The 57671-nt window shown below is 37.3% G+C and carries 49 protein-coding genes, 1 tRNA gene and 3 pseudogenes (1 of these 53 only partly in view); 13 read left to right on the top strand and 40 right to left on the bottom strand.

The features are described 5' to 3' along the window. Positions 1 to 527: 527 nt before the first annotated feature. From LMF32_RS05905 to LMF32_RS05860, 10 genes and pseudogenes are all read right to left on the bottom strand, one after another. Positions 528 to 1424 (bottom strand): glycine betaine ABC transporter substrate-binding protein, encoded by an 897-nt coding sequence (locus LMF32_RS05905; protein WP_230524148.1) that lies wholly within the window; start codon positions 1422 to 1424, stop codon positions 528 to 530. Positions 1425 to 1803: 379 nt separating this feature from the next. After that, the gene (locus LMF32_RS05900) at positions 1804 to 2664 is read right to left on the bottom strand and encodes an alpha/beta hydrolase (protein WP_230524147.1); all 861 of its coding nucleotides are present in this window, start codon (positions 2662 to 2664) and stop codon (positions 1804 to 1806) included. 175 nt (positions 2665 to 2839) lie between these two features. Continuing rightward, positions 2840 to 3580, bottom strand: coding sequence for a MurR/RpiR family transcriptional regulator (locus LMF32_RS05895; RefSeq protein ID WP_230524146.1), 741 nt, complete (start codon positions 3578 to 3580; stop codon positions 2840 to 2842). Positions 3581 to 3613: 33 nt separating this feature from the next. Continuing rightward, positions 3614 to 4972, bottom strand: coding sequence for a class II fumarate hydratase (gene fumC, locus LMF32_RS05890; protein ID WP_230524145.1), 1359 nt, complete (start codon positions 4970 to 4972; stop codon positions 3614 to 3616). Positions 4973 to 4983: 11 nt separating this feature from the next. Beyond that, positions 4984 to 6159 carry a malic enzyme-like NAD(P)-binding protein gene (locus LMF32_RS05885; RefSeq protein ID WP_230524144.1) on the bottom strand — a complete coding sequence of 392 codons (1176 nt, stop codon included), beginning with the start codon at positions 6157 to 6159 and terminating at the stop codon, positions 4984 to 4986. 169 nt (positions 6160 to 6328) lie between these two features. Continuing rightward, complete coding sequence (locus LMF32_RS05880; RefSeq protein ID WP_188204127.1) at positions 6329 to 7057, bottom strand: RNA pseudouridine synthase; 729 nt, start codon at positions 7055 to 7057, stop codon at positions 6329 to 6331. 229 nt (positions 7058 to 7286) lie between these two features. After that, positions 7287 to 7454: a hypothetical protein gene (locus tag LMF32_RS05875; protein WP_177192522.1), complete on the bottom strand. Its 168-nt coding sequence runs from the start codon at positions 7452 to 7454 to the stop codon at positions 7287 to 7289. Between the two features lie 196 nt (positions 7455 to 7650). Beyond that, positions 7651 to 8901, bottom strand: coding sequence for an NAD(P)H-dependent oxidoreductase (locus LMF32_RS05870; RefSeq protein ID WP_092480381.1), 1251 nt, complete (start codon positions 8899 to 8901; stop codon positions 7651 to 7653). A 15-nt stretch (positions 8902 to 8916) separates the two neighbouring features. Beyond that, a pseudogene (locus tag LMF32_RS05865) lies at positions 8917 to 9186 on the bottom strand (NADPH-dependent FMN reductase); the annotation flags it as partial. A gap of 56 nt (positions 9187 to 9242) precedes the next feature. Beyond that, on the bottom strand, positions 9243 to 9923 hold the full coding sequence (locus LMF32_RS05860; protein WP_013646119.1) for an IS6-like element IS1216 family transposase: 681 nt from the start codon (positions 9921 to 9923) through the stop codon (positions 9243 to 9245). Positions 9924 to 10037: 114 nt separating this feature from the next. Between LMF32_RS05860 and LMF32_RS05855 the strand changes: the two are divergent. The 3 genes and pseudogenes from LMF32_RS05855 to LMF32_RS05845 form a co-directional block, all read left to right on the top strand. Then, positions 10038 to 10546, top strand: a pseudogene (locus tag LMF32_RS05855) (type I restriction endonuclease); the annotation flags it as partial. 141 nt (positions 10547 to 10687) lie between these two features. After that, a complete protein-coding gene (locus LMF32_RS05850; protein WP_012477756.1) occupies positions 10688 to 11533 on the top strand; it encodes an aldo/keto reductase in 846 nt (281 codons plus the stop codon). 210 nt (positions 11534 to 11743) lie between these two features. Continuing rightward, the gene (locus LMF32_RS05845) at positions 11744 to 11884 is read left to right on the top strand and encodes a hypothetical protein (RefSeq protein WP_003132136.1); all 141 of its coding nucleotides are present in this window, start codon (positions 11744 to 11746) and stop codon (positions 11882 to 11884) included. 161 nt (positions 11885 to 12045) lie between these two features. Here the strand turns inward: LMF32_RS05845 and LMF32_RS05835 are convergent, their stop codons facing one another. The 6 genes from LMF32_RS05835 to LMF32_RS05810 all read right to left on the bottom strand — a co-directional run bounded on the left by LMF32_RS05835 (position 12046) and on the right by LMF32_RS05810 (position 17994). Beyond that, positions 12046 to 12726 (bottom strand): IS6 family transposase, encoded by a 681-nt coding sequence (locus LMF32_RS05835; protein ID WP_096816700.1) that lies wholly within the window; start codon positions 12724 to 12726, stop codon positions 12046 to 12048. A gap of 31 nt (positions 12727 to 12757) precedes the next feature. After that, positions 12758 to 13144, bottom strand: coding sequence for an NADPH-dependent FMN reductase (locus LMF32_RS05830; protein WP_347401909.1), 387 nt, complete (start codon positions 13142 to 13144; stop codon positions 12758 to 12760). Positions 13145 to 13177: 33 nt separating this feature from the next. Further along, on the bottom strand, positions 13178 to 14098 hold the full coding sequence (locus LMF32_RS05825; RefSeq protein ID WP_223155966.1) for an FAD:protein FMN transferase: 921 nt from the start codon (positions 14096 to 14098) through the stop codon (positions 13178 to 13180). A gap of 2 nt (positions 14099 to 14100) precedes the next feature. Continuing rightward, on the bottom strand, positions 14101 to 14976 hold the full coding sequence (locus LMF32_RS05820; RefSeq protein ID WP_188204128.1) for a helix-turn-helix transcriptional regulator: 876 nt from the start codon (positions 14974 to 14976) through the stop codon (positions 14101 to 14103). A 336-nt stretch (positions 14977 to 15312) separates the two neighbouring features. Next, entirely contained in the window at positions 15313 to 16419 is a 1107-nt protein-coding gene (locus LMF32_RS05815; RefSeq protein ID WP_230524143.1) for an IS4 family transposase, read from the bottom strand. 168 nt (positions 16420 to 16587) lie between these two features. After that, positions 16588 to 17994 carry an ISNCY family transposase gene (locus LMF32_RS05810; protein ID WP_230523607.1) on the bottom strand — a complete coding sequence of 469 codons (1407 nt, stop codon included), beginning with the start codon at positions 17992 to 17994 and terminating at the stop codon, positions 16588 to 16590. Between the two features lie 449 nt (positions 17995 to 18443). Between LMF32_RS05810 and LMF32_RS05805 the strand changes: the two genes are divergently transcribed. Further along, a complete protein-coding gene (locus LMF32_RS05805; RefSeq protein ID WP_230524142.1) occupies positions 18444 to 19151 on the top strand; it encodes a pseudouridine synthase in 708 nt (235 codons plus the stop codon). Positions 19152 to 19260: 109 nt separating this feature from the next. On the opposite strand, the gene add is transcribed toward LMF32_RS05805, so the two are convergent. The 3 genes from add to LMF32_RS05790 form a co-directional block, all read right to left on the bottom strand. Next, positions 19261 to 20154 carry an adenosine deaminase gene (gene add / locus LMF32_RS05800; RefSeq protein WP_230524141.1) on the bottom strand — a complete coding sequence of 298 codons (894 nt, stop codon included), beginning with the start codon at positions 20152 to 20154 and terminating at the stop codon, positions 19261 to 19263. Positions 20155 to 20415: 261 nt separating this feature from the next. Beyond that, the gene (gene gloB, locus LMF32_RS05795; RefSeq protein WP_230524140.1) at positions 20416 to 21117 is read right to left on the bottom strand and encodes a hydroxyacylglutathione hydrolase; all 702 of its coding nucleotides are present in this window, start codon (positions 21115 to 21117) and stop codon (positions 20416 to 20418) included. Next, on the bottom strand, positions 21114 to 21605 hold the full coding sequence (locus LMF32_RS05790) for a YbaK/EbsC family protein (RefSeq protein ID WP_230525086.1): 492 nt from the start codon (positions 21603 to 21605) through the stop codon (positions 21114 to 21116). Before LMF32_RS05790 ends, gloB begins: the two co-directional genes overlap by 4 nt. A 135-nt stretch (positions 21606 to 21740) precedes the next feature. Here LMF32_RS05790 and fabV point away from each other — a divergent pair, with 135 nt between their 5' ends. Beyond that, positions 21741 to 22937, top strand: a complete 1197-nt coding sequence (gene fabV, locus LMF32_RS05785; RefSeq protein WP_230524139.1) for an enoyl-ACP reductase FabV — start codon at positions 21741 to 21743, stop codon at positions 22935 to 22937. Between the two features lie 245 nt (positions 22938 to 23182). Here the strand turns inward: fabV and LMF32_RS05780 are convergent, their stop codons facing one another. Together LMF32_RS05780 and yghU are read right to left on the bottom strand one after the other, a co-directional pair. Further along, the gene (locus LMF32_RS05780; RefSeq protein WP_230524138.1) at positions 23183 to 24436 is read right to left on the bottom strand and encodes a hypothetical protein; all 1254 of its coding nucleotides are present in this window, start codon (positions 24434 to 24436) and stop codon (positions 23183 to 23185) included. Between the two features lie 132 nt (positions 24437 to 24568). Next, positions 24569 to 25363: a glutathione-dependent disulfide-bond oxidoreductase gene (gene yghU / locus LMF32_RS05775; RefSeq protein ID WP_188204136.1), complete on the bottom strand. Its 795-nt coding sequence runs from the start codon at positions 25361 to 25363 to the stop codon at positions 24569 to 24571. A gap of 183 nt (positions 25364 to 25546) precedes the next feature. Between yghU and LMF32_RS05770 the strand changes: the two genes are divergently transcribed. The 4 genes from LMF32_RS05770 (at position 25547) to LMF32_RS05755 (ending at position 28571) form a co-directional block, all read left to right on the top strand. Next, positions 25547 to 25969 (top strand): hypothetical protein, encoded by a 423-nt coding sequence (locus LMF32_RS05770; RefSeq protein ID WP_188204137.1) that lies wholly within the window; start codon positions 25547 to 25549, stop codon positions 25967 to 25969. A 90-nt stretch (positions 25970 to 26059) separates the two neighbouring features. Further along, positions 26060 to 26440 (top strand): VOC family protein, encoded by a 381-nt coding sequence (locus LMF32_RS05765; protein ID WP_188204138.1) that lies wholly within the window; start codon positions 26060 to 26062, stop codon positions 26438 to 26440. Positions 26441 to 26662: 222 nt separating this feature from the next. Beyond that, on the top strand, positions 26663 to 27649 hold the full coding sequence (locus LMF32_RS05760) for a polyprenyl synthetase family protein (protein ID WP_230524137.1): 987 nt from the start codon (positions 26663 to 26665) through the stop codon (positions 27647 to 27649). A gap of 13 nt (positions 27650 to 27662) precedes the next feature. Continuing rightward, positions 27663 to 28571 carry a UbiA family prenyltransferase gene (locus tag LMF32_RS05755; RefSeq protein WP_188204140.1) on the top strand — a complete coding sequence of 303 codons (909 nt, stop codon included), beginning with the start codon at positions 27663 to 27665 and terminating at the stop codon, positions 28569 to 28571. 173 nt (positions 28572 to 28744) lie between these two features. Here the strand turns inward: LMF32_RS05755 and avs4 are convergent, their stop codons facing one another. From avs4 to LMF32_RS05695, 12 genes and pseudogenes are all read right to left on the bottom strand, one after another. Further along, a complete protein-coding gene (gene avs4, locus LMF32_RS05750; RefSeq protein WP_230524136.1) occupies positions 28745 to 33373 on the bottom strand; it encodes an AVAST type 4 anti-phage nuclease Avs4 in 4629 nt (1542 codons plus the stop codon). An 84-nt stretch (positions 33374 to 33457) separates the two neighbouring features. Continuing rightward, positions 33458 to 33937, bottom strand: a complete 480-nt coding sequence (gene rlmH / locus LMF32_RS05745) for a 23S rRNA (pseudouridine(1915)-N(3))-methyltransferase RlmH (protein WP_230524135.1) — start codon at positions 33935 to 33937, stop codon at positions 33458 to 33460. A gap of 430 nt (positions 33938 to 34367) precedes the next feature. Then, a pseudogene (locus tag LMF32_RS05740) lies at positions 34368 to 35411 on the bottom strand (trypsin-like peptidase domain-containing protein); the annotation flags it as partial. A 429-nt stretch (positions 35412 to 35840) separates the two neighbouring features. Then, positions 35841 to 36806: a glycosyltransferase family 2 protein gene (locus LMF32_RS05735; RefSeq protein WP_230524134.1), complete on the bottom strand. Its 966-nt coding sequence runs from the start codon at positions 36804 to 36806 to the stop codon at positions 35841 to 35843. A 43-nt stretch (positions 36807 to 36849) separates the two neighbouring features. Beyond that, positions 36850 to 37554: a CpsD/CapB family tyrosine-protein kinase gene (locus tag LMF32_RS05730; RefSeq protein WP_230524133.1), complete on the bottom strand. Its 705-nt coding sequence runs from the start codon at positions 37552 to 37554 to the stop codon at positions 36850 to 36852. Then, on the bottom strand, positions 37547 to 38323 hold the full coding sequence (locus LMF32_RS05725; protein WP_230524132.1) for a Wzz/FepE/Etk N-terminal domain-containing protein: 777 nt from the start codon (positions 38321 to 38323) through the stop codon (positions 37547 to 37549). Before LMF32_RS05725 ends, LMF32_RS05730 begins: the two co-directional genes overlap by 8 nt. Positions 38324 to 38978: 655 nt before the next feature. Beyond that, positions 38979 to 39788: an MBL fold metallo-hydrolase gene (locus tag LMF32_RS05720; protein WP_230524131.1), complete on the bottom strand. Its 810-nt coding sequence runs from the start codon at positions 39786 to 39788 to the stop codon at positions 38979 to 38981. 121 nt (positions 39789 to 39909) lie between these two features. Next, entirely contained in the window at positions 39910 to 40758 is an 849-nt protein-coding gene (gene yycI, locus LMF32_RS05715) for a two-component system regulatory protein YycI (protein WP_230524130.1), read from the bottom strand. Further along, positions 40748 to 42058 carry a two-component system activity regulator YycH gene (gene yycH, locus LMF32_RS05710; protein ID WP_278046271.1) on the bottom strand — a complete coding sequence of 437 codons (1311 nt, stop codon included), beginning with the start codon at positions 42056 to 42058 and terminating at the stop codon, positions 40748 to 40750. Before yycH ends, yycI begins: the two co-directional genes overlap by 11 nt. Continuing rightward, the gene (walK, locus tag LMF32_RS05705; protein WP_092480408.1) at positions 42055 to 43893 is read right to left on the bottom strand and encodes a cell wall metabolism sensor histidine kinase WalK; all 1839 of its coding nucleotides are present in this window, start codon (positions 43891 to 43893) and stop codon (positions 42055 to 42057) included. Before walK ends, yycH begins: the two co-directional genes overlap by 4 nt. A gap of 3 nt (positions 43894 to 43896) precedes the next feature. Beyond that, complete coding sequence (gene yycF / locus LMF32_RS05700; protein WP_230524129.1) at positions 43897 to 44601, bottom strand: response regulator YycF; 705 nt, start codon at positions 44599 to 44601, stop codon at positions 43897 to 43899. 169 nt (positions 44602 to 44770) lie between these two features. Next, the gene (locus LMF32_RS05695; protein WP_230524128.1) at positions 44771 to 45292 is read right to left on the bottom strand and encodes a PTS glucose transporter subunit IIA; all 522 of its coding nucleotides are present in this window, start codon (positions 45290 to 45292) and stop codon (positions 44771 to 44773) included. 246 nt (positions 45293 to 45538) lie between these two features. Between LMF32_RS05695 and LMF32_RS05690 the strand changes: the two genes are divergently transcribed. From LMF32_RS05690 to LMF32_RS05680, 3 genes are all read left to right on the top strand, one after another. Continuing rightward, positions 45539 to 46948 (top strand): ISLre2 family transposase, encoded by a 1410-nt coding sequence (locus tag LMF32_RS05690; protein WP_230524127.1) that lies wholly within the window; start codon positions 45539 to 45541, stop codon positions 46946 to 46948. Positions 46949 to 47280: 332 nt separating this feature from the next. Then, the gene (locus LMF32_RS05685) at positions 47281 to 47712 is read left to right on the top strand and encodes a hypothetical protein (protein WP_230524126.1); all 432 of its coding nucleotides are present in this window, start codon (positions 47281 to 47283) and stop codon (positions 47710 to 47712) included. 36 nt (positions 47713 to 47748) lie between these two features. Further along, positions 47749 to 48213, top strand: coding sequence for a YtxH domain-containing protein (locus LMF32_RS05680; RefSeq protein ID WP_230524125.1), 465 nt, complete (start codon positions 47749 to 47751; stop codon positions 48211 to 48213). Between the two features lie 89 nt (positions 48214 to 48302). On the opposite strand, the gene LMF32_RS05675 is transcribed toward LMF32_RS05680, so the two are convergent. From LMF32_RS05675 to dnaB, 7 genes are all read right to left on the bottom strand, one after another. Next, a complete protein-coding gene (locus LMF32_RS05675; RefSeq protein WP_230524124.1) occupies positions 48303 to 49766 on the bottom strand; it encodes an alpha-amylase in 1464 nt (487 codons plus the stop codon). A gap of 289 nt (positions 49767 to 50055) precedes the next feature. Beyond that, positions 50056 to 51507: a TrkH family potassium uptake protein gene (locus LMF32_RS05670; RefSeq protein ID WP_230524123.1), complete on the bottom strand. Its 1452-nt coding sequence runs from the start codon at positions 51505 to 51507 to the stop codon at positions 50056 to 50058. 13 nt (positions 51508 to 51520) lie between these two features. Continuing rightward, positions 51521 to 52873: a Trk system potassium transporter TrkA gene (trkA, locus tag LMF32_RS05665; protein ID WP_230524122.1), complete on the bottom strand. Its 1353-nt coding sequence runs from the start codon at positions 52871 to 52873 to the stop codon at positions 51521 to 51523. 356 nt (positions 52874 to 53229) lie between these two features. Next, positions 53230 to 53302 (bottom strand) — tRNA-Lys (locus LMF32_RS05660). A 74-nt stretch (positions 53303 to 53376) separates the two neighbouring features. Then, entirely contained in the window at positions 53377 to 53805 is a 429-nt protein-coding gene (locus LMF32_RS05655; RefSeq protein ID WP_230524121.1) for a hypothetical protein, read from the bottom strand. Between the two features lie 136 nt (positions 53806 to 53941). Then, positions 53942 to 55234, bottom strand: coding sequence for an adenylosuccinate synthase (locus tag LMF32_RS05650; RefSeq protein ID WP_230524120.1), 1293 nt, complete (start codon positions 55232 to 55234; stop codon positions 53942 to 53944). Positions 55235 to 55420: 186 nt separating this feature from the next. Next, positions 55421 to 56806 carry a replicative DNA helicase gene (gene dnaB / locus LMF32_RS05645; RefSeq protein ID WP_230524119.1) on the bottom strand — a complete coding sequence of 462 codons (1386 nt, stop codon included), beginning with the start codon at positions 56804 to 56806 and terminating at the stop codon, positions 55421 to 55423. A 303-nt stretch (positions 56807 to 57109) separates the two neighbouring features. Here dnaB and LMF32_RS05640 point away from each other — a divergent pair, with 303 nt between their 5' ends. Then, on the top strand, positions 57110 to 57671 hold the 5' end (the start) of the coding sequence (locus LMF32_RS05640) for an ISL3 family transposase (RefSeq protein WP_230524118.1). The gene runs 719 nt beyond the window's last position; only the first 562 of its 1281 coding nucleotides appear in the window; it begins with the start codon at positions 57110 to 57112; its stop codon lies beyond the right edge, outside the window.

Here is a 57671-nt window from a genome sequence, read left to right as displayed (position 1 = left end):
AGAAAGTTGTTTAGATTATTGAATATAAAAATGCCCACCATAGTTAAGTGCTTTTCTTAACAATGGTGGGCATCTTTATAGGCATATGATCTAACTTTCGCAGCTCGTTTTAAAAGCATAGATGTCTGAATCTCAAAGCACATTTAGAGAGCGGAGAAAGTTGTTTTAACACATGAAAATGCTTGATTTCGAAAGCGGCTGGAAGATTTTCTTCCAGCCGTTTTTTGGTTTTTTAAATATAAGGTACTTTTGGTTTTGCTACGACAAAATGGGTGCTCAGATTCGGTCTATTAATCAAGTGAAGTCGAGTTTAGGACCCACTTGATTAATAGATAGGTTCTATTGATCAAGTGGCAGCTCTTTTTATGCTCACTTGACTAATAGCTCAGTCCTATTGATCAAGTGACAGCCTATTGCATCCTCACTTGACTAATAGAACAGATTGAACGCCCACTTTTCCATCATTTATACGAAAACAGCCTCTCAATTCGCGAAAAGTCGTGAATCGAGAGGCTGTTTTTCGTTTCTTATGCTTTTGGTTCTAGATCTTCAATAGAATCAATGTCCATATACTCCGGCACTACAAAACCGTTTTGCGTTCCGGTCAAGTTAGGTCCTAAGTCTACTAGATCTTCTTTGTATTTTTCATAAAAAGAGTTGTGTGTAGTAGGCAGCCAAGGAGAAATAGAAGCATCTGCTTTTCCGTTTGCTACTGCTTCAAATAAAATTGCAGGATCGACATCAGATACTGTCACATCATAGCCTTGTTGCTCTAAAACAGTTGCTAGAACTTGGCTAGAAGCTCGTTCTGAATCCCAAGGCGTTGAGACTAAGTCGATTTCTTCTCCGTCTACTTTTTCTGTACCTTCTAACCAGCCATTGATTTTATCTTGGTTGGATTCTATCCAATCTGCTGAAGCTTCTTCAATGGAACTCGTTTGGGCGTCAAACGTAATTTTTTCCATATCTTCCACTTCCCATTCAAAGGCATCCAAAATATTATAAGCATTTGGCATTTCTTCTTCAAATCCTAGTCGGGCAATGGTATGGATACTTTCTACTTCTCCCAATGTTCCTTTAGGATCTTCAATAAATTTTAAATCATACTGGGTGAATTTGTAATGAGGAGCCCAGCCTGTAACAATAATAGGTTCTTCATTTTCAATCGCTTGCCCAAGCAGCGTCAACATACCTGCTGTAGAACTTTCTTCCAGTTCCCATCCTTCTAGATTATCGTATTCTTCTAATGTCTTTTCTGATAAACCTGTCAATCCCGCTCCAGGTTCGATACCTATAATCGTATGCTCTACTTGTTCACTGATGCTGTTATTCGCACTTGCAGCATCTTCTTCTGTACTACCGCATCCTGCTGCAAGCAGCACCGTTGTCAATCCCATCGTTATCCCTATGTTTCTTACTTTCATTTCTTTTCCTCCATCATATCAAAAGCATTCCACTTTTTTATTTCGGCTAATGTTTCGTCCTTGAGCAACGCATGATTAAATGCATCAATCAAGGGATAGTTAGTCTTTTCGCTCCACTTTGTTTTTTGATTACCGATAACCATATGTACAAATAAGCAGTTCTTTCTATTAGGAATCCATTAATACTCAGAAGTATACCCCTGTTTTTATTCACTTATATGCAATTTAATCTTGAGGCCTCCTCTCTTGAGAGCAGGTCACCGATTTAGAATAGCCACTATCCACTGTAACATGAATCGTGTATCGTTTCAAATTTGATGAATAAAAACACAGAAATAGACAGCGCTGCTTCTTTCAGCAAACACTGTCTCTATTTTGGTTATTCTCTTATAAAATCAATCATCCACTCATTTACTTGTTCGGCTTTTTCATGTTGAATCCAGTGCGTCGCTTCGCCGATTAATCTTCCTCGACCATTATCGCAGTACTCTAAACTTTTGCTTGCTAATTCTTGACCTAAAAACTGGTCTTTAGCTCCCCAGATCACAAAAGTCGGGACTTTCACTCTTGCGGAAACCTTTTGGCTGGAAGGGTAACGAACTAAAGCGCGATACCAATTGATCATCGAACGCATCGCTCTAGGCTGCGACCAAGCAGAGCGGTAACGTTGCAGGTCCTCTTCACTAAACGTCCCTTTTTGACTGGTTGCTTTCAACGCTTTCACTGCTGGCTCCCAATCAGACACACTAAACAGTCGTTCCGGCACTCCTCGTAATTGGAAGAAACCGATATAAGAGCTTTTCAAAATTTGTAGCGGATGCTGCAGTATTTGCTTAGCCATAGCTTGTTCATGAGGTGCATTCAAAATGATCAATTTGTGCAATAGGTCAGGATACTCTCTTGCTACTCTCCAAGCAACTATGCCTCCCCAGTCGTGTCCAACCAAATAGACTTTTTCTTTTCCGGAGGCTTTGATTAATCCTGCAATATCGGCTGCTAAATCTTTCATTTGATAGTCACGGATCTTTTTAGGTTTGTCGCTGAGATTATACCCTCTCTGGTCAGGAGCCCAAACTCGATAGCCTTGACTCGCTAAAGCGGAGATTTGCTTTTCCCACCCGTACCAAAATTCAGGAAAACCATGCAGTAAAAGGACCACTTCTCCTTCTTTCGGTCCTGCTTGAACCACATGCAACTTGATGCCGTTTGTTTCAATAAACGTATGTTCAATAGTTTCCATTTTGCTTACAACCTCCTGATTGACTCTAAGTTTCAAATTATTAGATGACTAGTTGATAATAGTACTTACTTTCCTATATTTTAGTTCATCTTCTGTTAGTATTCGAAAGATAAGGCTTTTAAAAATGTCTACAAAAAAAGAAAGCCACTTGTAGGCTTTCTTTTGCGATAGAATATTAAATATATTTTTTGATCGTTCTCACCATTAAATCCACTAACAAAAAGAATCCAATTCGCGAAATAGAATCGTCTCGTTTGGTATCCATTTCTTCTGTATGGCAATACAGTTTCAAGTCTGCATAAGATGCCAAAATACTCGATTGAAAGGCTGTTAAGCTGATAATCTTGGCTTTTTTCATATGGACTTTGCGAGCTGTATCAATGATTTTTTTCGTACTGCCTGACAACGAGATCAAGATCACTACATCATTTTCGGTGACCAAATTTGTAAAAGTCTCCGATAAATTATAATCCTTGATGAAAAAACAGTGCAGACCTAATGAAAAGAGCAAGTGTTCCAGATAGTACCCCACTGGCTTACTAGTTCCCCGAGCCATAATGAAAATATTCTTTGCTTGAATGATCTCTTCAGCACAGCGATCAAGATCTTCTTCTGAAACGAGAGAAAGAGTTTTATCGATGCTGCTGGTCACTGTTTCTTTTGCAGATAGTTTGCTATTGTTTACTGTAACAGCTTTTTCCCGCAATTGCTGATTGATATGGTACTTGAGTTCTTTGAATCCACTGAACCCCATTTTTTGCGCAAGATTGATAATCACGGTTTTAGATACAAAAGAAAGTTCAGCAAGCTGGTTGATATTCACGTATGGACTCTCTTCCAAATGATTTATCATATAAGTTAGGGCCTTTCTTTCGCTTTCAGTCAAATCATCGTAGCTGTCTATAAAATCAAGCATGGTACTCATCCTTTTAGCAGTATATCACACTCTTTAAATCATGGAATTTGGATTTAACCACTGCTTCAATTCTTCTTTAGACGCATATTCTAGAGACAATGCGGCTTCTTCTAATGTCGTATTTTCTTTTAAAGCTTTATGAGCGATCTCAGCTGATTTTTCATACCCGATGTGAGGTGTCAAAGCTGTAACGAGCATCAACGAACGATGAACCAATTCATCCACACGATCGGTATTTACGGTCAATCCTGCCAGACATTTTTCTCTGAATGAGCGCATCCCGTCCGTTAACAAACCGACCGTTTGCAAGAAATTATGAATAATAACAGGTTTATAGACGTTCAATTCGAAGTTTCCTTGACTGGCAGCCACTTGAATCGTGGTATCGTTCCCCATAACCTGAGCGGCGATCATCGTCAGAGCTTCCGCTTGAGTAGGATTAACTTTTCCCGGCATGATGGAACTTCCCGGTTCATTAACCGGCAGAGACAGCTCTCCTAATCCGCTGCGGGGTCCACTCGCCAGCCAACGGATATCATTGGCTATTTTCATCAAATCACTGGCTAATGCTCGTAAAGAACCATGAACAAATGACAACGGTTGATGACTAGTCAAAGCAAAGAACTTGTTCTCATCACTGACAAATGGAATCCCTAAAGCTTTCTCCAGCTCTCGAGAAACTTTAACACCGAAATCACTGGATGCATTTACTCCAGTCCCGACGGCCGTCCCTCCAATAGCCAGTTGCAATAAAGTACTGCTGCTCATTTCTATGGCTTTTAAGCTGTTTTCAATCATGCTTCTCCATCCACTCAGTTCTTGAGCAAATGTAAGAGGCGTGGCATCTTGCAAATGGGTTCTGCCTATCTTGATGATTCCTTCATAACGATTCATCAATGCTGAAATGACTTCCAGCCACAGTTTCATTTCCGTTATCAGCTGATCTTGAATTTCTTTATAAGCTGCAATATGCATAGCCGTTGGAAATACATCGTTCGAGCTTTGTGACAGGTTCACATCATCATTAGGGTGTACTGAAGTCCCTTTAGAAGCTAAATGAGCCAGCACCTCATTCACATTCATATTGGTTTGCGTCCCGCTTCCGGTTTGCCATAAGCACAACGGAAATTGCGATTCATACTCGTCCAAATTTTCCAATACCAGCGCACAAGCTTCTTGGATACTGGTCCCTTTATCTGAAGAAAGCTTGCCCTCTTCTTCGTTTACAATAGCACAGGCTTTCTTCACTTGAACCAACGCTTCAATCAACTTTAGCGGCATTTTTTCTGTTCCGATTTGAAAATTTTCTATACTCCGTTGAGTTTGAGCCCCCCATAAAGCATCTTGGGGAACGGCTATTTCTCCAAGAGAGTCCTTTTCGATTCTATCCACTCTTATTCCTCCTAGATAGTCGCTACTCCAGTGTTTCGAGCAGCTTGAGCGACATACTCAGCCACTTGTTCTGCAACTTTTTTATTTAAAGCATCCGGTATAATATAGTCTTCCGATAATTCTTCTTCAGGAATCATGTCTGCAATTGCTTTTGCTGCAGCAACTTTCATTTCATTATTGATCGTCGTTGCACGTACTGCCAGTGCCCCTTTGAAAATACCTGGGAAAGCCAGTACATTGTTGATTTGGTTTGGAAAATCTGAGCGGCCTGTCCCCATAATGCGTGCGCCGGCTGCTTTAGCCTCATCATACATGATCTCAGGTATTGGGTTGGCCATCGCAAATACGATCGCATCATTCGCCATAGATTGAATCATTTCACGCGTAACGATCCCTCCGACAGAAACTCCGATAAAAACATCTGCACCCTTCATAGCGTCGCTCAAGTCTCCGTTTGCTTGTTGAGGATTAGAGCGTTGTGCCAATCGTTTTTTATGTTCATCCATTGGTCCTGGTCTGTTTTCTGCTAAAATACCATGTTCGTCGCAGATGACAGCTTCTTTTATTCCCATATCCATCAGCATCGTTATGATGGCTGTACCAGCTGCTCCAGGTCCGTTCAACACCACTTTTATCTCACTTAACTCTTTCTTGATCAAACGTAAACTGTTCATGATCCCCGAAACTACCACGATAGCTGTTCCGTGTTGGTCATCGTGAAAAACAGGAATCGGCAACAAGTCATCCAGTTGTTTTTCGATTTCAAAACACCTTGGCGAAGAAATATCTTCTAAGTTTATCCCGCCAAATGTTGGAGCTAAAAAACGTACCGTTTGAATGATTTCCTCAGAAATTTTTGTATCTAAGCAAATCGGAACGGCATCTACTTCAGCAAATTCTTTAAATAAGATCGCTTTTCCTTCCATTACCGGCATTGCAGCTTCTGGTCCGATATCTCCTAATCCAAGGACAGCTGTTCCATCTGTTACGACCGCCACAAGATTCCCTTTTGACGTATAAGTATACGCTTCTCTTACGTCTTCATGGATTTTTCTGCATGGTTCCGAAACACCTGGCGTGTAAGCCAAAGCTAAATCCTCTCTTGTATTGATTGAAACTTTGCTTTCAACAGAAATTTTCCCTTTTTTTTCTTTATGCAGAGCTAAACTTTTCTCATTCGTATCCATTCTTTTCTCACCTTTCTGTAAAACAGTCTCAAACGAGGAAAAGAGACCTCTCCATTATATAAATTGAGGTCTCCAGACACAATAAATAATTATTTTGAATATTCAGCAACTGTTCCGCACAAAAAAAAGAACCATTATCTCCATTTGAGGAAATAATGATGCTTTTCTTTTAGGAACTTATTTCACTGGTTTTTAGAGTATTAAATGGCATTGTTTGTCTTACTCTTAAATGACTCCATATATTCCACGGATGATCCATGGGAGGCAAAGAATATACTTCTATAGGTTCTTTTTTTATAGGGTGGTCAAATGACAACACATCTGCCCAAAGTGCAATTTGCTGTCCAGGTTTGTTGACGTGCTGTCCGTATTTTTGATCTCCAAAAATTGGATGACCTATTGAAGACAATTGGACACGAATTTGGTGAGGTCTTCCTGTGTGAAGTTTGACAGCAAGCAAACTAAAATTATTTCTAGACTCAAGTACTTCATAATCCAACACCGCTTTTTTAGCTTTTGGATGTTTGGGGTCAACGAAAACTTTGTTCTCTCTTTTGTCTTTATGAAGATAGTGAACCAGTTGCCCTTTTTTCTGCTTTGGGACACCGTGAACGACAGAAAGGTAACTCCTTTCGACGACTCGACGGCGGAACATATCTGATAACCTGGATGCTGCTTTGGATGTTTTAGCAAACACCATCGCACCGCCAACTGGACGATCCAATCGATGAATAAGCCCCAAATACACATTCCCAGGTTTTTGATACCGCACTTTCAGGTCTTCTTTCAGTACTGTCAGCAAATCTGAGTCCCCGCTTTTATCTGCTTGTACTGGAATATTGACAGGTTTTTGAACCATCAGCAAATGATTATCTTCATACAACACATGAACCTTCATTCTTTACTCTTCTCCTTAATGCATAATGTTTCCATCATATCATTTTTAAGAGAAGGCGAGTCCTTCTTAACAACATCTCTCATCAATCCCTTACTAACAGGGGTAAGAGTCTACAGCTCTTTTTTCAATCAGTCTATCTCTTTATTATTAGAGGCATTGCAAAAAGTACTTGGTTTCATTTTTTTAAAATGAGACTCAGATACTTTTTTGGATGTCGCTTTACTAGATTTTATTTTATTTCTTTTTTAGCAAGATAAAGCAAAATAATAAAATTTAGTTGAAAGAGATAAGCAGCAGGTCTTGCTATTAATTCGTCTTGAAAAATAAAAAACATTCCCATAAGAAAGTTGAATAGTCCTAATAAAAAAAGTGGATTTTTCTTAATTTCTTTATTCAAAAGTAAACCTCCCAGTAAAAAACGATATAGCTAATGATAGATTTTTTTAATTTAAAAGTAAATGGGGCGCTATGTGTTTCGCTTTAAAAGGTATCGATGAAGCTGCTGACATTGAAGTTTTGACTTAACCAGCCATTAACTTTATTAGTAGGCAAAGAAAAAAACTTCTCATAACCGAGAAGTTTTTTCTTTTAGCTTAACCTTTGACAGATGCACTCGATACAGCATCAACTGTTTCTGTGGTTTCTTCTTTTGTACTCATAGAAGCTCCTGAAGTAGCATCGACGTCTTCTGTTTTATGGTCTTTAGCAGAAGCACCAGAAACCGCATCTACATCGCCAACCAAGGCTTGTCCAGTTTGTTTCAAATACCAATCGATGATTGGTTTGAAGTCTAAGATAAATTCATTGATTCCAGCAAAATTGCCTTCTTTATCGTGCATAGCTTGGTAATTGTGCACGACATATTTGTCAGGACCATGAGTAGGTACGTTAACGCGAAACGCATCCATAGCGCCAGAACGCAACTGCTGGATCACATACCCTACATTTTTATGCACTTTTTCCGGATGACATTTAGCCAATGGGTTTCCTACTTGTCCTGGCACTCGTGCAGCCAGCATCTCTTCTGCCGGTTTTGTTTGGTTGTAATACAAGAATTGGTTATTGTTATCTGCATAGGTCAATTCCATTGGCATGGATGCTAAGAAATAATTCAATTGGTCGACAGTCAATAATCCGCGATCCAATTTGACATACGTATTTCCTTCAACTGCGCCAACTTTTTGGGCCGCTTGTTCCAACCAATCGTCAGCATACATATCGACACCTTCAATAGTCGTATCTATTTTTCCGGTTGCGTAAAGATCTTCCGGTTCAAGTTCGATTTTTTTAGGTCCTTCTATGACAGCCACCACTTTGATAAATTGAATGAATTTTTCTAAACAGCTGCCTAAAAATTGAACGGTTCCTGGATCTTTCAAGTTCGCATTTTCATCAAATGCTTCTTTTACTTTGCCTAATAAGAACTCATTTCCCGGTAATACCATAGCATTGACCCCTGGAGCATCCAAAATCTGACGTAAATGCAACTGCGCACGAGAAGATCCTTGATCGTAATAAGAAGCCCCCACGATCATGACAGGTTTATTTTCTAAAGGATGAATCTTAAATGACAACCACTCCAAAACACTTTTCAATGCAGCAGGAATTGTCCGGTTGTGTTCAGGTGTAGCAATAATGACACCATCCGCGTTTAGAATCTGTCTGTTTATTTTTTGGATGACCGGGCTGTTTGTCTGGTCGTCACTTTGATTGAACATAGGAACATCTTTGATTTCAATGATCTCCAAATCGAATAATGGACTGAATTGTTTTTGGATAAATTTTAGCAATGTACGATTATAAGATACTTCTGCGTTGGAACCTACAATACCGACTAATTTCATTTTTATTAACCCCTTTTAGATAGTTTCCCAAGAAAAGTTTTCCGCTTCTTTTTTGTTTTGTTCATGTGCATGAGTCAATTGATTAGTGATGGTCACAAAAGTTAAGAAATCTTCAAACAGTCTGTCTAATTTTTCAGTTTGTTCCACATTCGTTAAGTTGTTTTCTTCATCAAAAGCTTGTAATGAATGACTTAATAAAAACTCAGAACTCGGCATGATACGTGCTTTCAACTCTGGAGCATCAAGGATTTGACGCAAGTGAAGTTGAGCCCTTGAAGATCCTAAAGGGTTCTGTTGCAAAGTTTTAAATAAAGAATAAAATCCCTTACGGTATCTATGATTTAAGCTGGGATTCCCAATAATACCTTGATTTCAGTACAGACCGAAAACCCGAAGAGAGTGCCTTCTTTTCGGGTTTTCTTATATAATCCTCGGATGGCTTCCATGCCTTTAATCGTGGGTGAGGCAGTGCGTAAACTTCGATAGAATTTATTGCGTCTCTTTACTGGACGATGGTCTTGTTCAATCAAATTATTCAGGTATTTAATGGTACGATGTTCTGTCCCTTGATAAAAGCCGTATTCTTTTAGTTTCTTAAAGGCACTTGTAATAGAGGGGGCTTTATCTGTGACTACAACCTTCGGTTCATCAAACTGCTTCACTAACCGCTTAAGAAAAGCATAGGCTGCTTGTGTGTCCCGTTTTTTACGTAACCAAATATCCAAGGTTAAACCATCTGCATCGATGGCTCGATACAAATAATGCCATTTTCCTTTAATTTTGATGTACGTTTCATCCATTTTCCATGAATAAAAGGATTTTTTATTTTTCTTTTTCCAAATTTGATAGAGTAGTTTGCCATATTCTTGCACCCAACGATAAATCGTCGTATGAGAAACGTTAATGCCACGATCATATAAGATTTCTTGAACTTCACGATAGCTAAGGTTATAACGAAGATAGTAGCCCACGGCTACAATAATCACATCCTGCTGAAATTGCTTTCCTTTAAAATGATTCATCGTCATTCCTCCTGCTATCTTTTTCTATTATTCTACCTTATTTGATAGTAGATTTAAAACTTTGCAACAGAACCAACTAGTGAGTAATTTAAAGGTGGGAGAAGGAATGTTTTTATGTTGGAACTGTCATTTGAAAAAGAAGTTGTTAAAACCTTAACGACCGGAAGTAATCAATGGGTGGAACGAAAAGACCTGTATGGTGCGACGCCGAATCAATTATGGGCTAATTTTCGTGATAAATTAAATAACAATAACTATGCTAAATTGCAGGGACACCCTTTAACTGATACCGAATTTAATCAGATTAAACGGGCGATTGAGGTCCCGACACCTTACGAAGCAGCTAAGTTACTAGCCGCCGAAAATGGCATTGGCAAAGTGGAAGGTGAACGTGATGATGCTAAGCTGGGCACGGTGACGCTCAAGTTATTTTGGAAAGCGGACGTTGCTGGCGGTAAATCTAGTTATGAAGTGGTACGGCAAGCAGTGCGACCACGGTTAGCTGGTACTCAAGATGTCAATCCTGATCGCCGTTTTGACGTAACCCTATTGATTAATGGGTTACCCTTAATTCAATTTGATTAAAAGCCACGGTCGAACTTAACCAGGCTTTTAATCAAATTTAAAAATACGCGTAGGAACTACTTGCGCAACTAAGCCAAGACTCCTATAATGAAAACAGGTACGATATTTCCATACACGTTTTTCGGCAAAGTGATTTTATGCTGAAAAACGGATTTCTACTAATAGGAGGTTTCATTTTTATGAGAGAATTACATCTTGGCGACAAAACGGTGCCGGCAATCGGGCTTGGTACTTGGCACATGGGCAATTCAACTGCAACCCGCGCAAAGGAAATCAAAGCCATTCAAGCTGGTATTGACGCCGGCGCAACCGTGATCGATACCGCGGAAATGTACGGTAACGGCCGTAGTGAAAGTCTGGTTGGTGAAGCCATTGCCAATATTGACCGGGAAAAATTGTTCCTGATTGATAAGGTACTGCCTTCAAACGCTTCCGCCGACAGAATGTCCCACAGCTTGGATACCAGCTTAAAGTTACTGGGAACCGATTACGTGGATTTATATCTATATCATTGGCGTGGTGCTGTGCCGTTAAGTGAAACCGTCGAAACGCTTCAGTCCTTGCAACAGCAAGGTAAGATCAAACATTGGGGTGTTTCCAACTTTGACCTCCCCGATATGAAAGAACTGCTTGCCCTCCCAGGCGGTGATCAGGTTGCCGCAAACGAAGATCTCTATAACCTCGGTAGTCGAGGGATCGAATACAGTCTATTACCATGGCAGCGAAAACAGGGGATTCCGCTAATCGCCTACACCCCGGTAGCTGCCGGTGACGAACGCGGTCAGCTAATTAATAATCCGGCCGTTAAAGAAGTCGCCGAGGCCCATCAGGCAACCCCTTGGCAAATTTTATTGGCTTGGGCAATTCGCGATGGCAGTACCTTGGCTATCCCACAATCCGGCGACCCTAAGCATGCAGTTGACAACATAAAGGCCGCTTCATTAACCTTAAATGAGGATGATTTGGCAAAAATCGACAAGGCCTTTCCAAAGCCGACGAGTAAGCAACCGTTGGATATTCGATAATATTAATAGTGTCACTATGAGGGGCTGAGACGAAAGTAATTTTGTTCAGTCCTGTTTGTTTTTTATTACGATTATTATCGACTGGAAACATGCACCGAAGGCAACTATCTGGCCCACGCTTTGTAAAAATTAATTATCTCCTACTATCAAATTTCCAATATAAGTCCGATAATAGAAAGTAGCGTATATACGCAGGAAAGGATGATAAACATGGCTGATAAAATTGATGATTCGCGCTATTTATGGAAAGCCCGTTCAGAAGACGGTCACTTTAAAATCGGTTTAAATGATGATGCCCGCGTGGAATTTGGCGAGATTTCTTCAGTAACGTTCTTCATCAACGTAAGTTAGATTTGTTGAAAGAACAGAAAAAAGGCTTTTTACAAAAGATGTTTGTTTAGGGTCTATAATTAGATAACAACCCCTAAGAAATCAAATAAAAACAGCCCCTATAATCGGTTCTGTTGCAAAATTCAAAAATGAAAAGCAATGAATGTTAAGTCCTAGATGTTTTATGCAGGAATACCCATTAATACCTTAATTTCAGTCGACACCGAAAATCCGAAGAGCGTTCCATTTCTTCGGTTCTTTTTGTATATTCCTCGAATTGTCTCCATGCCCTTAATTGTGCTTGAGGCAGTACGTAGACTTCGATAAAATTTATTGCGTCGTTTGATTGGTCGATGGTCTTGCTCAATGAGGTTATTGAGATATTTAACGGTTCTGTGTTCTGTTTTTACATATAACCCATTGTGCTGTAGCTTTTTAAAGGCAGAGCCAATAGACGGCGCTTTATCCGTGACAATTACTCTAGGTTCACCAAACTGCTTATGTAGTCGTTTCAAGAATGCATAAGCAGCTTGAGTATCCCGTTTCTTTCGTAACCAGATGTCTAAAGTCAATCCATCCGCATCAATTGCTCTGTACAGATAATGCCATTTGCCTTTGATTTTGATATAGGTTTCGTCCATTTTCCACGAATAGAAGGACTGTCTATTTTTCTTTTTCCAGAGATGATAGAGGATTTTACTGTATTCTTGTACCCAGCGATAAATCGTAGTGTGACAAACGTCAACCCCACGATCATAAAGGAGTTCTTGGACTTCACGATAGCTCAGATTGTAACGTAGATAATAGCCCACAGCGACAATAATCACATCTTTCTGAAATTGTTTGCCTTTAAAATGATTCATCCATATGTCCTCGCTGTCTTTCTATCCCATTTTACACTAAAATAGACTTATCGGAAAACTTTGCAACAGAACCTCCTAAAGTCCCGTAAGAGGCTCCTGTAATCATTACGGGCTTATCAACAAAAGGGAAGATACCATAAGAAAGCCAACTCAATGCATTCATTAATGAAGCTGTAACGGCATGATCATATTCTGGCGTACTGATAATGACGCCATCTGCATCATCGATCTTATCTGCCATCGCTTGTACGATTTCAGGAATATCTTTATTTTCGGGCTTATTGAATACGGGTATATCTTTGATTTCTATAATCTCGATTTCTGCTTTTGAAGAAAAATGATTTTTCATGAATTGCAACAGCTGACGGTTTGTAGAGTGATCTGAATTGGTTCCTACGATTCCAATAAATTTTTTCATTTTTTTACTTCCTTTCAAATCTATTTTTTACTTTTAGCTTTTAAATCCTTTTGAATACATCAATTTCTCATCTTTCGTAATGACTAAACCTTCGATTCCTTCCAACTGATTCAGCTCATTCACTATTTCATCAGAGGGTTTGCCATATAAACGAGTCGTCCATATTTCACCGTCTACCGATCGTTCAGACCGAATAGTCAAACTGGCCACATCTGTTTCAATGGGATACCCCGTTTGTGGACTTAAAATATGATGATACGTTTGGCCTTTTTTTACCAAACTTCTTTCGTAGATTCCTGAAGTGACGACCGATTGATTGTTGATTTTTACGGTCGTCAAATATTGATTGCGAGATGCGCTTGGGTTTTGAATCCCTATATTCCAATACTCTTTTCCAGACTGTTGAAAAGGATTTAACCCTACGATGTTTCCGCCTAAATTGATCAGTCCGGACGTAACCCCTTCGCTTTTCAAATACTGAATGATCCGGTCTGCTATGTACCCTTTTGCTAAAGCGCCCAAATCAATCCGCATACCTTTTTCGGTCAAATAAACCGACCGTTCTTCGTTCTTCAAGATGATATTTTGAGGATTTGTTTTCTTCAATAACCCATCAATGACTTCTTTTGAAGGAACTTTCGCGTCATGAAATCCAATTCGCCAAGTTTGGACTAAAGGACCAATAGCAATATTCAAATAACTTTCAGGCGCGCAACTATGCATCTTTCCTATCAGGATCAACTCATACAACTCTGGATGAACCACAACGCTACGAATGCCGGCACTTTGATTGACCGCCATTAATTCAGAATCAGGGTCATTGGCGCTGAACCGCTTTTCGTATTTCTTTAATCGAGCGACAGCTTCTTCTAAAATAGGAGTCGGCTGTTCATGCTCAATCCGTACATCAATGACCGTTCCCATCAAATGGACCGTTTTCATTTTCTCCGGCATCTTTAATCCGCTCCTTTAGTCGACAATACTTTTTGTTCCAAATCCGCTAATTCTTTTAAGGCAATCGCATTTTTATTGATTTTGGAGTAGGCTCTGGCATCGTAGATCAATTCTAAGATGACTGCTGCAGGCTTATTTTGAACGATAGCATTTTTCGCTAATTGAGTAGCTGCTCTTGCCAAGTAGTACGTCACGTGATTGTCTGAGCAAATAGAAACAGCATAAGTCAATAAAGCATTACTGATCTCTAATTCTTGTATTCCTGAATAGAAAACACCGCACTGGAATACGATATTCAATACTCTCCAAGTATCTTCCATTTCTGTTGTTGGATAAGTATAGATTTTCTCCAGTACTTTATTGAAGTAAAACTCTGCTTTCTCTTGGTCTTTCTCGCGAGAATACACCATTCCGCTTCCTGTATACGCCAGCAAATGAAAAATGTTCTCTTCATTAGGTTCGTCAGCGAGCAAAATCTGGTCAAATAAGAAAAGAATCTCTGTCACAGGACGACCTTGGAAAATCATCACAAAGCCTTTCAAGTAATAGTACCGCATACCCAAACCTGGCTCTTTGATGTCATCGTTAGAAATAGTGTCCAACAACGCCTTAGCTTGTTCATACTCGCTAGTGATCAAAAAGAATTCTGCTTGGTTCATTTTTTCGATGGTTTCTGTATGCTTAACACCTACTCTTGGGAATAATTCGCCTAAAGGCAAGTTAAGACGATTACACAATTGGATCAAAATCTTCAAATTCGGTACTTTGCCATTGTTTTCAAAACGACTCAATGTAGCTTGAGTACATATCCCCTCTGCCAATTCCATCTGAGAAAGCCCCAAAGCTTTACGCGCTTCAACAAATCGTTTTGTATTCAAGACTTATCCCTCCAAACAAGCATGATCATTTATTGTGATTTTATTCACATTTTTAATTCACCCAAATTATACCCCCAAAGAATTTTTACGTCAACATAATATATAAAAAAATATATAATTAAAATGAAAAAAGATTAACAGATTGTGAACTTATGTGTAAAAAAGGAGTGAAAAAAGGTCACTAGTGTTGCATAAATATAGTCAGAATATTCTGAATTATTATTTTCTTGAAAAAAGTAAAAAAAATCGAATGCTTACGCAAAGGATGACTATTTCCAGAAAATTTTGCTTATTTAGCTGATTCCATTAGCATCCAACAACAACGTTTTATTGTAGTCAATTGGGCACTAAAAGTTCAATCCATTTTTCTGCAGGTTGAAATAGGAGGTAACGAAAAAGTCGTTTAATTTGGAAAATAGACTGTCCAGTCTTTGTTTCTAACTGAATCAAATAGGTTAGTAAACTGGCAATCAAGGCTAAAATCAATTGATTTACGACTCCCTGTTCGCTTCTTGAAAAAAACTTTTTGATTGTCATATGCTGTTTAATGTGTTTGAAGAACAGTTCTATTTGCCAACGAGCTTTATACATTTCTGCAATTTCAGCAGAGGAACAGTCAAAACGATTCGTGATGAACTGAAGAACTTTCCCTTTTTGATCTTGAATAGTCACTAAACGAAATCGGGAAGTTAGATAGTTTTGAGCACCTAATGCGACCAATTGGTCGCTGATAATAGAGTCTTCTTTGGAAGCTGCTAATGTTTCCAAAACATGAACTTTTGTATTCTTTTTGATTCTCGTCACAAAGAAATAACCATTCCAGTGCATTTTATCCATTCGTTCGAAATCTAGGTAACCACGATCGAATACATAAGTTGCCTCAGGTTGATTGACCAACACTTCCAACTGGTTTGTATCATGTTCAATCGCATTAGTTAGTGTAAAATCATCTGGATAAAGATGGTCATTATCCATAAAGCAGAGTTTTAAGTGAAGCTTAACTCCTGATTTCGTTTTACGAAAATCAGCCCATTGATAAAGATTTTGATTCAATGAAAAGGTCGAAGAGTCAATTAAATAGAGACTATTTCGCTTATCCACGGGCATTTTCTTTTTAACCTGACTGAGAAGCTGGTAAAAAATAGCTAAAAGAATTTCTGAATCCATTTTGGGAAGAACTCTAGAAAGCTGAGAATAACTGATGCTTTCAATCCCAATCTCTTTTTGAAGTTCTTTGGAAACAAAAGCAGTATCCATATCTCTGAGACTTTCTTTCTCTTCATTGATCGCATGAAGAAAAAGCTGCAGAGCTCGAAAGAAACTAAGTTTCTTATGGTATTTATCAAAGGCAAAAACCTTTTCACGAATAGGAATCGGTAATTTTTCTAACTTAATTGCCGAAAACCTGTCAATGATAAATGAAAATGTCCCGATTTTATTCAAATTTGAGTTAGGTTCACTGTCATTATTTCGTTGATCCTATTCCTGGCAAAACTACCGCGCTACGCTTGGTAAAGTTGATTCAGGAAATGGCTTCGAAAACCACGAAGCCATTTTCTGAATCAACTGAAATTAGCGTTCTAAATCTATTTTCTAGTTAAAAACTTGTATTCATGTTCTAGAATTGGTTTTAAGAGCTTCCTTTTGGTTTTTCTTCCGAAGATAGCGATCATAAGATGCTTTTTTCCAAGGATGGCTCATTGGAGGGATATGCACCTGCATCTTTTTACGTTCGATTGGCTTATCGAATTCTTTTGAAACTTTTTCGTGAAGCGGAATTTCTTTTAACATGAAAAGTGAATCCTGATGACTAGCATACAGTTGATTTTCTTTAGTATGAATAATCATTAACTTCGTTTTTGGGGCCAATAAGACGTGCTGATTTTGATTATATAAATGATATAACTTGTTCTGATATTTGAGTGCGTGTCCCTTCTGGACAACTCGGTGTGAAAAGCGAGCCAGTATATAATCTAAATGGATATCTTTTGGTAGCTTTTCAAAAACACTTTTGGTATCGTTTAGCTGTAAAGCAAATTTGGCGTTATATGTAGGAATATAATGTTTCAAAAATTGGTTTGCTTCTTCAATGGATTGGATATTTTTTAAGGCCATTTCATTTAGGAGACGATCTTGGAGGGTATTCCATAATCGTTCAATTCTTCCTTTTGCTTGAGGAATACTTGTTGTGGTTAACTCTATTCCCAAGTTATGGCAGGCATATCCATATTGTGTAAAAGTGTCCTTCTCTTCTGAAGGGCTCTTTTCTTGTTTATAGTGAAAGATGGTTCGATTATCCGTCAAAATATTATACGGAATACCGTAGGTAGTCAGACACTGATGTGTTACTTCGTAATAGGCATCTAATGTTTCTTCTTTATCAAAGTAAGCCCCAACCACGATTCCAGTGGCGTCATCTATAGCAGCGTGGAGATGCGCATATTTTCCGTTTTGAAACCAATCGTGTCTTGAAGCGTCCATTTGAAGCTGTTCACCTTTATATTTCTTTCGTGAGCGGCTAGGATGAGCTTTCACAGGATCTACGTATTCTAATTCATTTAAAACTTGGCTCTCTTTCTTTGTTAGTAGTTGGTCAGACCGTTCTTTCTCTTTTAATTCTTTGCGCTTCGTTCGTTGTGTTTTTTTAGAAGCACGAGGAGAAAGAATATGTTTTTGATATAATAAATTGCGAACGGTCGTATAAGAGACGGTTACTTGTTCTTCCTCCTGCAGTTTTTCTGTAAAATGGAACAAATTAAAACCATCATATTTCTTTCTGTAGAGTCGAATAATCTTTTGTTGGGTTTCTTTTGACAACGTTGTAGCGGGAGTTCGTCCCTTGTTCCCATGCTTAAAACCTTTTTTTCCTTGCGTTTTATAGCGATTAACCAATCGGTTAATCTGCCTACGGGATAAATCTAGTTCAATCTCTGCCCGCTCCTTTGAACACTGACCATTACATACTTTTTTTATGACTTCATATTTTTTGTTTTCAAACATAGTTAATTCTGCTCCCATTCTATCTCTCCAATCCAATAAGATTAGAGTAACGTAGTTATGGGACATTTTCATTTGTTATTTATTAAGACATTATCATTTGTTAATGACACTTAATTGCCGAAAACCATTTATTAAAAGCAGAATTTAGTTTATACTTATCCATAAGTTGGGTCCTTTTTATTGGTCTTGGATAAGTCATCCAAGTTCAGTATAAAGGACTTTTTTGCATATTGGAATAGGATACATAACATTGTGAAACATATTATGTTTCATGCAACACTAGTGAAAAAAGGTATATAATCTTTTTTCTGTAAACAAAGAGTATAGAATAATTTATTTTTTATATGTGAACTACTTATGACATATCTATCCTATTGATGCCTAGTTCACTAGTCTGGCTTGCTTTTGTTGTAATATAAAGTACAGTTATGAGTGGAAGATAATACTAGTGTCAAAGGAGTGGAGATTTGCGCATAAATAAATACATCAGTGAAGCAGGAAAAGCCTCTAGAAGAGGAGCAGATAAATTAATTGCTGAAGGAAGAGTTCTGATCAATGCTAAAAAGGCTACAATAGGCAGCCAAGTCGAACCAGGGGACCAAGTATTGGTCGATGGTCAACACATCTTTGTAGCAAGAAACAACGTCTATATTGCTTTAAACAAACCCATCGGGATTACAAGTACAACTGAAAAAGGAGTTAAAGGAAATATTGTCGACTTAGTCAATCACCCTTTTAGAGTCTTTCACATCGGTCGTTTGGACAAAGAATCTGAAGGCCTGATTCTGCTGACAAATGATGGAGACATCGTAAATGAAATCTTGCGTCCTGATCATCACCATGAAAAAGAATACGTTGTTTCAGTAGACCGCCCTATTTCTCCTGAATTTTTAGAGAACATGTCAAAAGGCGTTAACATATTAGGCACGAAGACTCTTCCATGTGAAGTTGAACAATTGTCTAAATTTGATTTCAAAATTATTTTGACGCAAGGATTGAACCGCCAGATCCGTCGTATGTGTGAAGCCTTAGGATACAACGTTTATCGCCTGCAGCGTTTACGAATCATGAATATCCATTTAGGCAACTTGCCTGTTGGACAATGGCGCTATTTGTCTAAAAAAGAAAAATCTCAATTATTCGCTGAATTGAATTACGAACCGAGAGTGTGGTAAGTCTCAGGAGGGATTCGAACCCCCATAGTAAAAAACCTCATGATCTTCAGTGCACGTTTCTCTGTGCACTAAAAATCATGAGGTTTTTCGTCTTTATTTGTTTATACCTTCAAATATATGGTGCATAAGCTGAATTGATCACTGCAGAAAGTTTTTCTTTTGTCTCTGAGGTCGTAAATGTCCCTGTTAAACCATTCAAGTTCAATTTTTTCATCATTGCATAATCAATTCCCAAGTGTTCCGCCAGAAGCAGGTATTCTTTTGTCAGTGTCGTATCAGAAACCGTTCGATTGTCAGTATTGATGCAGCATTTGGTGCCTTTTTCCATAAAATCCAATAATGGATAAGATTCCCAATCTTCAACAGCATTCGTTTGGATATTGCTGGTCGGACACATTTCGATGACAGTGCCTTTTTCAATGCAGAGTTGTTGCGTTGTTTCGTCCATTTGAGCAGCGATTCCATGCCCGATACGTTTGGCTCCTAGATGTATCGCTTGAACCACGTTATGCGCACAGCCGCATTCGCCAGCATGAAGTGTCAGTTGAAGTCCGCTGTCTTGTGCAAAAGCCGTTAACGGTTCAATATGATCGTTTGCCATATCCGGTTCTGGACCGGCCATGTCAAAACCAACCAGCAGCTGTTCTTGTGTACTGATAGCTTCAGACAACATTTTCAAATTGTCTTCATTGGAATGCGGACGCATGCCGCAAATCAATAAATTCACCACGATATCGTACTGTTCCATAGCCTTTTTGATCCCTCGGCTGACAGCTGCAATAATTTCCGGTACCGTCATACCAGCGTCTGTATGTAATAAAGGAGCAAAACGCAGCTCCAGATAGCGCACATTTTCTAAAGCCGCCGCTTCAGCGATAGCAAAAGCTGATTCTTCTAACTGCTCACTAGTCTGCAAGAGCTGAAGCAGAATATCAAATCCTTTTAAATAATCCACCAAATCAGTACATTTCTCCGGTGCTGCTATTTGATCCAATAAACTCATATCAAAGTCTTGCTTTTCTGCCAGTTTTTTAAGGTTGCCATAGGAACAGAACCGTCTAAATGACAGTGCAATTCTACTTTAGATAATTGACGAACGATTTCTTTCTGCACATGAACAAATCCCTTCTCAAATGATACGCTGTTGTATTTGGTATACCTATTTCGCTGATGCCATAAAAAAGGTCTTAACAGTTCCAAATATAACAAATATTATCTTGTATAACAACTCCTGCTAAAACCCTTTTAACCCTAAATGAATGGTTTAAAATGCATCACGAGCTTTACGTAATGTTGTAAAGTCTTCTAGGGTTTCTGCCTTAAGAAATAGATTGATGTTTTTCTCTTGTTTGATAGTCGATGGCAAAGTAGGTACATCTTCTGCACGCAACTCTTGTACTTGATTCAAAGCCTCCGCAATTTCTGTATTAGACGGCTCCATAGATTGGGCAAATCGTAAATTGGTCTGTGTGTATTCATGCGCTGCATACACTTTTACTTCGTCGTTTAATCCTTTAAACTTTTGCAAAGCTTCGTATTGCGCTTGGTAGTCCCCTGTAAACACTCGGCCACAACCTGCTGAAAATAAAGCGTCCCCGCAAAACAGCTGATTTCCCATTAGAAAACTGATGTGTCCAAGAGTATGTCCAGCGGTTTTAAAGACTTGAACATCCTGCCCCATTAATTCAAAAGTATCTCCTTCTTGAAGAATATGGTCAGCTAACGGTTTCGTTTCTTCTGGTCCATATACAGCGATGTTTGAATAATGTTCCAAGATTTCTTCTACCCCGCCAATATGATCATCGTGATTGTGAGTCAATAGAATGGTCGTTAGCTCCAGTTGTTGTTCCTTCAAGTAATTAAGCACGTCTTTTGCTTCTCCTGGATCGACCACCACTGCTTCCTTTCCTTCTTCAATGATCCAGATGTAATTATCTGAAAGAGCTTTGATTGGTTTAATAGTCATTTCGATTCCTCCTTATATTCCCTTTCATTGTAAACAAATAGTTCGTTGCCAAGCAACTGAATGATTTTGTTTAGATCTTTTGCTGCTATCACCATCGTCTGATCTGGACGGGCAGGAGCAAATACAAGCTTTTCTTGCCGAAACAACTCCTCATCTACGATTAAATAAACCGTGTCTTCATATCCCAATGGCGCCACCGCCCCTGGTATCTGTCCAGTGACTGCTTTCATTTCATCCGGTTGAACGATTTTTATTTTTTCGCCAACAACTTGTTTTAACTGTTTGAAATCCACATTTTTTGTCGTAAACGTCACAAAAGAATAATAACGTCCAGATTTTCCTTTTAAAAAGAGAGCTTTAGTTTCTGTTCCAATAAATCCTTTTTCTTCTTTCATCTTCACAGCCGCTTCATTTGTATAAATTGGATCATGATTATACAGCTCAAAATAAATACCATGCGTTCTCAAAAACCCTTCTAGATTAATGATCACATGAGCCCCTCCTTTGGCATTCCCTTTTTATTATTTCCTCTATTTTTGAATGAAAATTTCATCAATAAGTTATTATTGAAGTGCCTTTTCTGATATTATACTCTTATGACGATTAATTGGGGGAATAGAATCATGTTGACATTTAAACAAAATATCCGAGGGAATGTGGCCTTAGGCGTTAATCCGCTTGGATGCAAACAAGACGTATTGAATCAAATCGACTATGTAAAAAGCAACGGTACTTACGAAGGTCCTAAAAAAGTATTGATTATCGGCGCATCATCAAGCTATGGTCTAGCTACTCGAATCAATTTGGCTTTCGGAGCAGGTGCGGACACTATTGGGATTTCATTTGAAAAAGGACCAAAAAACGAAAGAAATCTTGGAACAGCTGGTTGGTACAATAACATTGCTTTTAGAGAAGAAGCTGAAAAAGAAGGCTTGATCGCTAAAAACTTTGTTCAAGACGCTTTTAGCCATGAAACGAAACAAGAAGTGATTGAGTACATCAAAAACGAATTCGGCGGCAAAGTCGACTTAGTTGTCTACAGTCTGGCAAGTGGGGTACGAAAAGATCCAGAAACTGGCGAATTGTACAAATCATCGATCAAAGCTATTGGTGAACCAGTTGTTGGTCCGCATATCAATATGCAAAATGAATCTTTTTACACTGAGACTCTAGAGCCCGCAGACGAGCAGGAGATCGTTGATACAGTCAACGTGATGGGTGGAGAAGACTGGCAACTATGGATGGAAGCATTAAAAGAAGCCGGCGTATTAACAGAAGGCGTTCTTACGACCAATTATTCTTACTTAGGAACTGAATTGAACCATGCGTATTATGGCGGCGGTACTTTGGGTCGTGCAAAAGCAGATTGTGATGAAAAAGCAGAAAACATCAATCAATTATTAGCTGATATCAACGGGAAAGCTCAAATTGTTGTAGCGACTGCTGTTACCACTAAAGCCAGTTCAGTTATTCCTTTCTTCCCCGTTTACTGTATCGGTCTCTACAAAGTGATGGAAGAAAAAGGCACTCATGAAACGCCGATTATGCACATAGACCGTATCTATCGCGACATGATCTACGGTGACAAACCTGAATATGACGAAGTTGGTCGACTAAGACCTGACAGCTGGGAACTAGATAGCGATACACAAGCTAAAACAAAAGAATTAATCGAGCAATTGAACGAAGAAAACTTCAATTCTGACATGACGGCTTACGATACATTCTTCAAAGAATTCTCAAATTTGAGCGGCTTCATGGTAGACAACTACGTCGAACAAGAAGTCACTTTAGATGACTTGAAAGCCTTGAACTATTAATCTATTTGCATTGCACAAAAATAAGAGAGTGGAGCAAACCGTTAGGCTTTCGTAGAGTTCATCTTTTGGATTTAGTTGGTGCTTTTTACTAACTAGATCGGAAAATGAAATCATAGGAAGTCTGGTTTGCGGAACTCGTCTAGGCTGCCTTTTTGAGCAGTTTTTCGAAATCAATATTCATAAAAATGAAGGAGCTGGGAGTTATTTCCCAGCCCCTTTTTTTGTTGTGTTTTTCAACGTTGCTTTCAAGTTGGGTGAACCAGTTTTACCAATTCCCAAGCATCCAGCGCCGCTTTTTTCAACACAAACTGACAAGGTATGTCATCTTGGCCAGAGGGTATCGAAAATTGATAAGTTTCATTCTTGAACAGCAGTATTACCATTTGATCTACCACTATAAAAGTTGCCGCGCTCTTATCATTTTTGGCTAAATGAAAAGAATGCTGCAGTTGAAGTGCTGGAATAGTGATTCTTGTAGGCTCCAAGTGAATGTCAATTTTCTCTGCCCCTAATTGCAAGCGACAAATGACTTTACTCTCTTCATTTGGCAAAGTATACGTTAGACTATATTGGTAATTTTTTTTGAGCTCTGTTGTTAGAGTGACAGGGTCTTTTCGAAAAGAGGCCAGCTGATTGAGCGTGTTGACCAATACCGGCACATCAGAAGAAAAAAAGTTTCCGATCAAACGCATCTGCAAACCAAAAAGATCGATCGTTTCTGTCACTGCAAAATAATGGAAGACAGTCGTTGTATACCCGGAACAAATTCCCACGCGTGCTGGCTGTTCATCAAGGAGCACTCGACCGATATAGACTCCGTTTAAGTACAGCTCGTAATCGGCAAATCGGCGAATGACTTCAAGGTGTTGATTCACTGTTGCATCAAAATCCTTTAACGGAAACGTGGCCAAGATAGAGTGTATACCATTCTTCACTTGCTCCACTGCCAAGACTGATGTCCCATTCCTCAAATAAACACTTGTGTAGTCATGCTCGCTGCGGTAAGCAATCACAGCACCATCCTTGCTGCCAAGATTAGCCGGCTTTGCTGTAAGGTCCAGCTCCAGATGGTAGTATTGGTATTCTTTATCATAGAGTGCGATGAAAGGCGTTTTTGCAGTGAGCCAACCTTTGTCTAAAACGGTATGTTCTCCGGATTCGACTACTAGTTTTGTTTCTCCTTCAAAAAATTCTTGCAGATCGGGCAGTCCAGGTGCTGGTTGTTCATTGGCAGAAGGAGCATAGGTCATCAAAGCATCTCCGTCAAAAAACAAACGGTCCATTCGCAGCGTCCGATGATCCTCTTCGGGAGACCACGTTCCTCCTGTCTCCTGCCCGTGATAAAAGAGCCAGAAATCTACATTGTTCGGCGCTTTTATCAATGCGGTATGACCAGTTCCCTCCACGTGTTGGCTGGCTTTCACCAACGGATAGTAAGTATAGTTATTAGGATATTTCTCCCACTTCAGCTGATGGACAGGTCCATCCTTATCTGCCAAAGCGTAGCCGATGTAATAATTTTCGCTCGCATAGATATTAGCTGAATTTTAACATCTGCAATACTTATTTTGTGACATTCAAATATAGTATCCCAGAATCCTCAAGGTTAGTGACATCTTACCGGAATCAATTTACTCCTCAATGGATTGATACTCTACTTCCAGACCTTTTTGAACGCCTGGACGTTCATTAATCCGTTTTGCCCATTCTAATAAATGAGTGTATTCATCCAAATTCAAGAATTCATAAGAACCTTCATACAATTTCCCTAAAGCCAAACGACCGTACCAAGACCAGATCGCAATATCTGCAATAGTGTACGTATCTCCAGCTATATAAGGACGCTCTGCTAAGGTTTTGTCCAGCAGATCCAATTGACGTTTTGTTTCCATCGTAAAGCGATCGATCGGGTATTTCATTGGTTCTGGAGCATAAGCGAAAAAGTGTCCGAACCCGCCGCCAACATATGGACCGGATCCTATTTGCCAAAATAACCAATTAAGGGTTTCTGTACGGCCTTGGATATCTGTCGGGATCAGTTGTCCAAATTTCTCCGCTAAGTAAAGGAGAATAGATCCTGATTCAAAGAGTTTTACACGAGGACTTCGGTTTTGACTTTGGTCAACTAAAGCTGGAATTTTAGAGTTCGGGTTGATATCAACAAAATCTGAACCAAATTGGTCGCCCTCTCCAATGTTGATGGTGTAGACATCGTAATCTGCGCCTTCTACGCCCAATTCTTTCAATTCTTCCAACATGATCGTAACTTTGATGCCATTGGGTGTTCCTAATGAATAGAGTTGGAACGGAGCATCTCCTACAGGTAATTTCTGTTCAAATCGACTTCCTGCTGTAGGACGATTGCCGGTTTTATCAGAATTCTCTTCTTCCCATTTCCATACTTTCGGTAATTTATAATCTGACATCTTACCACTCCTCATAAAATTTTTCGTAACCTCATCATACTACTTCTACATCGATAGACTCAAATGTTAAGGGAAATTCATCATACAAGGATAGTGAAAGAGCAGCTAAAATGAATTTAATACTGGTATGATTTCCCGAACAAGATTAAAATATGATATGAAAAAATATTAGGAGGGATCAACTTGAATCATTTTGGCGAACTTTTATACACTGGAAAAACCGATAACAATAAAAACGGGTTTGTATTTGTTCTTTTAGGGATCATGTTTTTGATCGTAGCAAATTTTATCTATGCAAAAACATTTGCGCTGGTAGTAGGTGGATTATTTACCCTTTTTGGATTGTACTTGCTTCTATTTAAACGAAGCGAGGAATTTTTCATCTATGAAAATGCGATCGTTCTGAATCATAAAGGACAGGAAGTTTCTATTCCAAAAGAACAGATCAGTCACATAGAATACCAAGAAATAAAAGCTAGAAGAAGTTTGATAGTGAATTATTACCCAGTTCTTGTACTTAGCGATCAGAAAAAAGTGTTGCTGAATAAAGTATTCAATTCCTCTGTTAATCAAGATTTCAAAAAGGTACTCGAGTCATATGTTTGAACATTTTTCTCATAAAAGAACCTACACGTGCCTAGATGACCTATTCATGCTAGAATGAAATAAGAAACTATTTTGGAGGATGATATTATTATGAACCAACAACTTGTTGAAATTTGCCTGCGTGTCAGAGATCTTGAAGCTACTCTAGATTTTTATACTAATTTATTCGATTTTGAAGTTGCCAGCCGCAGAGAATTCCCTGAAAATAAATTTGATTTAGTTTATTTGAATTCTCCCGGTTCTTCCGTGCAAATTGAACTTACTTACAACTATGATGCTGAGCCTTACAATGTAGGAGACGGCTTCAGTCATTTAGGTGTGACTGTCGGTGATTTAGAAAAAATGCACGAAATTTGTAAAGCTTCTTCTTACGAAACAGGTGAGTTAAGAGGACTTTCAGGTGGTACACCGACTTATTTCTTTGTGACCGATCCTGACGGCTATAGAATTGAAGTAAAACGCGCAAAATAATTTTTTGACTGTTTTTAAATGTAAGCATGTTGGTTATTGCCAATATGCTTACATTTTTTTAGTTTTTCTTTTCATACTAACTTCAATAAGTTTGCTGAATGCTTTTTATGTATAGCTTTACGATTTTTACAGTATACTGATTAAACAGAGATAGTAAGTATACATAAAAATATAACATAAGAACCATCGTGCCAGTTGCAGCGGTTCATAAAGGAGATCGACATGGTTAACACTCATCCAATGTGGAATAAATTCCCTAGCATCCAACCCCTTTTAATAGAATGTCTTGAACTGATTGTAGAAAAAACGTCCATTGAAAATAAAGAAATTGAAAAAACAGTCGCTGATCTAATAGTGAGTCAGGGAAAATTACTCAGACCTGCCTATTTTTTACTTTTTTCACGATTAGGAGACGCTGCTCAAGATGCGCATAAAAAAATCATAGCCGCCGCTGCGTCTACTGAGGTACTTCATCTAGCTACTCTCATTCACGACGACATCATAGACGAGGCAAAAATGCGTCGCGGTGTTGAAACGGTCCAATCTAAACATGGTAAAGATGTTGCCGTTTATGCAGGCGATTTATTGATCTCAGTGTATTTTGATTTATTAGCGGATGCAACGGATTCCGTTGAAATCATCAAGTTAAATACACTCTCGATGAAGCAAGTATTATTAGGCGAAATCAATCAGATGACAAATGCTTATAATACAGAGATTACTTTTGAAGACTATTTGAAAAGTATCAAAGGAAAGACAGCACAACTGTTTGAATTAAGTTGTTATGAAGGTGCCTATTTTGGAGGATGCAGTCTTGAGGTCACCGAACAAAGTCGGTCGATTGGTCAAACTATTGGGATCGCTTTTCAAATGCTGGATGATATTTTGGATTACACCCAAACACCTGAAAGCTTTTCAAAGCCAGTTTTAAACGATATCAAACAAGGGATTTATACCCTTCCGCTCATTTTAGGCATAGAGAGAGATGAAGCCTTTCTTCCTCTATTGAAAAAAGGTGAACACTTATCAGACAGTGACCTAACTGCTTTAGTTGCTTTATTACACAAGAATAATTGCATCGAACATGCACACGACATTGCAAAGAAATACATTGATGAAGCTTTAGCATCCATTGATGCACTTCCAAGTCATCCTGAAAAAGACGTATTGTATTCATTGACCAAATCACTACTCAAAAGAGAGTTTTAAAAAGGAGATCACTATGACACTTAAACAATATATCTTGCTTGCTCAAATGGAATCCACCACTACTAGTTTTTTTCCAGCTTTTATTGGTATCTTGTATGCTTGGTATAATTATGACACTTTTCATTTGGGATTTTCGCTATTAGGGTTACTTACAGCTATCCTTTTTCACTTAGCTGTCAATATCCGCGATAACTACTTGGACTATTACATCGCCGACAATAAAAATGCAGACTATGCTCAAGAAATGGTGGTAGGTAAAGAAAATATTCCGCTCAAAAATGTTCGTTTGGCCTATTGGATTTCTGGTATTGTTGCTCTGGTAATCGGTCTGTACTTAGTTCTTCAAACATCTCTTTTCTTATTCTATATCGGCTTTGGAGGTATGTTGATTGGAGCACTTTATACTATGGGTCCTGTTCCAATCAATAGTACGCCGTATGGTGAATTCTTCGTCGGGTTGGCAATGGGCTTTGGCATCTTTACAGCCATGGTCTATCTCAACGCATACGATGTCATTCAACTGGATTGGATAACCATGGTCCAACTGATCATCGCGTCCATACCAACATCCATTACGGTTATGTCCGTTTCACTAGCCAATAACATTTGCGACTTGGAAGAAGATATTGAAGATAACCGGTTTACTCTTCCTTATCATATCGGCGTAGACAAAGCACTAGTTGTCTTCAAGTACTTTTATTATGCTGCTTATATCGCGATTATTTTATCACTTCTTTTTGGAACTTTCCCAAGACTCGTGGCATTGTCTTTATTGACTTTCCCTTACGTCTTAAAAAATATTCGCATCTTCATGAAAGAACAAGACAAAAAAACAACCTTTATAACAACCATTATCAACTCAGCTGTCATTCCAGTTCCCATTATTATCACTTTGTTCATTGGAACTTTGTTGGACATTTGATTATCCTTTTGACAAGGTTTCTGAGGAAATAAAAAATGAGTGATGAAGTGAAAGATAAAATCTTTCACTTCATCACTCATTTTTTTTCACTACTTATGATACGGTTCTCCGTAGCATGTCTAAATGAGGTTTTTAAACTACATTAAGTGGTTATCAAATATAATACTTTACTTTTAGATTATCCTTTCTCGTATCATATATGCAACTTCAGAGTTCTTTTCAACGAGGCAATTAAGTATAACCAGAACCTCCTCTTTCTTTCTGACATTAGTCTTCAAAACCTCTCTATATACGTTGACATACTTTCGAACTATATTCTCCAAGTAAAAAATGGTGTTATCTGACATTTTTTTAATATGAATCTCTTGATTGCTCAATATCATTGAAGATATCCATGGAATTCCATCCTCAAGAAATAAAGAACCTACAGAATAAAGAAGATGTGCAATCCCCGCTAACACTTCTGGAATATGTGATAATTCTGTTGTAAGCCGTGTATAAAAACCTTTATTTTCCACTTTTAAACTATGCCATTCAGTAGCTCCAATTTTCCAATATCTGAATGCCAAAGTGTATGTTTGTATGACTTCTTTTCCGTAGAGGGGTACTCCATTTTTTGTACATTCAATTAATTTGTCAAAATATGACCACCAAACTTTCCAAAATGTATCAAAATTATTCATTGTATCTTCTGCCAATAGTAATTGATCAAAAAGATTTCCTGACTCTCTACTGATTAAAAAGCTATTCACAAAAAAGTTATTAAACCTATCTACTTCAGAAACATCTCTTGTTAACAAGAATTTACTGTACTCTTGCAATAACTTAAGTTTAACCGTATAATCGTCAGCTTGGCTTTCCTGAAAAACCTCTTCTGCTATTTCCTTAATAAGATTTTCTACAATATTAAGTAACTGAGCATCTTGAGTATCATAAGGAATTAATGAAAGAACAACTTCAACTATTGTCAAAGTTGAGTTTTCTTTTGTAACAATAATATCTTTGTTTTTAGATGTTATTAACTTTTCTAGCATTTCTTCATGAGATTCAACGAAATCCATATAAATGTTATTACTATTATCTCCTCGAATATATTGTGAATCATTCCTTTTTGTCTGACAAAAGTCGTCAAATCTAGACGCAATATTTATATAACACAGAGTAATTCTTTTTGCCATCTCTGGGTTTTGTTCCCATAATATGTTATTAATCGATTCAATGGCAAAATCACATATACGTTTATACATACCTAATGAATTCTGATTTAAAAGAATCAACAATAAAAGGAGAATTAATTCATCATCCGAATCTACTTTACCAAATAAACATGGAATAGCATTTACCGCGCCTTCTACACCATCGCCAATTTGGTATCTATAATTTGCTTGTGTCGGAGCTAAGGACGCGCCTATTACAGTTTCCTTTGCCAAGATAAAGTCATCTTCATTCAGTGTATCAGAGTAATAAATAATTAATACCGCAAAAACATTCGGCAATAAAGCTCTATAGATCGAGCCAAACTCACCAAATTTTCTTTGTTTCAAATCAATCTTATATTGTTTTATATCTTCCAAAGCTTTCTCTGGATGCAAATTATACTCTTCATACTCATCCGCTTTTTTATTATTCTCTAACTTCATTTTTGCCCATAAGTCTAATCTCACATACTTTGTTTTATTATCAGATTCTTCTTTTGCAGTATCAGTATATTCAATTATGTTTTTTGGAAGTTGAGGGTTAAATTCGATTAATACTCCTTCATCAACCGTTTCAAGCTTCGGTTCCATAATACGTCTATCCATCCTCCTTATGATTAATTCTTTAGTGGCACCATCTTTATAATCCTCCCTTTCAAATTCATTATAATAATTATCTAGTATTTCCCATATTCTTTCCTGTCGGTCTTTGAACTTCTCTTCATCTGAACCTTCCGGCATAAAAAACTGGTATGAAACAATAACACCTTCCAAAGTGTTATTTCTGTGCTTTTGCTCGCATGTATTTATACGCTCTTCTATATAAAAGTCATTCACTTTATTCAGTCCATATCCAATTGAATTTAAAGACTTTATGCTACTTTCTCCGAAAGCTCTATCAAGGTCATAGTTAATAATTTCGTAAGTTTGAAAAAGAATTATTGCGATTTCAGATAGTTTTTCCTTAAACGCTAATACAACACTAAGAATCACTGCAGTAATAGATGCAGAATTACTTTTCATCAACATTTTTTTGAATAAAGGGATAAGTATTTTATGATCAGTCTTTTCTGCAACGTCAAGTAAGTACTTTTCTAAAGCCATATGAAGAGATTGAAGTAGGTAGGGACTTATCGGAGATCCACTTCCTCTATAAATACCCCATATACAATTGCTTATATATTGCTCACTAGTCTTTTCATTATCGAGTTGAATATATATTTTCCGTATATCGTTATCAAAGTCACTTTCTTTAAGCGCAGCAACACATTCATTCATTAAATCAATAATGAAATCTATTCCTTCATAAGGAGCTCTTTGGAGAATATTATACATTGGTGTTTGATACGCACTAGGAGGGAAATATCTGTCTGATAATGATGATAGCCCAAAACTCTTCTCGATTTGCATCGATGAGTAATTATAAAAGTCATTAGAAAGTCCTACATTTGATTCTAACCAAAATAACTTAGCAATCTTTAATACATTTTTCGGAATTACTTTTGCAGTATAACCACTCTCTTTACTTTTTATCATTGCTCTACATAATGCATTATATGGATCTCCACTTAACTTCCATTTGTTCTCAATTACTTCGTCAATAATTTTTACAATAGTATCTTTGTTTTCATTTGCAGACTTAAGGATTGTAGTTATTAACTTCTCTTCATTCTCATTACTAATATAGAACTTTTCTTTTTCAAAGCTATATTTGTATAGCTCTAATGCAATCTTTCCTGCAAGTTCTGTTCCTTTTCCTGGTATACCAGACCAAGTGTTAATTATTGGTATCACAAAGAAAAGATTTTCTCTCCCAATAGCTGCGATATTATTATAAATGAACTCAATAAATGCAACCCATCCTTCACCATGTGGCTTTGTATATACAAAAGATGCACTGAACAAGTCATACTGCTGTCCAACAATTTTACCCATATTAATATCATTAAGCTCTTTGCATGCTAGCCGCAATAAAATATCACTATATTGAATAAAGAATGTCTCAGCATATGGAGATAATAATATCGAAATAATTAACTCATCTTTCCAATAAACTTCTATATCGTCATTTCTAAGAATTCCTTCTATTAAGAAACCAACATCTGAAGGGGTATGAAACAACTTATCTGACATCCAGTTGCGGAATACACGTCTCATTGATATTGAATTTCCAATTTTTTTAATAAAATCTTCCACACTTTTAGCTCTTATAAAAGCCACCGTGATAATTCTTTCTAATGCCCATTCTTCATATATATCATGTGTAATGAAGTATCCTGCTGTCTCATACCCAATTAAACCATCAGGTATAAGCTCTTCATCCAATATCGAAGTCTCTGTATCAAATATTTGGAAAAACTGTCCTGAATTTGCCCTTTGCCGAGCAACTCTCATAAACCATTGTTCTCTTGCTGGTTTATTTTTTTTAATATTTTTAGCCCACAATTTTTCTTTAAACGTCTGATAATCCATTTCATCATTCTCATTATAGTATCTTAAATATTCATTAAGATGAAACGGATTTCTTATTAGCTCTATCAGTTTAAAGTCTTTTGGTAAGATAAAATCATAAATATCTGTTAATTCCTCAAGTTCATCTAATGTCAAATCATCTATGTGAATGTTCCTAGGCAGCATATTATAAAGATCTAAGAATTCATTATTCAGATCCTTAACATACATAGTTCTTGAAGTAAAAATAATTTTCCACTTATCTTTAATTGCCCTTGATAAGAATATCTTAAATGTATCTGTATTTTTTATATCTATAAGTTTTTCAGCTGAATCAATAACCAGTACTTTTTCACTAACTGTTTCATACATTTTGAAGAAACGCTCAAGACTGGTACTTTTAAAAAGTGTATCTGCATTTGTTATTTCAAACTCTGTTGCTTTAAATAGTAAAAGAGAGGACGCATCTTTACAACTGTCATAATAATCTTTTATTACTGCTGTTTTCCCCACACCTCCAGTTCCACTAATAATTATTATTTGATCTTCAGATCTTAACAACTCATCTATTATGTCAGCACGAGAAATATGAATATTAATATCTTGAAATTGAATATTATTATGAATTTCTGACAAGAGATTCTTAGTATGATTGATACGTCTAGTTATTTCATCAAATTCATTTTCGTTTAAAGAAAAGAAATATTTAGATATAGATTCGTTATCGACTGTCACAAACTTACTTTCAAAGAACGATCTGAGACGCCAATCAATTGTTATTTCTTGTTCCTTTGCAACTTCTTCAATCTTAATTATTCCGGCAGGTCTATCTCCTCGATATTGTGCCCATTCAGAATTAGAATAAATAACTAATCTTTTTATATCCGGATAAAGTCTTTTTGCACTCTCAATAGTCTCAACAATCTCATTTGTATGGTTAGATAGAGTAGTGTCATAATATTTCGCTTGCCATCCAACCAGTTCTCCATCTATTTCTACTGGCTCTGTTTCGATAGCTGCCTGATTGAAAAACCGAAATATCCCTTTATTATAGTTGTTTTCAGCGCAAAAAAGCATATAACAAAACCATTCAAACTTTTCTCTAGTACGACCCGAAAATTTTGCATTAAAAATATTCCAATTCATTTCAATCATGCAATTATTCCCCCCTCTAATTACAAACCTTTAAAGTACATCAATTTTGAGTAGTTATTTCACAGGCAATAGGAAAAACCTCACCTACTTATGATACGGTTCATTCTTCATAATTCTAAACCCACGATAGATTTGTTCGACCAACACCAGTCGCATCAATTGATGAGGCAACGTCATTTTTCCAAATGAAATTTGAGTATTGCTTCGATCCATAACGGCTTTACTTAGACCTAACGACCCGCCTATAACAAAGACGATATTGCTTTTACCTTGGATGCCCAACTGTTCGATTTCTTTAGAGAAAGCTTCAGAAGTCCGTTGTTTCCCTTCAATCGCTAAAGCAAAGACATACGCTTGATCGGGTATTTTTGCCAGGATTCGTTCTCCTTCTTTTTCTTTCACTTGAATCATTTCCGCTTCACTCAATTTTTCAGGAGCTTTTTCGTCAGGAACTTCCACCAATTCTAACTTGCAGTACGCGCCTAATCTTTTAGAGTATTCTTCGATACCCATTTTTAAGTACTTTTCTTTCAACTTTCCAACACTAATAATTTTAATATTCACAGTTATCCCCCTTTGACCACATGTTATCCACAATAGTTATCCACATATCCACAATTTTAAAACTGTATCTAGTGTCCGAAAATATGTTCATCACTAAATGTAGTTTTGTGGATAACTATTTTTACTGATCTATCCACAGATAATTTTTATGCATTTTTTAGTTTTTTTTTTTCAAAACCCTAACTAATAAACATTAAAGAGCTATATAAATAATATTTATAATAGTTGTGCACAGCCGTTAAAAACTTTGTGGATAACTTTTCCACCTTGAAAATAGTAGCTTTCTCTTTATTTTACAAAAGTTATCCACAAAAAGCGAGCTTTACTTTGCCTCGGTTCTGAAAACTATTCTTTATTTTCCGCATAAAAAAACGCTGGTGAGTAATAAACTCATCAGCGTTTTTTGTCAGGTTACTTAAAATGACTTTTTTTACATCATGTCATCCGAAGAAGTCATTGTCACGTTGACAGTTACCAATTCTCCGCCACGATAAACTTCGATTTCAACTTCTTGTCCTACATCTGTTGAGTAGATCGCTTGACGCAATTCTATCGTGTCTGTGATCTCTTCTCCATTAAAGCCTACGATTACATCATATTGTTCCAGACCACCTTGTTCAGCAGCAGAACCTGCTTCAACTTGTGCAACCACAACACCTGAGTTCACGTCATCAGGTAATTCAAGAACTGCGGATTGTTGTTGTTCAGAGATTTGGCTCAAGTCCAATAGGCTGATTCCCAATACAGGACGAACCACTTCACCATTTGCTTCCAACTCTGCGATGATCTCAACTACATCGTTACTTGGAATCGCAAAGCCCATTCCTTCAACAGTATCTGAAGAAATTTTCATTGAATTGATTCCAATAACCTGACCTGCAATATTTACTAACGCTCCACCAGAATTTCCTGGGTTGATTGCTGCATCTGTTTGGATGGCTGTCATTTCCCAATCGGCAGCTCCATCGCCATCAATATCAGCTGGAACACTTCTATTTTTAGCCGAGATGATTCCCGAAGTTACAGAAGAAGCATAGTTGGTTCCTAATGGAGATCCAATAGCAATAGCTGGTTCTCCGACATTCAATAGATCTGAATCTCCAAATTCCGCAACAGTCGTCACGTTTTCAGAAGAAATTTTTAAAACAGCTAAATCTGTCCAAGAGTCTGCTCCTACTAACTCAGCCTCTACCTTAGTGCCATCTTTCATCAAGACTTCTATTGCATCTGATCCTTCGATAACGTGGTTGTTGGTAACGACATACGAGCTGTCTCCATCTGTTTTATAGATGACCCCGCTACCTTCTCCAGCAGTTTGTAATTGGTCATCTTCTTGAGCGGATTCTGTAGTTCCAAATAAGCCGTTGAATCCTTCGATATTTTGCTGCTGCATGTTAATGACTGAAACGACTGCGCCTTCTACTTTCTCTACAGCTTCTGTGATATCTGACGTAACTTCTACTCGAACTTGAGTTGTGTCTGCTTCATTTTGGGTCGGAGAAGTTGATTCTGTTCCTTCATTAGAAGCAGTTTGGCAACCAGCAAGCGTTAATGCTGCTACACCTACTAGTAAACTTCTAGTTAATTTTGTTGACTGTTTTTTTCATTTTCCGATCTCACCTCTTAATATTATTTTCCGCATGGACTGATTGATCTCTATACTTCTTGCAATGACCCTGTGATAAATAAAGATACAGTCATTAATCAATATCCCACTCTGCTATGAATTCATTTTATCTAAGATTCTTGAATTTTATATGAAACAATTTAGATAAAATATCCACTTTTCTTTTTTATTTTATCACAAACGGCTGTTTTTATGACATATAAGCTCCTTCAGCAAGCTACAATAAAAAAACACAACAGCATTTGTTGTGTTTTTTTGGGAATCCTTTTTATTCCATCACTTCGTTTTGCTGATATCTGAATTTTCCCACATATAGTACCCTGCTGAAAGATTGACCCGTGCAGTCGTAATGATTCGTTTAAGAGCCATATCATTAATCTCTGAAAGTTTGAATCGATATAAGTTGCGTTTTATCTCTTTTAACTGATGTTTGTCCTTAGGTCGGCGTTCATACAAGACCATCAATAAATATAAATTTAAACGCAGATACATTTCTTTTATCAACCACAGTAAATCTAATTGGATCGATTGAGATTCAAGACGTTCCAACGCTCTAAGGAGCGCTGCGGATCCAGAGTAATAATTTTCAACCTTAGTGCTTTCCCATTGGTGATTTTCTGACATATAATGATAACGAGGTTCTGATACGTATATGATAGAACGACTTTTTAAAAACAGCTGACAACAGACATCAAAATCCTCATACAAATGTATATTTTGATCAAACATGATCACTGGTTCTTCTGTAAATAGTTTGATCGAAAACAGTTTGTTGCACAAAAAACTTTCTGTACGATTTTGCAGCAGCAGCAAGCGGATAGCTTCTTCTGCAGATAAAAACCGCTTATCCTCTGGACCTGGAGGAAAGATCAATTCATCCCTTGTTTCTTCTACATACTTACAATCTGCAATATCAGCTTCATGAATGGTTATTGTGGTCATCAATTGCTCAAACATGATTTCCTCAACCCAATCAGCTGGATGAACGAAACCGATCCAATCACCTTTAGCTGCTAAAATACCCACGTTACGAACTGCAGATAGTCCAATCTGGTTGGTATTGATCAGACGGAAACGATTATCCAGCTTTTGATATTTTTCACAAATTAATTTGCTTGAGTCGGTTGAACCATCATCTATTAATATAATTTCCAGACGGTGATACGTTTGATAGCGTAAGCTGTTTAAACACCTCACCAGATACTTTTCCGAATTATAAACAGGCAGGATAATTGAAATCACTATTCTTACCTCCTTTCCAGCTCAACCGATTCAAACTACTCTCTTATTCTTCTATTCCATAATATTGATAAGCAGGATTTTCTTCCCTTTTTTTATCATTATAAACAACACCGATAACATTTGCATGAACGTGCTCCAGCAATTCTTTTGCTTTATACAAACTCTGCTTTTCAGCTACCCCATCCCGAATGACAAAAACGGTCCCATCAGTTTTATTTGCCATCACTTGTGCATCGGTCACTGCTAAAATAGGGGGAAGATCAAAAATAATCAAATCAAAATGTTTCTTCATATTTTCAATCAGCTGGTCCATTCGTTTAGAAGCTAAAAGTTCCGAGGGATTAGGAGGGATCAAACCACAAGTCAATACAAACAGATTCTTTTTGGTCGTGCGATGAACCACATCTTGGATAGTCGTTTTATTTTCTGTCAATAAGTTGGTCAATCCTCTATGGTTTACAAAATTGAACAGTCGATGGACACTAGGATTTCGCATATCTGCATCGATCAGCAATACCCTCTTACCCTGGGACGCAAATACCACGGCCACGTTAGATGCTACTGTAGTCTTACCTTCTCCTGGGGCAGCAGAAGTGAACATCAGCGTACTGAGTTGCTTATCTACCATTGAAAACTGGATATTTGTCCTCAGGGTTCTGAATTCCTCCGAAATAATTGAACTTGGTTTTATCAATGTGATCAAACTATTGAGTTTCTCACTATGGGAAGTTTTTTTATGATTAAACATGAGTAGGCTCCTTTCCAGCAATGTGTTTTACTTCTGTAGAAGATACTTTTTTTGTTTCATCAATAGATTGGATAAGGTCATTCATTTGAATCAATTCCTTTTTGCTTATGGTTGAAATAGCACCTAATGGCAACCACTCTAAATGTTCAGCAGCAAAATTTTCATCATGGACTTTTTTGTCTGCTAAATTCTGAACCAGAATGAGTCCTAAACCGAATACGGACCCCATTAAGGCACCAATCACAATGTTGAACAAGTAATGAGGTGAGATAGGTTCAGTGGGGATACGCGCCGGGGATAAAATAGCTGCATTGTCTATATTAATCACTGATCCTACGTTTTCTTTAAAAATCATTGCAATGGTGTCTGCAATCAGAGCAGCGCGCATGGGATCTGCATCTTCCACTCGAATACTAAAAATTTGGGAATCTGTCTGAGTGATGACTTCCATTTTTCCTTTTAATTCTTCTTCAGAAAGTGTGTTGTCCAACTCTTGTCGGACCTTATCTAACACAATGGGATCTTGGATGATATCTCGATAAGTATTGATCATTTGGATATTCGTCTCAATATCCCCTAATTCCAAAGCCTGAGCAGAATCAACAGGCCTGCTGACCAGTATTTTCGTTTCCGCACTATACTGCGGAACAATAACATAAGTAGTTAAAATATGAGCGGAACTAATTCCGATCAATAAAAAGGCTAAGATCCAATACCATTTTTGTCTGATTAAGCGTCCTAATTCAATGACTCCAATAACTCTATTCATCTAAATTCCTCCTATTTTAACAAATAATTTTCGTTACAAATAAATAGAGAGTAAGTGATTAATTAATTAAGTATGTTTGTAGGTTTTCATTCATAAAGAGATGGTAATGGGGATGTGATTTTATGGTGATCATAACAATTAAATGGTTTATATTTTAAAAGAGTATTCCAAGAATGCAACGGCGCACCGTGTGCCGTAAATAAAGATGCGTGAGGTGCTTTATTGTTGGGTCGAGGACAAGATTGAGTCATTTACTGTATGCTTCATTCTTGGAATTACTCTTTGGGGAACAATAAAATGACCGAAAACAGACTTTTTGTATATGAAAGTACGGTAAACAAAACTACCATAGACTATTCATTTGCAGTATCGAAGTGATATTAGATAGGGTAATAGTATGAAGGTTAAATGCATATAAAGGTGTTAAACTTACTTGCAGAAAAATACATGGGGAAAAGTACAAGACTATCCAACTGAGTGAATGCCAGAAACTATACTGATGAAGAATAGCGGCCGTCTTATATGATTGACAAAATTCTACCATGGTTTATTTTAAAATTAAAATAGAAGCCCGGCAAAAATTTATTTTTTGTTGGATTTGTGACAAAAAAACGAACAGCATAGGTTTATTCCTACGCTGTTCGTATTTTTGATTTTATATAGAAAACAATAATGAAGGTTCGTCAGGATCTGTATCGTATAAAGTAAATGTTTCGCCAACGCCTTTTCCTTTTTCCCTCAAGATACTGTCGACTGTATCATGAGCAATAGCTTTCATATTGTTGTCTTTGCTTAAATGACCTAGATAGATTCGCTTAGTGTTGTCTCCAATCACGTCGCATAAAGCCAAGGCTCCGTCTTCATTAGACAAATGTCCTTTATCGCCTAGAATACGTTGTTTCAAACTCCATGGATATCTTCCCATGCGCAGCATATCTAAATCGTGATTGCTTTCAAATAAATAGGCATCCGCATTGGCCACTACTCCACGCATACGATCACTGACATACCCTGTATCTGTCAACATCACGAAAGATTTATTGTCTTTGTGGAAGCTGTAAAATTGGGGAGCGATCGCATCGTGAGATACACCAAAGCTTTGAATGTCTATATCGCCAATCGTCATCGTTTTTCCCATTTCAAAAAGATGTTTTTGTTCCATTTTGATATTCCCAATAATAGGAGACATTGCAGACCAGGTCTTCTCGTTTGCATAAATGTCTAGATTATACTTTCTTGCCAAGACACCTACACCATGAACATGATCTCTATGCTCATGAGTCACTAAGATACCGTCTAAATCTTCTGGAGTACGGCCAATTTGGCTTAACAAGGCGGTCGCTTTTTTACCACTCAGCCCGCAATCGACCAGCAGCTTCTTTTTATCGGATTCAATGTATGTAACATTCCCTGAGCTTCCGCTCGCTAGAATGCTAATCTTTAATCCTTCTGTTTGTATCGCCATTTTGAACCCTCGTCCCTTTTATCTTTTATTTCGTATTTACCTCAATAACTACTGGCATTTACATTTATCCTCACTCTAGCAAGAATAAGAATAAATGTAAACACAGCTTCAGCACTATTTTTTACTCTTTTGAACTGCTTTCTTCGTTTGGTTGAATAGGCGTTTCATTCGTTGCCTCTTGAATCACATTCCCATTTACAGCATCTACTTTCTTGATGATGGTATCTGTACTAGTCACCACTTCTACCAACCAAACAGGAACATACATACTCAGGTCTTCCAAACTCAACGTTCTGTTATAAATCAATAACGGCTTGCGTACTTTAGCTCCTGAAGGCACTTCACTGTTTTGGTAAAGAATCTCCACTGCATCTTGGTCGGTAATCAATTTTCTGCTTTGTCCTTGGACAGTAACTGGACCAGCATAGGTTTGTTCATAAGAAATGATCTCTTTTTTGCCATTTAAGTGGAAGATGATATTTGATGTTCCGTCAACGATTGGAATGTTTTTCGCTACTTGCCCATAAATGATTTGGCGAGTGGAAGGAACATACCGTATAAATTGGTACTCATCTCCAAACAAGATCGCATCACTCAAAACGAATTCTGACAGAGTCGCAATATCTTTCGTTGTCAGCTCTTCACCTTCTGACAATTGAATCGGATCCGACAAAATACTAGCATACAAAGACCCATTATCTTCAATGACACCAGTTTGTTTCGTTAATTGTTCCGCGTTTTCTTCCAATAAATTATTGGCTGCAGCTTGAACGTAAGGAACATCATGTTTTTCATCTTCAAATTCAGGCAATTCAATGTTTTCATCTTTCATTTCTTGGACCAAATTGATTTGAGTCGCTGCATTGCCAGTAAAACCATTTTCGTAATTATCCAACACACGATACAACAAGTATCCGTTCAAGACAAGAAAGGTCACGATAAAGATGATTTCGATTTTTTTAAAATCCATCATCCGCACCTCCTTTGTCTTCGTTTACTACTGACTGCAAGCTCATCCAATTTCCATTGATCTCAACATACCAACTTGGTACCAGGGTCACAACACGATTGGATTCACTGCTGTAATTCCATATATAACCTACTTTGATATCATCAACAGTTTCCAAGTCGTGTCCAGCATTAGCTAAAACTTCTTCTATGTTTTGCGAGGAATACATTTTTTCATCTGAATGATCATCTGATATGGGCGTTTGAGCAACAATTGTCGGCATTTCTAAACTGGTCACATTATTGTCTGCGACTGTTATAAATGTACCACCATAATCCGGTTCTCCGAATATAGGATATCCTTTAATATATCGTCGAAACTCCACTTCAGTAGTTACGGAAGAATACCCGTAGTAATACACTTCATTTGGCCAATGCTCGTATCGAATCAACTTGTTGAAACTATTCAGTACTGTAGTCGTCAAACTAACCCCTTCATTCGTTACAGAAGGACGCGTATACGTCAGCATATCTTTATCGTTATTAATACTTAATTCACTGAAATAGTCGTAATAACGAGATAGCTCATCATTGATCACCGTTTGGATTTCTGATGTATCTTCAAATAATCGCTCAATAAACAAGCTATTTGGTTGTTCTTCCACTAAATAATTCAATACCGGCATTTCAAATGGTTCTACTGGAAGATACACAATGTGTTCTTTCAAAGAGACAGACTCAGCTTGTAAATATTCGACTTTGTCATCATTCAATACTTGTGTTAACAAATCAAGATCTATATTGGACGCTTCAGCCTCATAAAACAACATGGAATGAGTATTGTAGAAATAAACACTTTGCGGATTATCTATCGGAATATACATTCTGTTAAACGTCCGATTCTCATATTCTCGAGGTAAAAAAGAAAACGTTTCTTGATACACTCCAAAAGGGATACTGTTAGAAAAAATAAGTTCAACAGCTCTGGACTCAGTAACGGATTCTATATAATTGTCTCCGTTCAACGTAATCGGGTCAGCTATATCCGTTACTTCCCACTCTTGAAAAACAGAGAACATATTCCCTAGAACCTTTGAATCTTTGGTTAACAGACTAGATTGACTCGTATGATAAACCACTTCTGTTGGACCAAATACTGAAGATAACTGTCGATCAAACGTAACGGAAGAAATAACAGAAGTCTCAGGAGTATCTGTTTGCACAACATATCCTCCTGGATTTCTCCATATAAGAACTGTTAAAAACAAACTGAGCATGATTAAAACAGTTAGTGTAATTTTTCTGATTAACGCCCAATTCATTCCCAATCACCTTCTTCATAAGGAACATAAGGGAGTGAAATGTAGAATGTGGTCCCTTTTCCTTCAATGCTGTCTGCCCAAATTTTTCCGCCATGATGCTGGATGACTTCTTTTGATATTGCTAATCCTAAACCAGTTCCACCCATAGATCGAGCTCTTGCTTTGTCTACTCGGAAGAATCGGTCAAATACATGGGTCAAATCTTTTTTCGGAATCCCCATCCCTTGATCTGAAATACTTAGCACGACATTATTGTGTGTTTTTACTAAACGACACGTGATTACTCCGCCGTCTGGAGAATATTTGAATGCATTATTTAGAATATTATCCAGCACTTGCATGATTTTATCAGCATCTGCTTCTACCCATATGTCTTGCTTTGTAATTTCTCTTACAATCGTATAATCTTTTACTGGATTGTCTGTTGTCGTATTAAGCATCATTTCAAAGCGATCTAATACATGATGGAACAGCTCATTTAAATTGATTACTTCCAATTGCAGATTAGCTTTTCCTGAATCCATTCTGGATAGATCTAATAAATCTTGAACCATTCGAATCATACGATTTGTTTCTTCTTGAGTCACTTTTAAGAACTGAGGAGCGATCTCTTCATCTCTCCAAGCACCATCGCTCAATGCTTCTAGATAACTTCGCATACTTGTCAACGGCGTACGCAATTCATGCGATACATTGGAAACAAACTCTTTTCGTTCTCGTTCGATTTTTTCTTGTTCGGTTACATCATGCAACACACAAACGAGACCACTAATAAATCCAGACTCTCTCTGAATCAAAGAAAAACCTCCACGCAGAATCAACGGCGTTTCGTTTGTCGAAAAATCAAATAAAATTTCTTCTTCTACTTCTAATAATTGTCTCAAAGTCATTTCGTTATTCAATACTTCTGTTATAGATTGTCCTAACGCTATTTCCTGGGAAATATTTAACATTTCTTGTGCTTTTTCGTTGATGATCACCACTTTACCGCGGCGATCCGTTGCAATAACGCCATCTGTCATATGAGAAAGAACACTGTTCAGTCTTCGCCGTTCAGCTTCTGTCGTTTCCTGCGCTTCTTCCACTCTAGTAGACAATTCATTGATCGCACTAGACAATTGCCCTAACTCATCTTCCCCATGAACTTTTAATTGCCCAGAATAATCTCCTTCAGCAATTTGAATCGTCTGCTGTTTCATCTCTGAGATGGGTTTAGTAATGGCACGCGAAACAAACTGAGTCAGTATGATCACTAAAGCAATTGCAATCAAGGCAGAATTGATGAAAATAATACTGATTTCATTTACTTGCTCATAAATCGTTTCAATATTCGTCTCCAACATAATGACCCCTAAAATATCTTTAGAACCTCCTATATAAATAGGAGAAACCAACTTCCATCTGCGGTCGTTGGTTAAAGGATCTAAGTATTGGCTGGTCACATTATTCCCAAGCAATAAAGATTGGTGAATATCCGGATCTGTGGATTTTCTCCCAATCAATGATTGTTGCGTATTGTCGCTTGTGCCGATGATATAGTATTCAGGGTCAATAACTTGTACTTCAATGACCCCGCTTCCGGAAAAATCTCTCAATAAATTAGCAATACTGGCTTCTTTATCTTTATTTTCCTCATCTAAAAGAATAGGCTGCAAGGTGTTTTCTAAGAAATCAACTTGGATCCGACGATCTTCTTTAAAATTGTCTACTAATTGATTTTCTAATTGTGTTACAAAGTTAGCGCCTATGATCTCTAGCGTTATTGTCAACAGAAGAATAAAAATAAGCACAATTTTAAAATTGATAGACTGGAAAAATTGAATTCTTTTTTTCATTAGCTACTCCTGTTCAGGGTTTCTCAAATAATAACCGACACCACGTCTGGTAATTAACCATGTTGGGTGACTTGGTTTGTCTTCTATTTTTTCTCTTAATCGTCTAACTGTTACATCGACTGTACGAACGTCTCCAAAATAATCGTAGCCCCACACAGTTTGCAGTAAATGCTCTCTAGTCATCACTTGTCCTAAATGATTAGCTAGATAATGCAGCAATTCAAACTCACGGTGTGTCAACTCAATCGTTTCTCCGCGTTTTGACACAATATATGCATCAGGGTGAATCACTAACGCTCCTACTTCGATATCATTTGAAACTTCTTCTTCAACTTGAGGTGCTCTTGTGTGCTGTCTTCTCAAGTTGGCTTTGACACGCGCCACTAGCTCTCGATTTGAAAAAGGTTTCGTTACGTAGTCATCAGCTCCAAGTTCAAGCCCTAATACCTTATCGATTTCAGCATCTTTTGCTGTTACCATAATGATCGGCATGTCATGTTTTTTGCGTACTTCTCTACAAACTTCCAAGCCATCCATTTTTGGCAACATTAAATCTAATACAATTAAATCTGGAACAATTTCTTCTGCTTTTTCAACGGCTTCTTCTCCGTCATAAGCAGTATAAACATCATAACCTTCTTTAGTTAAATTAAATTTAATAATATCTGAGATTGGTTTCTCATCGTCTACAACCAATATTTTTTTCATCTTCTGCCCTCCTCGATATACGAGTAATTATCTATATAAAACGCATTTTCCTAACTTTCATTATACATAATCTAGAAAAGAAGTGCAAAAAGGGGTAACAATCTTTTCATACGCCAATATGACTAAAAAGGCCGCACCACTTTATCAGGTGCAGCTTTCATTTGAGCATCTAGTTTTGTTCTTCTCTAGATACACACATGGCTACAGTCTCTCCTGCAATACCGTCTTTTGTGTAATCCATTTTTACTGTAGTCTCGTCATCCATACCTTTTATAACTACTACTGGTATAACTAATGGAATGTCTTTTTCTTCAAAGTACGCTCGACTAAACGTAGCCAGTACGTCTCCTTTAGTAACATGCATCCCTTTTTTTAAATCAGATTGGAATCCTTTTCCTTGCAGACTGATCGTATTGATACCAATGTGTACTAAGACTTCAACGCTTTCATCTGTTTCGATCACATAGGCATGTAAAGTGTCTGCAACTTGATATAATACGCCGCTGACAGGAGCCACAACGTATTCTGATGTCGGAATGACAGCAAATCCTTCACCTACCATTTTTTCTGAAAAAACAGGATCTGGAACTTCTTCCAAGCGAATAATTTCTCCATCAGCAACAGTTACAAGCTGGAACCTGTCCCACTTTTGTCGATCGTCAACATGATTTGAATTGTTTGCTTGCGCCAACTTATTTTCCTCCAACTATCTCTATTCTATTTGCCTTATCTTTTTGTATTGTAAAACAAATAAAGGGTTATTACTACACTTTTCCTACTTTTTTCTCACGGTATCGTCACTGTATTCACATTTGCGCAACTGGTATGTGTAAAATAGTTCTCGAGAGCCAATAATTTTACTGGAAAAAAGAAAGAAGGCACTTTATCATAAATGTATGCTTTGCAGGGCAAATACATAAATGAAAGAGGCCTTCTTATGGATAAGATTATATCAAAGGTTTATCAAATAATAAAGGATTCAAGCAACTTAATAGAAACAGAAGAAGCGATTCAAGGCTATATGTATGATGTGTTCGCTCAGTTAATGGGTCAGATTTTGTCGAACTTCAACGAAGTGATCAAAGAGGAAAAACAACGTGAAGGTTGGAAAGTAAAACGAGCAGATTGGAAAACGGTTCAATTTATCTTCGGTCCCGTTCGGTACCGGCGTACGCTAATGGTGGATACTAATAATCAGAACCATTATCCACTAGATGAATGGTTAGGCATTCGAAAATATCAACGCCATAGCCCACTAGTAGAAGTAAAAGTGTCAGAGTTGGTGAGTAAAGCTACTTATCGAGATACCGCAGCTATTCTAAACGAATGGACGGCCATTACGCTGAGTCATCAAACAGTCGGCAGTCTTCTTAAACGCGTTGGAGCAGCACAATCACGTGAGGATGAAGAAAATGTATTGGAACTAGAAGAAGCCACGGAGTTGCCCGAAGGAAAAAAGGTGGACTATTTTTACGCCGAAGCGGATGGGGTTTTTGTACGTGGGACAGAAAAGAAAAAAAGCTTAGAAGTTCGTCATGCCATCCTTTACGAAGGCTGGGAGAAAAACGGAAAGCGCGTTTCTTTAAAAGAACCTAAAGCCATCATGACGACTAAAAAAACCGCTGGTTTTTGGGCAGAAGTCCAAGCTTTTACAGCGAATCATTATGCCTTACAGCAAGCTCAAATCATTACCAATAGTGACGGTGGACAAGGGTATACCGCAGACAAATTCCAAGAAGCTTTTTCTCAATCGAACTATCCTGTTTTAAATCAACTAGACTCTTATCATGTCTTCCAAGGCTTAAACCGCGCGTTTGGATCGCAAACTAACGTTTTTAAACAGCATGTCCGTCAAGCATTAAAAACGTATGATTTAGATGAATTAACTATTTGGTTGGATACGTATGAAAGTACATTAGACGAGACACCGGCAGTGGAAAAATTGAATACGTTCAGAACATACGTATTACGGAATTGGGATCGGATTTTCGACTGGCGTGAAAAAGCAGAACAAGTGCCGAAGGACGCAAGAGGTTTAGGCGCAATGGAGTCGAATCAACGGCATATTTCTTTTCGAATGAAAAAACGTGGGATGCATTGGAGCGCAGAAGGCTGTGAAGCTATGGTAAAAGTAAAACAAGGCATGTTCAATCACACCTTACGCGAAGCCTATCTTCATCAGCAAAATAGAAGTACTCGGCAACAACGCAAGTTGAAACAAACGGTTCGTTTATCGTCGTTATTGCATGAGAAAACACGGCAATCAGTTGGTGCAAAGAATGGGACGATTCCATTATATGCCTCTCATTCATCGGCAATAGGACAATTAATCAAAAGTTTTCGTTAATTCCTGTCTTTTGGGAGAAGGTTCCTGGTTTTAGGAACGTTCTTCCAAAAGATGGGCTAGCAAGCGGCGGAGCCGTGCGGTAGCTGACAAGTGTACAAAAATAGAGTGCCTAAACTAGCGGAGTAATAGGACGCTCGAGAAAAACTTGACACAAACGCGCAACTGTTTTTGTTTGGAGAAATTTAAGATAAATGATAGACTAAACTTAGAATAAAGGGTTTTCTCATTTAGAAACAACGTTATCAAAGTAAGCGTAAGTGGTTTGCTTGATTTTAAGCCAACTTGCGTTCATAATATGTTCAAAATATACTGATAGGAGGTCAATTTCAACTATGTCTATTGGATTTTATATTGCCATAGCTATTGTCGTATTAGCTATTGTCGGTCTTGTTGTTGGCGGGTTGATAATGAAAAAACGAATCAGCAGTTTAATGGATGAAGTAAATACTGTTGTGTTGGATGTTAATCATACCGTTGATCGATTCAACAATGATATAAATGCCATCAATACAAAAGTTACCAATATCCAAACTCGTGCTGAGTCGATGATCCAAGACGTCACAAATAAACAACAGTATATCGAAGAATTTTCATCAAAAACTTCGGAATTTAGTGATTCAGTCAATCACTTAAAAACTTCCGGAACGGAATTAAAAAATCAATTTGTGACATCTCCTGGGAAAACTACTAAACGAACTTTCCCAGCTCTTGTCAAAGCAGGAAAAACTGCTCAAATCATGTTTGAGAAACGCCGTAAAAAATAACAGACAATTAATTAATAATGAAAAGAGGGTCATATTATGGGAAACAGCAATATGGGAAAAACGTTGATCGTTGGATTAGCTGCAGCAGCAACTGCTTTACTTTTTGCTCCTAAATCAGGGAGAGAACTAAGAGAAGATTTAAAAGAACAAGGTTTAGATTTAAAAGATAAAGCTATGGATAGAGTAAATGAATTAGCGGATGAGTTCAAACAAACTTATCAGGAAGTAGGAGAAGAAATGGATTATGCAAATCCAGATCCTGAGTTGAGCGAAACGATTGCGGATATTGAAAATGATTTGTATCATCCGCATCAAGAAAAAGCAGACGTTATGCCACCTGAACCAACAGATTTAGTGACTCCGCCTAATGGACTTACTCATCCGGATCCTGCTGGAGCTGGAGATTTACCGGTACCGCCTGTAGAGCCAGATGTTTTACCAACAGCTGAGCATCCTGCAGTAGATCCGCTTGATCCGCATAACCCAAACAATCCTTTATAAAATATTCAACAATTAAAAGCCCTGTAAAACCAATCTTAATGGTTTTACAGGGCTTTTATTGTTGCTGATTTAAATTTTTGAATAAAAGATTACTCGTTTACTTTTTTCACCCATGCTGAAACTGAACCAGCATTTACTGGGAAGATTCCTACACCATTCTCATCTAATGTGACTTCGTCTTGACGATGTCCCAAGTAATCATAAAAGACTTCCCCAGCTCTCTCTTCACCGAAGGACATTTCTTTAAAGCCTTCTTCACTATTAGATAGCACAACCGCTAATCCATCTGGGTGATCTTCATCCCCCGATCTCGTCCAGCCAATGCAATTAGCATGATCGATATAATCAACTTGTTCACCATAAGCATAATTCTTTCTAACACAAATCAATTTATCCAATATCTCTGGTTGCCCGTCAATTGGATTCTCACCTTTCAATCCATAATAATCACCATAAAAGACTGTAGGGTATCCATACTTTCTCAATAGAATAATACTGTAAGCTAGTGGTTTGAACCAAGGCTCTACATAAGATTCTAATGCTTGAGACGGTTGAGAATCATGGTTATCAACAAATGTAACTGCCGAAGTGGGTCTTTTTTGCATCAATGTTTCGTCAAATAATGGGCGCAAATCATATGCATTGCCTTCTTTAGATGCGTTGGATAGCTTGTAATGCAGCGAAACATCGAATAAGCTGATGTCTTCATCAAGGGTATTTAAGTATTCTTTCAAATTTCCATATTTTTGGTCCCAATACTCAGCTACTACAAAGAAGTCTTCACCGAATTCTTCTCTTATTCCACATACGAGATCATTAATGAAGTCCGCATGGATGTGTTTTACAGCATCTAATCTAAACCCGTCTATTCCAGTTTCTTTGATAAACCAGCTGGCCCAATTTTTAACCTCATTAACCACATCTGCATTATCATAATCGATATCTGCAAACATCAAATAGTCATAATTACCAAACTCATTAGCAACTGCTGAATCATCCGCCCAACTTTTACCATCTTCCGCAATACGAAAAATACTTTTCTTATCGTTTATCTGATCATAATCAATACCGCTGAAGTGATGATAGTTCCATATAAAGTCAGAATATTTTCCTTGGCGTCCTGGGAAAGTAAATTTTGTCCATCCTTCAATTTCATACGGTTCGGATATTTCTTTGTTTCGATCATCTTCAGCTACCTCTACTGCCATGAAACGTTCCGTTTCGTCTGCTCCGCCTTTATGGTTCAATACAACGTCTGCATAAACTTGAATTCCATATTTATGAAGTTCTTCTATGGCATCTAATAATTCTTGTTTAGTCCCGTATTTCGTACGAATTCCGCCTTTTTGATCAAATTCACCTAGATCATATAAGTCATATATACCGTAACCTTCATCGTTATGTGTTACCCCTTTAAATACCGGTGGAATCCAGACAGCTGTAATGCCAATGTCGTGTAAATGTGCCGCATCTTCTTTTAGACGCTGCCAATGTTTTCCGTCAGCATCAATATACCATTCAAAATATTGCATCATTGTTCCATTCATAACCATCGTTCTTCCCCCTAAATAAATTCAATAGAATCTATAGTATTAGTACTGTTAAAAAACAAATATAACTAAATCATAAAACTTTATTGATTTAATAGCAATTTTAAAGCTCCAAGGAGTTGGGAATAATAGTAAAGTTCCATATGATAATTCAAATATCTGCTTTTTGAACACAGTACGAAAAGCAATACTAGAAATCTATAAACAAAAGGCCGAACGAGAATGTTATTTTCTCGTTCGGCCTTTAATTGAAGAAACATGGTTAGATAACATTTGTACGGCTCCTATTACCCTATATATGTTTTCGCCATGTATTTCGATTGAACAAAATTAAGATTGGAAAGATTTCCAGCCTTCCTGCTATCATCGCAAATGATAAAACCAGTTTAGAAAAATCACTAGCATGTGCAAAACTTGCTAATGGACCGACAGTACCCAGACCAGGCCCAATATTATTGAAGGTAGCAGCTACTGCACTAAAAGCAGACGTGAAGTCAGGTGCATCAAAACTAATCAGCAGTAACAAAGCAAAAAAGATGATCATGTAAATAACGAAATAATTCGTTACACTATGTTTGACTTCTTTATCTAAAGGCTTCCCTTCATACTTGATCGTCACTATTCTATTAGGATTAGCGTTTCTTTTGAATTCAGAAACGGCTGTTTTCCATAAAATAGCTACTCTGGAAATTTTTAATCCTCCCGCTGTAGAACCAGCACTTGCTCCAAAAAACATCAAGATAAGCAAAACAGTTTGAGAAAATACGGGCCAACTGCCAAAGTCAGCGGTAGAAAAACCAGTGGTAGTGATAATAGATGAAACTGAGAAAAAGACATCACGGAGCATTCTCCAAAAAGAATCATAATGAGAAAAAAGATTTAGGCAAATCAACGTTACGGCTGCTAAAACAATGCCTATGTACCATCTCAGTTCTTCACTTTTAAGCACTTCTTTGATTTGCCCTATCAGCACTAAGTAAAATAAGTTAAAATTCACACCGAAAATCAACATTGAAAAACTTAATACATAATCTATATACGCACTATCGTAAGAAGCAATACTTCCATTTTTGATACCAAACCCTCCAGTACCAGCTGCGCCAAAGGCATGCAATAAGGCATCAAAAAAGTTCATTCCTCCAAAAAGGAGCAAAATCACTACTACAGCAGTCAAAATCAAATAGATTTTATATAAAATACGCGCTGAAGATGAGAGTTTTGAAACCAACTTGCCAAAAACTGGTCCTGGTACCTCAGCTTTCATGATGTGTACAGATTCAGACTCTATTTGAGGCAATATTGCTAAAGCAAATACTAATATTCCCATTCCACCAATCAAATGAGTAAAACTCCTCCAAAATAAAGAAGACTGAGCTAAGGCTTCTACATCAGTCAAAATGCTTGATCCAGTAGTTGTAAAACCGCTGCTGGTTTCAAAAAAAGCATCAATCAATCTAGGTATATCTCCGTTTATCACAAACGGAAGTGAACCGAAAAATGATAGCAAGATCCATGATAAAGAAACAATTATAAATCCTTCTTTAGCAAACATGTTCTTTTTAATCGGCTTTTTACTGCTTAGTAAATAACCAATAGTCAGTAACAGTAAACTAATAGATAAAAAACTAAACGGATATTTCCATTCTTCTCGATAAATCAAACTGACTACCAATGGAGCGACTAATAGTATTGCTTCTACTTGCAATAGTCTCCCAATCGTATATTTTACCATGCTAAAATTCAATTGTGCTGCTCCTTTATTTTAAAATATCGTCTATATCATCATATTTTTTTTCTTTTGTAATCACAATAATATGATCATTTGGTTTGATTACGTCTTGTCCACCTGGAACGATCAATTTTTTCCCTCTAATGATATACGCAATCAACAAATGATTTTTTATTGGCAAAATTTCTAACGGCTTATTTATGACACGACTAGTTTCTTTCACTTTAAATTGGAGAGCCTCTACTTGATTGTCTGCTAATCTGAATAAAGCTTCTACATTTGAAACAGATGTGTTCGTTAATGAACGGACAAATTGTAAAATACTATTAGCAATCACTCTCTTTGGAGTCACAACTGTTTGCAGTCCCATAGTCCCAAATATTTTCAACAACAGTGTTCTATTCACCTTCGTCACGATTTTCTTCACATTTTTTTGAGAAGCGTATAAGGATGTAATGATGTTTTCTTCATCAACACCTGTTAAGCTGATAAATACATCATAGGCTTCCAGACGTTCTTCTTCTAAAAACTCTTGATCCGTACCATCTCCGTGAATGACCATAATGTTAGGAAAAACATCACTTAACTCTCTCGCTTTTTCCGGATCATTTTCAATGACTTTTATGTCCATTTTATACTCTTTTAACATATTGATTAGATAGTACGTGATACGTCCTCCGCCAACAATCAAAACTGATTTCATTTTAGCTCGATTGTCTCCAATCAGCTTATAAAACTTGTTCACCTCTTTTAATGAGCTGACAACAAAAATATGATCTCCTTCTCTTAGAAAATCATCTCCAGAAGGAATAAGCACTTCATCGCCCCGTTGAATAATAGCCACTAAGATATTCCCATAACGTGTTCTAAAATTCTTTAAACTCATATCTCGTAAAGGACTATTTGCCTTAATCTTTAGTTCTACTATATTCACTCGATTATTAGCAAATGATTCTACACTTAATGCAGTAGGATATTTGATTACTTTCATAATATCTTTTGCTGATTCTAGTTCAGGAGTAATCATCATTGTAATTCCAAGGCTTTCTCTTACGAAATCCAGATGCTTTGTATATTCTGGATTTCTCACTCGAGCAATCGTATATTTGGCTCCTAATTTTTTAGCAATCGTAGCCGACATAATATTGATTTCATCTTGTGACGTTACCGCAATGAATATATCGCATTTTGGAACATTGGCTTCCATTTGCAAATCATAACTAGCTCCATTTCCAACTATGCCTGTTATATCATATTTGCTAATCAGGGCGTTCAATCTTTTACTATTTTTTTCCATCAATATAATGTCATTCCCCTCAGACGAAAGTTCAGAGCATAAAACTTCTCCAACTTTTCCGCCTCCAGCAATGATAATATTCATAAGTATTCTTCCTCCTAATATGATTGCATTATAACTGCAACAATAATTGGTAATGGTATGTGCTGTTAAATAATTACTCATTCAAATAAAAAATAAAAAGTGGTCAACAGATGTATTCTAGCAGAATGAGTAGAAAATACAATGATTCTATGAAATATTATTTCCTGGGAAATAATATCAGTTTTATATATGTACTTATTATCAACTTTCGATCTGCATAACTAAGCTCTAAAACAGCAGCTATTGAATCAATTTATATCTTATAACCTTTTAAAAATAAAAAAAGAGATAGCACACGTTTTTACATGCTTTCGCATTAACGTATAACTATCTCATGGATTTGGCTATCCAATATATGGGCTGTGGGGGGCTCGAACCCTCGACCCGCTGATTAAGAGTCAGCTGCTCTGCCAACTGAGCTAACAACCCGTTCGTATCACAGTAAAAAAATTATAGCACATCTTTTTACTGTGATGCAATTTTTTTTATCATTAAATCTGGAATTATTCATTGCTGTTTATTAGTTGAGATTCTGTGACGAACTCAAACAATTCAGCAGATTGATTCTTATTGAGTTGAATATATTTTTCTTGTTCTTCTATTACAAGCTCAACTTGGTCCTTATTTGGACTGATCCATAGATCATAATTCGAACCAATCGACTGATCATCGCCTTCAAATTGAGATTTGTAATGCGGAGGCTGTGTCATTAATACGACTCCATTTTTCCATCGTACATCTTCTAGTAACTCCGCTGCTTTTTTTACGACATCATTATCCGTTATTTCTTTAAATAACTCGTATTGATCTTCTTCTCCCACGCGCTTTTGCACTATGATTTTATTTCCCGAAGAATTGGCTTCGTTTGAACAGCCTGTCATAAAAATTGAAAAAAACACTATACAGATCATCAAATATTTTGTGATTTTCAACAACAACACCCCTTTACTAAGGAGAAGCTTGTTAGTAAATCAACCTTAAATAAAACACGTCTGTAATTTTATTTTACATCAAAATATTCAATAATCAATAACGTTAATAAAAGAACTTGTTTTTATTCCTATTGTCTTATCCTTCAGACCAAATATCTTCTAAAATATTCGTTTGTTCTCGACCAGGTCCTACTGAGAAAGTAGAAATACGAACACCGACCAGCTCAGAGATACGATTTACATAATTACGAGCATTTTCTGGCAATTCTTCTAAAGAACGGCAGTTAGTAATATCTTCATTCCAGCCTGGTAACTCTTCATAAATTGGTGTGCACTCTGCTAGTTCTTTTAAGCTTGCTGGATAATGCAAGATTTTTTCTCCATTACGCTCATAAGCTGTACAAATTTTAACCGTGTCCAATCCGCTTAACACATCAATAGAATTCAAAGACAGATTCGTAATACCTGAAACACGTTTTGAATGACGCATCACCACAGCATCAAACCATCCAATACGACGCGGACGTCCAGTTGTTGTACCGTATTCTTTTCCAATATCTCGAATTCTTTGGCCGATTTCATCATGCAGCTCAGTAGGGAAAGGACCGTCTCCTACACGAGACGTATAAGCTTTACATACGCCAACTACTTTATTGACTTTTGACGGACCAACTCCGCTTCCTATAGTAACTCCGCCTGCTACAGGATTAGAAGAAGTCACAAATGGATAAGTTCCTTGATCGATATCCAGCATAACCCCTTGCGCGCCTTCAAATAATACATTTTTCCCAGCATCTAATGCCTCATTCAAAATTACTGAAGTATCTGTCACATATTTTTTGATTTCTTGACCATATTGATAGTACTCTTCAAAGATGTCTTCAAAAGCAATTTCTGTTGAGTCATATAATTTAGTAAACAATCTATTTTTTTCTTCTAAGTTTCTGCGCAATTGTTCTTCAAATAATTCTTTGTCTAGTAAATCGGCAATACGGATTCCTACTCGAGAAACTTTGTCCATATAAGCTGGACCAATTCCCTTAATGGTAGTCCCTATTTTGTTTTCGCCTTTAGATTCTTCTTGCAATTGATCCAATTGAATGTGATAAGGCAATATGACATGAGCTCGATCTGATATTCTTAAATTATCTGTACTGATTCCTCTTTCATGCAAATAAGCCAATTCTTTAATCAGAGCTTTAGGATTTACAACTACTCCGTTCCCTATGACGCTGATTTTTTTTGAAGAGAAAATTCCAGAAGGAATCAGATGAAGTTTATATGTTACTCCACCAAATACAATGGTGTGTCCTGCATTATCTCCACCTTGATAACGAGCAATTACTTCAGCATTTTCACTCAAAAAATCTGTGATTTTTCCTTTACCTTCATCGCCCCATTGCGTACCGACCACTACTACAGAAGACATATAAACACCTCATTCATATTTTTAAAAATCCTTTAGTAGTGTACCAAGAAAGAGACTACTATTCAATAAAAAACGAATATTAATATCTTTTTTATTGAAAAAACAGTTCAAAAGCGAACTATTTTCAATAAAACAATAATAAAAAAGCTTATAAACGAACGTGAGCGTTCATTTATAAGCTTTCGATTATTGCGGGATAGCATCTTCAGGATAATAAGATAAAGAAGAAAACTTATTATACTCTTTGATAAACAGTAACTTGACTGTTCCCCTTGCACCACTTCTGTTTTTTTCAATAATGACTTCAATAACATTATCTTCATCTGCTTCACTATTATCATCATCATTGTCTTGACCTTCTCGATCGTAATAATCATCACGGTAAAGAAAAGCAACAATATCCGCATCTTGTTCAATAGATCCTGATTCTCGAATATCACTTAAAACAGGTCTTTTATCTTGTCTTTGTTCTACACCACGAGACAATTGAGACAGCGCAATAACAGGAACCTTCAATTCTTTGGCTAATTTTTTCAATTGACGAGAGATCTCTGATACTTCTTGCTGACGGCTTTCTTTACCAGTCCCTTCAATCAATTGAAGGTAGTCAATTAAAATAAGCCCCAAGTTGCCTTTTTCTTGTTTTAATCGACGACATTTCGCTCTAATTTCCGCTACACGTATTCCTGGTGTATCGTCAATATAAATACTCGCTTTAGACAAACTACCCATGGCGATGATCAAACTTTGCCATTCTTCTTCTGTTAAGTTACCCGTTCTTAAATGACTGGCGTCTATGCTTCCTTCAGAACACAGCATACGGTTAACAAGAGACTCAGCACCCATCTCCAAACTGAAGATAGCTACTGTTTCATCTGTTTTAGTTCCAACGTTCTGTGCAATATTCAAAGCAAATGCCGTTTTACCAACGGCTGGTCTAGCTGCAAGAATGATCAATTCTTCTTTTTGCAGCCCGGCGGTCATCTTATCCAACAATTTATAACCAGTGGGTAACCCCGTGATTTCTTCATCGTTTTGATACAGTTGATCAATTTGAGCCACAGTAGAGTTCAAGATGTCTGAAATGGACAAAAAACCTGTCCTGCTTCGTCTTTCAGAAACTTCTAAGATACTTCGTTCAGCATCATCTAAAATCGAAGCAACCTCATCAGATTCTTCATATCCTTTAGCAACGATTTCCGTAGCGGTATGGATTAAATTCCGCAGAATAGACTTTTGTTCAACGATTTTTGCATAATACTCCATATTAGCTGCAGTAGGAACCGCAACCGCTAAATCTGCTAAGTAAGGGATTCCGCCCACATCTTCTAATTGATTTTTTGATTCTAGTGCGTTTGTTACCGTAACAATATCAATTGCTTCATTTTCATCGTTCAAATTCATCATCGCTTGAAAAATCAACTGATGTCCGCGTCTATAAAAGTCTTTTGCTTCAATAAACTCTAAAGCACCAACTAATGTATCCGCATCTAAAAAGATAGATCCTAGTACTGCTTGTTCAGCTTCAATACTCTGTGGTGGTAAACGATCTTGGAATGCTTCATTTGCCAAGTTTTTCTACTTCCTTTCAAACACATAAGAAATCGTATTTCCTATCCGATGTTTTCTGTCATTATTCTAACTCAAAAGAATTAAGAATACAATCCAATATAGCGAACACTTGTTCAGTTTTGTTTATAGTTTAATTATTTTGCCACAAGACAAACTAAGCTAGCCAAAATATAATTGGTTCTATAATTTTTAGTGTTGGTGAAGAAAAATCACTAGCACTCTTTTTTGGCAAAAAAATAGAGACATGTGGAGATTTTCGATAGAATGAAGTTACTACACAACCACTCTAAAGGAGAATCTCACATGTCCTACTCTCATTCTATAAGAACTTCACTGAATTTGAAAGATATAAACATTCAATTTGAAAAAGAATTTTGTAAAGATATTCAGCTAAAAGAGCGGTCTGCTAAAGCTTTCTATGCTACATTAACTTACACACCTGAACGGTGTCCCAACTGCGGCATGAAGAAAAAAGAGTACTCTATTATCAAACATGGGTATAAAGAATCGCGCATTACCTTAAACAGTCCGACTCACTACCCTACTTATTTGTTTTTGAAAAAACAACGTTTTTTCTGTAAGCAATGTGCGTCTACCTTTTCTGCGGAAACAGACGAAGTGGCTCGTCATTGTTTTATTTCAAAGCAAACAAAACAGTCCATTGCGATTGAAGCAGCGGATAAAATTTCTGAAAAAGATTTGGCTAAACGGCACCATGTTAGTGTTGCATCCACCTCGAGAATCTTGGAGTTGTTAGGAAACCACTATAAATTGAATACCGAATGGCTTCCTGAGAACCTTTGTTTTGATGAATTTAAATCGGTCTCTAAGAAGTTAAGCTTTATTTATATGGACGCTGAAACGC

It is taken from the genome of Desemzia sp. C1 (genome assembly GCF_020882875.1).
Classification (GTDB): domain Bacteria; phylum Bacillota; class Bacilli; order Lactobacillales; family Carnobacteriaceae; genus Desemzia; species Desemzia incerta.
This window is presented reverse-complemented; position numbering and strand designations above follow the sequence as displayed.

What these genes read in the sequence shown, in the direction of transcription:
- LMF32_RS05905 (WP_230524148.1), bottom strand. Translation starts at nt 1,424, where the DNA reads ATGAAAGTAAGAAACATAGGGATAACGATGGGATTGACAACGGTGCTG.
- LMF32_RS05900 (WP_230524147.1), bottom strand. Translation starts at nt 2,664, where the DNA reads ATGGAAACTATTGAACATACGTTTATTGAAACAAACGGCATCAAGTTG.
- LMF32_RS05895 (WP_230524146.1), bottom strand. Translation starts at nt 3,580, where the DNA reads ATGCTTGATTTTATAGACAGCTACGATGATTTGACTGAAAGCGAAAGA.
- LMF32_RS05885 (WP_230524144.1), bottom strand. Translation starts at nt 6,159, where the DNA reads ATGGATACGAATGAGAAAAGTTTAGCTCTGCATAAAGAAAAAAAAGGG.
- LMF32_RS05880 (WP_188204127.1), bottom strand. Translation starts at nt 7,057, where the DNA reads ATGAAGGTTCATGTGTTGTATGAAGATAATCATTTGCTGATGGTTCAA.
- LMF32_RS05870 (WP_092480381.1), bottom strand. Translation starts at nt 8,901, where the DNA reads ATGAAATTAGTCGGTATTGTAGGTTCCAACGCAGAAGTATCTTATAAT.
- LMF32_RS05860 (WP_013646119.1), bottom strand. Translation starts at nt 9,923, where the DNA reads ATGAATCATTTTAAAGGAAAGCAATTTCAGCAGGATGTGATTATTGTA.
- LMF32_RS05850 (WP_012477756.1), top strand. Translation starts at nt 10,688, where the DNA reads ATGAGAGAATTACATCTTGGCGACAAAACGGTGCCGGCAATCGGGCTT.
- LMF32_RS05845 (WP_003132136.1), top strand. Translation starts at nt 11,744, where the DNA reads ATGGCTGATAAAATTGATGATTCGCGCTATTTATGGAAAGCCCGTTCA.
- LMF32_RS05835 (WP_096816700.1), bottom strand. Translation starts at nt 12,726, where the DNA reads ATGAATCATTTTAAAGGCAAACAATTTCAGAAAGATGTGATTATTGTC.
- LMF32_RS05830 (WP_347401909.1), bottom strand. Translation starts at nt 13,144, where the DNA reads ATGAAAAAATTTATTGGAATCGTAGGAACCAATTCAGATCACTCTACA.
- LMF32_RS05825 (WP_223155966.1), bottom strand. Translation starts at nt 14,098, where the DNA reads ATGCCGGAGAAAATGAAAACGGTCCATTTGATGGGAACGGTCATTGAT.
- LMF32_RS05810 (WP_230523607.1), bottom strand. Translation starts at nt 17,994, where the DNA reads ATGGGAGCAGAATTAACTATGTTTGAAAACAAAAAATATGAAGTCATA.
- add (WP_230524141.1), bottom strand. Translation starts at nt 20,154, where the DNA reads ATGAGTTTATTGGATCAAATAGCAGCACCGGAGAAATGTACTGATTTG.
- gloB (WP_230524140.1), bottom strand. Translation starts at nt 21,117, where the DNA reads ATGACTATTAAACCAATCAAAGCTCTTTCAGATAATTACATCTGGATC.
- fabV (WP_230524139.1), top strand. Translation starts at nt 21,741, where the DNA reads ATGTTGACATTTAAACAAAATATCCGAGGGAATGTGGCCTTAGGCGTT.
- yghU (WP_188204136.1), bottom strand. Translation starts at nt 25,363, where the DNA reads ATGTCAGATTATAAATTACCGAAAGTATGGAAATGGGAAGAAGAGAAT.
- LMF32_RS05765 (WP_188204138.1), top strand. Translation starts at nt 26,060, where the DNA reads ATGAACCAACAACTTGTTGAAATTTGCCTGCGTGTCAGAGATCTTGAA.
- LMF32_RS05760 (WP_230524137.1), top strand. Translation starts at nt 26,663, where the DNA reads ATGGTTAACACTCATCCAATGTGGAATAAATTCCCTAGCATCCAACCC.
- LMF32_RS05755 (WP_188204140.1), top strand. Translation starts at nt 27,663, where the DNA reads ATGACACTTAAACAATATATCTTGCTTGCTCAAATGGAATCCACCACT.
- avs4 (WP_230524136.1), bottom strand. Translation starts at nt 33,373, where the DNA reads ATGATTGAAATGAATTGGAATATTTTTAATGCAAAATTTTCGGGTCGT.
- LMF32_RS05730 (WP_230524133.1), bottom strand. Translation starts at nt 37,554, where the DNA reads ATGTTTAATCATAAAAAAACTTCCCATAGTGAGAAACTCAATAGTTTG.
- LMF32_RS05725 (WP_230524132.1), bottom strand. Translation starts at nt 38,323, where the DNA reads ATGAATAGAGTTATTGGAGTCATTGAATTAGGACGCTTAATCAGACAA.
- LMF32_RS05720 (WP_230524131.1), bottom strand. Translation starts at nt 39,788, where the DNA reads ATGGCGATACAAACAGAAGGATTAAAGATTAGCATTCTAGCGAGCGGA.
- yycI (WP_230524130.1), bottom strand. Translation starts at nt 40,758, where the DNA reads ATGGATTTTAAAAAAATCGAAATCATCTTTATCGTGACCTTTCTTGTC.
- yycH (WP_278046271.1), bottom strand. Translation starts at nt 42,058, where the DNA reads ATGAATTGGGCGTTAATCAGAAAAATTACACTAACTGTTTTAATCATG.
- walK (WP_092480408.1), bottom strand. Translation starts at nt 43,893, where the DNA reads ATGAAAAAAAGAATTCAATTTTTCCAGTCTATCAATTTTAAAATTGTG.
- yycF (WP_230524129.1), bottom strand. Translation starts at nt 44,601, where the DNA reads ATGAAAAAAATATTGGTTGTAGACGATGAGAAACCAATCTCAGATATT.
- LMF32_RS05690 (WP_230524127.1), top strand. Translation starts at nt 45,539, where the DNA reads ATGGATAAGATTATATCAAAGGTTTATCAAATAATAAAGGATTCAAGC.
- LMF32_RS05685 (WP_230524126.1), top strand. Translation starts at nt 47,281, where the DNA reads ATGTCTATTGGATTTTATATTGCCATAGCTATTGTCGTATTAGCTATT.
- LMF32_RS05680 (WP_230524125.1), top strand. Translation starts at nt 47,749, where the DNA reads ATGGGAAACAGCAATATGGGAAAAACGTTGATCGTTGGATTAGCTGCA.
- LMF32_RS05675 (WP_230524124.1), bottom strand. Translation starts at nt 49,766, where the DNA reads ATGGTTATGAATGGAACAATGATGCAATATTTTGAATGGTATATTGAT.
- trkA (WP_230524122.1), bottom strand. Translation starts at nt 52,873, where the DNA reads ATGAATATTATCATTGCTGGAGGCGGAAAAGTTGGAGAAGTTTTATGC.
- LMF32_RS05650 (WP_230524120.1), bottom strand. Translation starts at nt 55,234, where the DNA reads ATGTCTTCTGTAGTAGTGGTCGGTACGCAATGGGGCGATGAAGGTAAA.